The sequence below is a fragment of the Pseudomonas sp. ANT_H4 genome (assembly GCF_008369295.1).
Lineage (GTDB): Bacteria > Pseudomonadota > Gammaproteobacteria > Pseudomonadales > Pseudomonadaceae > Aquipseudomonas.
In genome coordinates, this window is the sequence record NZ_VOBG01000002.1 from 283,295 (window position 1) to 340,965 (window position 57,671).

At 59.6% G+C, this 57,671-nt stretch carries 52 protein-coding genes (2 of these 52 running past the window's edge); 25 read left to right on the forward strand and 27 right to left on the reverse strand.

The genetic code is table 11. The features are described 5' to 3' along the window. The 11 genes from FQ182_RS03940 to yaaA form a co-directional block, all read right to left on the reverse strand. Window positions 1–494, reverse strand: the beginning of a protein-coding gene (locus tag FQ182_RS03940) for an alginate O-acetyltransferase (protein ID WP_149410956.1). 697 nt of this gene lie to the left of the window's left edge; only the first 494 of its 1,191 coding nucleotides appear in the window; the start codon lies at window positions 492–494; its stop codon lies off the left edge, out of view. Window positions 495–505: 11 nt separating this feature from the next. Further along, window positions 506–2,038: an MBOAT family protein gene (locus tag FQ182_RS03945; RefSeq protein WP_149410957.1), complete on the reverse strand. Its 1,533-nt coding sequence runs from the start codon at window positions 2,036–2,038 to the stop codon at window positions 506–508. A 98-nt stretch (window positions 2,039–2,136) separates the two neighbouring features. Next, window positions 2,137–3,246 carry a mannuronate-specific alginate lyase gene (locus FQ182_RS03950; protein ID WP_178114388.1) on the reverse strand — a complete coding sequence of 370 codons (1,110 nt, stop codon included), beginning with the start codon at window positions 3,244–3,246 and terminating at the stop codon, window positions 2,137–2,139. 14 nt (window positions 3,247–3,260) lie between these two features. Continuing rightward, window positions 3,261–4,736 carry an alginate O-acetyltransferase gene (locus FQ182_RS03955; protein ID WP_149411061.1) on the reverse strand — a complete coding sequence of 492 codons (1,476 nt, stop codon included), beginning with the start codon at window positions 4,734–4,736 and terminating at the stop codon, window positions 3,261–3,263. Window positions 4,737–4,747: 11 nt separating this feature from the next. After that, on the reverse strand, window positions 4,748–6,325 hold the full coding sequence (algG, locus tag FQ182_RS03960; RefSeq protein ID WP_371923850.1) for a mannuronan 5-epimerase AlgG: 1,578 nt from the start codon (window positions 6,323–6,325) through the stop codon (window positions 4,748–4,750). A 14-nt stretch (window positions 6,326–6,339) separates the two neighbouring features. Then, a complete protein-coding gene (locus FQ182_RS03965) occupies window positions 6,340–7,827 on the reverse strand; it encodes an alginate export family protein (protein ID WP_149493973.1) in 1,488 nt (495 codons plus the stop codon). Continuing rightward, window positions 7,824–9,230 (reverse strand): alginate biosynthesis TPR repeat lipoprotein AlgK, encoded by a 1,407-nt coding sequence (algK, locus tag FQ182_RS03970; protein ID WP_149410961.1) that lies wholly within the window; start codon window positions 9,228–9,230, stop codon window positions 7,824–7,826. Before algK ends, FQ182_RS03965 begins: the two co-directional genes overlap by 4 nt. Window positions 9,231–9,239: 9 nt before the next feature. Next, the gene (locus FQ182_RS03975; RefSeq protein WP_149410962.1) at window positions 9,240–10,409 is read right to left on the reverse strand and encodes an alginate biosynthesis protein Alg44; all 1,170 of its coding nucleotides are present in this window, start codon (window positions 10,407–10,409) and stop codon (window positions 9,240–9,242) included. A gap of 49 nt (window positions 10,410–10,458) precedes the next feature. Continuing rightward, on the reverse strand, window positions 10,459–11,940 hold the full coding sequence (alg8, locus tag FQ182_RS03985) for a mannuronan synthase (protein ID WP_178114382.1): 1,482 nt from the start codon (window positions 11,938–11,940) through the stop codon (window positions 10,459–10,461). A gap of 101 nt (window positions 11,941–12,041) precedes the next feature. Beyond that, on the reverse strand, window positions 12,042–13,358 hold the full coding sequence (locus tag FQ182_RS03990; protein ID WP_149410964.1) for a nucleotide sugar dehydrogenase: 1,317 nt from the start codon (window positions 13,356–13,358) through the stop codon (window positions 12,042–12,044). A gap of 821 nt (window positions 13,359–14,179) precedes the next feature. Continuing rightward, on the reverse strand, window positions 14,180–14,959 hold the full coding sequence (yaaA, locus tag FQ182_RS03995; RefSeq protein WP_149410965.1) for a peroxide stress protein YaaA: 780 nt from the start codon (window positions 14,957–14,959) through the stop codon (window positions 14,180–14,182). A gap of 120 nt (window positions 14,960–15,079) precedes the next feature. On the opposite strand from yaaA, the gene FQ182_RS04000 reads away from it, so the two are divergent. The 5 genes from FQ182_RS04000 to moaE all read left to right on the forward strand — a co-directional run bounded on the left by FQ182_RS04000 (window position 15,080) and on the right by moaE (window position 19,226). Then, window positions 15,080–16,204 carry a polysaccharide deacetylase family protein gene (locus FQ182_RS04000; protein WP_149410966.1) on the forward strand — a complete coding sequence of 375 codons (1,125 nt, stop codon included), beginning with the start codon at window positions 15,080–15,082 and terminating at the stop codon, window positions 16,202–16,204. A gap of 347 nt (window positions 16,205–16,551) precedes the next feature. Beyond that, complete coding sequence (locus tag FQ182_RS04005) at window positions 16,552–17,946, forward strand: PhoH family protein (RefSeq protein ID WP_149410967.1); 1,395 nt, start codon at window positions 16,552–16,554, stop codon at window positions 17,944–17,946. 115 nt (window positions 17,947–18,061) lie between these two features. Continuing rightward, on the forward strand, window positions 18,062–18,535 hold the full coding sequence (moaC, locus tag FQ182_RS04010) for a cyclic pyranopterin monophosphate synthase MoaC (RefSeq protein WP_149410968.1): 474 nt from the start codon (window positions 18,062–18,064) through the stop codon (window positions 18,533–18,535). Then, a complete protein-coding gene (moaD, locus tag FQ182_RS04015; RefSeq protein ID WP_149410969.1) occupies window positions 18,532–18,774 on the forward strand; it encodes a molybdopterin converting factor subunit 1 in 243 nt (80 codons plus the stop codon). The genes moaC and moaD overlap by 4 nt, the downstream gene beginning before the upstream one ends. Before the next feature lie 2 nt (window positions 18,775–18,776). Then, window positions 18,777–19,226, forward strand: a complete 450-nt coding sequence (moaE, locus tag FQ182_RS04020; protein WP_149410970.1) for a molybdopterin synthase catalytic subunit MoaE — start codon at window positions 18,777–18,779, stop codon at window positions 19,224–19,226. 68 nt (window positions 19,227–19,294) lie between these two features. On the opposite strand, the gene FQ182_RS04025 is transcribed toward moaE, so the two are convergent. The 3 genes from FQ182_RS04025 to FQ182_RS04035 form a co-directional block, all read right to left on the reverse strand. Beyond that, window positions 19,295–20,431: an FAD-binding oxidoreductase gene (locus FQ182_RS04025; protein WP_149410971.1), complete on the reverse strand. Its 1,137-nt coding sequence runs from the start codon at window positions 20,429–20,431 to the stop codon at window positions 19,295–19,297. 139 nt (window positions 20,432–20,570) lie between these two features. Continuing rightward, complete coding sequence (rhlB, locus tag FQ182_RS04030) at window positions 20,571–22,046, reverse strand: ATP-dependent RNA helicase RhlB (RefSeq protein WP_149410972.1); 1,476 nt, start codon at window positions 22,044–22,046, stop codon at window positions 20,571–20,573. A gap of 96 nt (window positions 22,047–22,142) precedes the next feature. Continuing rightward, the gene (locus tag FQ182_RS04035; RefSeq protein ID WP_149410973.1) at window positions 22,143–22,799 is read right to left on the reverse strand and encodes an alpha/beta hydrolase; all 657 of its coding nucleotides are present in this window, start codon (window positions 22,797–22,799) and stop codon (window positions 22,143–22,145) included. Window positions 22,800–23,259: 460 nt separating this feature from the next. On the opposite strand from FQ182_RS04035, the gene FQ182_RS04040 reads away from it, so the two are divergent. The 9 genes from FQ182_RS04040 (at window position 23,260) to FQ182_RS04085 (ending at window position 31,719) form a co-directional block, all read left to right on the forward strand. Beyond that, window positions 23,260–24,288, forward strand: a complete 1,029-nt coding sequence (locus tag FQ182_RS04040) for an amino acid ABC transporter substrate-binding protein (protein WP_133099771.1) — start codon at window positions 23,260–23,262, stop codon at window positions 24,286–24,288. A 72-nt stretch (window positions 24,289–24,360) separates the two neighbouring features. Beyond that, window positions 24,361–25,542, forward strand: a complete 1,182-nt coding sequence (locus tag FQ182_RS04045) for an amino acid ABC transporter permease (protein ID WP_149410974.1) — start codon at window positions 24,361–24,363, stop codon at window positions 25,540–25,542. 10 nt (window positions 25,543–25,552) lie between these two features. Then, the gene (locus FQ182_RS04050; RefSeq protein WP_149410975.1) at window positions 25,553–26,650 is read left to right on the forward strand and encodes an amino acid ABC transporter permease; all 1,098 of its coding nucleotides are present in this window, start codon (window positions 25,553–25,555) and stop codon (window positions 26,648–26,650) included. A 27-nt stretch (window positions 26,651–26,677) separates the two neighbouring features. Next, window positions 26,678–27,442, forward strand: a complete 765-nt coding sequence (locus FQ182_RS04055; protein ID WP_017340656.1) for an amino acid ABC transporter ATP-binding protein — start codon at window positions 26,678–26,680, stop codon at window positions 27,440–27,442. Between the two features lie 305 nt (window positions 27,443–27,747). Next, window positions 27,748–28,407: a FadR/GntR family transcriptional regulator gene (locus tag FQ182_RS04065; RefSeq protein ID WP_149410976.1), complete on the forward strand. Its 660-nt coding sequence runs from the start codon at window positions 27,748–27,750 to the stop codon at window positions 28,405–28,407. Next, a complete protein-coding gene (locus tag FQ182_RS04070; RefSeq protein ID WP_149410977.1) occupies window positions 28,397–29,737 on the forward strand; it encodes a CynX/NimT family MFS transporter in 1,341 nt (446 codons plus the stop codon). Before FQ182_RS04065 ends, FQ182_RS04070 begins: the two co-directional genes overlap by 11 nt. A 154-nt stretch (window positions 29,738–29,891) precedes the next feature. Further along, on the forward strand, window positions 29,892–30,362 hold the full coding sequence (locus tag FQ182_RS04075; protein ID WP_149410978.1) for a nuclear transport factor 2 family protein: 471 nt from the start codon (window positions 29,892–29,894) through the stop codon (window positions 30,360–30,362). A gap of 36 nt (window positions 30,363–30,398) precedes the next feature. Further along, entirely contained in the window at window positions 30,399–30,698 is a 300-nt protein-coding gene (locus FQ182_RS04080) for a GIY-YIG nuclease family protein (RefSeq protein WP_149410979.1), read from the forward strand. Window positions 30,699–30,783: 85 nt separating this feature from the next. Next, on the forward strand, window positions 30,784–31,719 hold the full coding sequence (locus tag FQ182_RS04085; RefSeq protein ID WP_149410980.1) for a glutathione S-transferase family protein: 936 nt from the start codon (window positions 30,784–30,786) through the stop codon (window positions 31,717–31,719). A 386-nt stretch (window positions 31,720–32,105) separates the two neighbouring features. On the opposite strand, the gene FQ182_RS29695 is transcribed toward FQ182_RS04085, so the two are convergent. The 3 genes from FQ182_RS29695 to yejK form a co-directional block, all read right to left on the reverse strand. Continuing rightward, window positions 32,106–32,378 (reverse strand): hypothetical protein, encoded by a 273-nt coding sequence (locus tag FQ182_RS29695; RefSeq protein WP_178114383.1) that lies wholly within the window; start codon window positions 32,376–32,378, stop codon window positions 32,106–32,108. 224 nt (window positions 32,379–32,602) lie between these two features. After that, a complete protein-coding gene (locus FQ182_RS04100; protein ID WP_149410981.1) occupies window positions 32,603–32,953 on the reverse strand; it encodes a glutaredoxin family protein in 351 nt (116 codons plus the stop codon). Further along, window positions 32,953–33,957: a nucleoid-associated protein YejK gene (gene yejK / locus FQ182_RS04105; protein ID WP_149410982.1), complete on the reverse strand. Its 1,005-nt coding sequence runs from the start codon at window positions 33,955–33,957 to the stop codon at window positions 32,953–32,955. The genes FQ182_RS04100 and yejK overlap by 1 nt, the downstream gene beginning before the upstream one ends. A gap of 395 nt (window positions 33,958–34,352) precedes the next feature. Here yejK and FQ182_RS04110 point away from each other — a divergent pair, with 395 nt between their 5' ends. Next, a complete protein-coding gene (locus FQ182_RS04110; protein ID WP_133099761.1) occupies window positions 34,353–34,634 on the forward strand; it encodes an HU family DNA-binding protein in 282 nt (93 codons plus the stop codon). 166 nt (window positions 34,635–34,800) lie between these two features. Here FQ182_RS04110 and rlmF read toward each other — a convergent pair whose 3' ends face one another. The 5 genes from rlmF to FQ182_RS04135 all read right to left on the reverse strand — a co-directional run bounded on the left by rlmF (window position 34,801) and on the right by FQ182_RS04135 (window position 41,519). Further along, the gene (rlmF, locus tag FQ182_RS04115) at window positions 34,801–35,823 is read right to left on the reverse strand and encodes a 23S rRNA (adenine(1618)-N(6))-methyltransferase RlmF (protein ID WP_149410983.1); all 1,023 of its coding nucleotides are present in this window, start codon (window positions 35,821–35,823) and stop codon (window positions 34,801–34,803) included. A gap of 180 nt (window positions 35,824–36,003) precedes the next feature. Beyond that, window positions 36,004–38,850: a valine--tRNA ligase gene (locus FQ182_RS04120; RefSeq protein WP_149410984.1), complete on the reverse strand. Its 2,847-nt coding sequence runs from the start codon at window positions 38,848–38,850 to the stop codon at window positions 36,004–36,006. Window positions 38,851–39,038: 188 nt separating this feature from the next. After that, on the reverse strand, window positions 39,039–39,428 hold the full coding sequence (locus FQ182_RS04125; RefSeq protein WP_149410985.1) for a DNA polymerase III subunit chi: 390 nt from the start codon (window positions 39,426–39,428) through the stop codon (window positions 39,039–39,041). A 7-nt stretch (window positions 39,429–39,435) separates the two neighbouring features. Then, entirely contained in the window at window positions 39,436–39,864 is a 429-nt protein-coding gene (locus FQ182_RS04130) for a DNA polymerase III subunit chi (protein ID WP_149410986.1), read from the reverse strand. A gap of 164 nt (window positions 39,865–40,028) precedes the next feature. After that, window positions 40,029–41,519 (reverse strand): leucyl aminopeptidase, encoded by a 1,491-nt coding sequence (locus FQ182_RS04135; protein WP_149410987.1) that lies wholly within the window; start codon window positions 41,517–41,519, stop codon window positions 40,029–40,031. A gap of 282 nt (window positions 41,520–41,801) precedes the next feature. Between FQ182_RS04135 and lptF the strand changes: the two genes are divergently transcribed. From lptF to tadA, 10 genes are all read left to right on the forward strand, one after another. Continuing rightward, window positions 41,802–42,920, forward strand: a complete 1,119-nt coding sequence (lptF, locus tag FQ182_RS04140; protein ID WP_149410988.1) for an LPS export ABC transporter permease LptF — start codon at window positions 41,802–41,804, stop codon at window positions 42,918–42,920. Beyond that, entirely contained in the window at window positions 42,913–43,992 is a 1,080-nt protein-coding gene (lptG, locus tag FQ182_RS04145; RefSeq protein WP_149410989.1) for an LPS export ABC transporter permease LptG, read from the forward strand. The genes lptF and lptG overlap by 8 nt, the downstream gene beginning before the upstream one ends. Before the next feature lie 153 nt (window positions 43,993–44,145). Further along, the gene (gene lepA, locus FQ182_RS04150) at window positions 44,146–45,945 is read left to right on the forward strand and encodes a translation elongation factor 4 (protein ID WP_149410990.1); all 1,800 of its coding nucleotides are present in this window, start codon (window positions 44,146–44,148) and stop codon (window positions 45,943–45,945) included. A 5-nt stretch (window positions 45,946–45,950) separates the two neighbouring features. Beyond that, on the forward strand, window positions 45,951–46,805 hold the full coding sequence (lepB, locus tag FQ182_RS04155) for a signal peptidase I (RefSeq protein ID WP_149410991.1): 855 nt from the start codon (window positions 45,951–45,953) through the stop codon (window positions 46,803–46,805). Window positions 46,806–47,004: 199 nt separating this feature from the next. Continuing rightward, a complete protein-coding gene (gene rnc, locus FQ182_RS04160) occupies window positions 47,005–47,694 on the forward strand; it encodes a ribonuclease III (RefSeq protein ID WP_149410992.1) in 690 nt (229 codons plus the stop codon). Then, a complete protein-coding gene (era, locus tag FQ182_RS04165) occupies window positions 47,687–48,589 on the forward strand; it encodes a GTPase Era (RefSeq protein ID WP_133099750.1) in 903 nt (300 codons plus the stop codon). Before rnc ends, era begins: the two co-directional genes overlap by 8 nt. 160 nt (window positions 48,590–48,749) lie before the next feature. Further along, window positions 48,750–49,439, forward strand: a complete 690-nt coding sequence (recO, locus tag FQ182_RS04170) for a DNA repair protein RecO (RefSeq protein WP_149410993.1) — start codon at window positions 48,750–48,752, stop codon at window positions 49,437–49,439. A 52-nt stretch (window positions 49,440–49,491) separates the two neighbouring features. Continuing rightward, a complete protein-coding gene (gene pdxJ, locus FQ182_RS04175) occupies window positions 49,492–50,235 on the forward strand; it encodes a pyridoxine 5'-phosphate synthase (protein ID WP_149410994.1) in 744 nt (247 codons plus the stop codon). Between the two features lie 103 nt (window positions 50,236–50,338). Then, the gene (locus FQ182_RS04180; RefSeq protein ID WP_149410995.1) at window positions 50,339–51,718 is read left to right on the forward strand and encodes a multicopper oxidase family protein; all 1,380 of its coding nucleotides are present in this window, start codon (window positions 50,339–50,341) and stop codon (window positions 51,716–51,718) included. Continuing rightward, on the forward strand, window positions 51,718–52,215 hold the full coding sequence (gene tadA / locus FQ182_RS04185; RefSeq protein WP_149410996.1) for a tRNA adenosine(34) deaminase TadA: 498 nt from the start codon (window positions 51,718–51,720) through the stop codon (window positions 52,213–52,215). The genes FQ182_RS04180 and tadA overlap by 1 nt, the downstream gene beginning before the upstream one ends. A gap of 117 nt (window positions 52,216–52,332) precedes the next feature. On the opposite strand, the gene cmoB is transcribed toward tadA, so the two are convergent. From cmoB to lon, 5 genes are all read right to left on the reverse strand, one after another. Next, window positions 52,333–53,289: a tRNA 5-methoxyuridine(34)/uridine 5-oxyacetic acid(34) synthase CmoB gene (cmoB, locus tag FQ182_RS04190; protein ID WP_149410997.1), complete on the reverse strand. Its 957-nt coding sequence runs from the start codon at window positions 53,287–53,289 to the stop codon at window positions 52,333–52,335. Then, window positions 53,286–54,029 (reverse strand): carboxy-S-adenosyl-L-methionine synthase CmoA, encoded by a 744-nt coding sequence (gene cmoA / locus FQ182_RS04195; RefSeq protein WP_149410998.1) that lies wholly within the window; start codon window positions 54,027–54,029, stop codon window positions 53,286–53,288. The genes cmoB and cmoA overlap by 4 nt, the downstream gene beginning before the upstream one ends. 200 nt (window positions 54,030–54,229) lie before the next feature. Next, the gene (locus FQ182_RS04205; protein ID WP_149410999.1) at window positions 54,230–54,874 is read right to left on the reverse strand and encodes a lysoplasmalogenase; all 645 of its coding nucleotides are present in this window, start codon (window positions 54,872–54,874) and stop codon (window positions 54,230–54,232) included. Between the two features lies 1 nt (window position 54,875). After that, window positions 54,876–55,268: a protease inhibitor I42 family protein gene (locus FQ182_RS04210; RefSeq protein WP_149411000.1), complete on the reverse strand. Its 393-nt coding sequence runs from the start codon at window positions 55,266–55,268 to the stop codon at window positions 54,876–54,878. Between the two features lie 208 nt (window positions 55,269–55,476). Beyond that, window positions 55,477–57,671: the 3' portion of an endopeptidase La gene (gene lon / locus FQ182_RS04215; RefSeq protein ID WP_149411001.1), read on the reverse strand. Its footprint extends 226 nt past the window's final position; 2,195 of the gene's 2,421 nt are visible here — the last part of the coding sequence; its start codon lies off the right edge, out of view — the gene reads right to left on this strand; it ends in the stop codon at window positions 55,477–55,479.

Consider the following 57,671-nt stretch of genomic DNA (forward strand, 5'->3'; position numbering starts at 1 on the left):
TCGGCAGCGACGCGAGCATGAAAATCCTTGTAGAGACCTTCATGAATACTCGCCGGGCGCACATCACCCAGGTGTTCCGGGTACAGGCGCACCTTGGCCGGCACAATCGCCATCACCAGTTGAATGCCTTTGGCCTTGAGGGTCTGGCGCACGCCTTCCACCAGGGCGTAGTTGCCTTGCAGGTTCTGCTCTTCGTTGACGGCGGGGTTGAATTCCTCGTCGCTGTACAACCAGTGATCGCGACCCAGCACCACGCCGGGACGACCTTCGTTGAACAGCTTGTAGTCCAGCGCCGCCCACAGGTTGGTACCCAGGCGCTTGATCGGGAACTCTTCGTCGTAATGGGTCTCGACGGCCTTGGCCCAGCGGCCGTTAAGCACCGTGGCATCGGCGTTGGTGCTGAAGCCCAGGAAGCTGCGCATCGACCAGGCGCCCAATGCGAGCAGCACGGCCATGAACAGGCTGATATAGAGGACGCGTAATGAACGGGTCATGGTCGGCTCCCTCAGAACTGGAAGTAAAGGAACGGCGAGAAACTCTGCGCCGAAAGTTTGAGAATCGACGCCACGAACAACAACAGCACTAGGGCGCGCATGGCGTAGCGTGGCCAGGCGGCGGCCCAGTAGGCCGGTTGCACCTGGGCATTACTGCCGACGGTGTAGCCGGGTTCCTGGATGCTGCCGGGGTTTTCGCCGGGTACGGCCTTGATCAGGCTTGGATCTGCAGGCTTGGTTTTTTGTGCCGGACGGTTGCTGTAGAAGTCCCGCAGGCCAAAGAACGCCAGCGTTGCATAGGCCATCACCATGGTTGCCACTTGCAGCCCGGTGAGGTTGGCGCGGTTGAGTTCCGACAGCGACCATTCGCCGAAGCTGAACATGGCGCCGTACATGCGACCGGCGACGTGCAGGTTTTCCGAGCGGAAGATCACCCAGCCCATTACCACCAGCAGGAAGGTCAGCGCCCAGCGAATCGGGTTGAAGCTGCGCGGTGAGGTGTCGAGGCCGATGGCTTTTTCAATCGCCAGCCACATGCCGTGCCAGGCGCCCCAAACGATGTAGGTGATGTTGGCGCCGTGCCACAGACCGCCGAGCAACATGGTCAGGAACAGGTTGCGGTAAGTGGTCAACGTGCCTTTGCGGTTACCGCCCAGGGTGATGTACAGGTAGTCACGCAGCCAGGTGGACAGGCTGATGTGCCAGCGCCGCCAGAACTCGGTGATCGACTGGCTGATGTAGGGCTGCTTGAAGTTTTCCATAAAGCGGAAACCCATCATCAGACCCAGGCCGATGGCCATGTCGCTGTAGCCGGAGAAGTCGAAGTACAGCTGCGCGGTGTACGCCAGCGCGCCGAGCCAGGCATCGCCGGTGGTGGGGTTTTGCAGGGCGAAGCAATGGTCGGCGACCACCGCCAGGGTGTCGGCGATAAACACCTTCTTGATGAAACCCTGCATGAACCGCGTACACCCCTCGGAGAACTTGTCGAGGGTATGGGTACGGTTGTTGAACTGGTCCGCAAGGTCTCGAAAGCGCAACACGGGGCCGGCGATCAGGTGCGGGAAGATCGCCACGAACGCCGCAAAGTCGATGAGGTTGTGGGTCGCCGGCGTGTCGCCACGGTAGACGTCGATGATGTAGCTGATGGACTCGAAAATGTAGAACGAGATCCCGATCGGCAACAGCACATGGGTGAGGATGAAGGGCGAAAGACCGACTGAGGTCATCATCGCGTTGATGCTGTCGACCCCGAAGTTGGCGTACTTGAAGTAGCCGAGGATGCACAGGTCGACCGCTACGCCGAGCAACAGCCAGCGCTGGGCCGGCTTGGTGCGCACGCCTGCCGCACCGACCTTGAGGCCGATCCAGTAATTCCACAGCGTGACGGCGGCAAACAGCGCCAGGAAGTCCACTCGCCACCAGGCGTAGAACACATAACTGGCAATCAGCAGCAGCAGATTGCGATAGCGTTGCCCGCTCAAGTAGTACAAGCCGAGAAAGATCGGCAAGAACAAAAACAGGAACACATTGGACGAGAAAACCATCCCGATCTCTCCATGTTTAACCAACAGTCAAGGGCCAACGGCCCCCCCAGACCCCCCGTGAAAAACCGGACGGTTTTATGCGTGATCAGCCCGGTGTATCAGCTGCCTTTGTCGCCTTTTTCATGCGCCGGGTCGTAGACCTTGGTCAGGTCACCCCCGAGGCGGAACGTCTTGAACGGCTGCATCCCGTGCTTGCGCTCAAGCACTTCGGGCGGGCAGGTGTAGAGGCTGCAGAACGGTTCCAGCCAGGCAAATTTCATGTCCTGCTTCAGGTCTTTCATGTCCTGTTTCTCGCCGTTCTTCTTCTCGAAGATCTGCGGGTCCTTGACCCCGGCCAGTACCTTGTCTCCCAGGCGTTTGAGTGCGCCGTTGTTTTCCGACCGCACATCCACGCCGTTGACCAGGGCGAAACTGGCAATCATCGACAGCGGTGGCAGGGCGTAGTTGTGGTACGCCAACGCTCGTTGTTGACGCTTCAATTCGTTGGGCAGGAAACCTTGATCGTCCACTTGATTGGCGCCGACCTTGTATTCCTTCACCGCCCAATCAAACAGGTCGCGGCGGTTGGTGGCGATGGACGTTGCCATCACCGACCAGGCGGCCCAGTAGGAGTGGTTGTTGGTTTTCTCAAGCGGCAGGTTGTCCCAGTCGCTGACCACCTGATCGGCCATTTTGCTGAACCAGGCTTCGATCAACTGCGACTCCTGCTGACGGTTTGCCAGCGGGTGTGAGTCGGAAAACTTCAGGCGGATATAGGCCGAAGCCATGCTGCCCAGTGCCCATTTGCGCATGGACTTGCCGGTGTGGTTGAAGTCCTTGGACATCAACGCATCGGCCTTGGCCCAGCCGGTCAGCCAGTTGAGCGTGCATTCCAGCTGTTCCGGACGGCCGTCGCGCATGAACTGCATCACCCGTTTGCTGGTGTCACGTTCCAGCGTGGTGATGTCGGCGGTGGTGTCGCGAAAGGCTTTTTCCGATTGCACGTTCAGGGTCGAGCGGGCCTTGTCGGAGCCTTCGTATTTGCTGCGAAATTGCAACGGGCCGGTGTAAGGCGTCGGCATGGAATCGCAGCCGTCCTTGAAGTCACCGGTCTTGAATTTTTCCACCGGCGCGAAGTAGCCCTGAGGCGGGCGCAGTGGGGCGGCGGCGTTGACGGAGCCGGCGAAAATCGCCAGGCCCAGCAAGGTCGGCGTCAGTAGTTTTCGAATTGGCATAAGTAACCTCATTGCACGACTTTCTCTAAGGGCAACTGGGCGGTGTTTTGCCCGGCGCCAGGGAATACGTTGCGTGTGCAAATTTTCGCTTCGACTTTCTGCGCAGCAGCGCCCGCTTCGGGGCCCTGTACTTCCACGGCCAGCAGGGTTTGCGTGGCCCAGTCTTCATCGGTGCGCAGTTCAAAGGCGAAACGCCCGTCTGTATCGGATGTTTCGGGTTTGTCGATTTTGATGTCCTCGTGGCGCCCGTTCATGTACCAGAGGGTGGCTTGCAGGGTTTTCACCGACGGATCGGCGAAGCGGATGTCGACCTGGTGGTTGCTGTTGCGCAGGTCCATGTTCTTGCTGTTGACCATCAATTCATTCTTGCCGGGCTTGAGTGTGGTGCTGGCGCTCATCTGCGCGGTCTTGCCTTCACAGCCGTTGTCCAGCAGCGACATCATCTGGCGGTAGGTGGTTTCCTGGTCCAGGCGGTACAGCGGCGAGAATTCCCAAATGAGGATCTTCGGTGGCGACTTCTGGAACTCTTCGCTGCCCAGGTACTGGATCATCGAACCTTCCAGTCCACCGCCGGGGAAGGCGACGTTGAGGATGTCGGCGCCGATTTCTTCTTCAAGGAAACCGGCGAAGTTGTAGTTCTTGCCGCTGTGGCTGGTGCCCACCAAGGTGATCTGCGGGTTGCCGGAATCACCGAACAGATCGCCGTCGCCCGCTTCGCCCTTGGGCTCGGTGGTGAACTGGTCCATGTACTGGATCGCGTAGCTGGTGCCGCACAGTTGCCCGGCCATGTTGTGCAGGGTGCCGGTCTTGCCCATGCGACCAGACTTCTTGGTCTGGAATTCACGCTTGGGAATGTCGGCAAAGGCGGCCATTTGCTTGACTTGTTCGCCGACAATTTTTGCCGTGCGCTGGGCGCCGTAAGGGGTCCAATGCTGGTCGCCACGGAAGTAGAAATCGTGGGCCGGCAGTTCGTCGGGCTGCCCTGGTGATAAATCTTCATTGGTCAGCGACGACAGGTCCGGCACCACATAACCCATCTTGGCAAAACGGCCGAGCATGGTTTTGTAGTTGCCCAGGGCCTTGTCGAAATCGAACTTGGCTTTCTCTTCGGCATTGAGCTTGTTGCGGTTTACCAGGCCACGGGTTGGCTGGTAGACCACCACCAGTTCCACGCCTTTGCTCTTGAACGCATCGTGCAGTAGTTGCATGCGTTTGTAGCCGGCGGGGCTGGTGTTGAACTCGGTGCGCAAATCTTCCTGGGTCCGGAACAGCCAGTCGCCCTGGGCTTGCACCAGCGTGGTGAAGTTCTGCTGATAGCGGGTGGTGTAGTTCTTGGCGTCGTGGGCTTCGGGGCACAGGTTGCAGCACGGGTCGGCGGTGAACGCCGGTGCCTTGACCTCATCGGCGCGCACGCCTTGGCTGGCAGCCAGCAGGCCGAGGGTCAAACCCGAGAGGCTGAGCAGTTTGATCATGTGTGGGTGCATAAGGGTCATCCTCAGTCCTGCAATTCGGTCTGGCGTTCGACAGGGTCGATCAGCACGGCTTTCTGCTGGCGTACCAGCAGGTCGAGAATTTCATCCTGGCGTTCGCCGAGAATCCCCGAGAAGCTGATGCCGCTGGATTTGGTCGGGGCGAGCATGGACACGCGAAACAGCTCGATGCTCAACGGTGAGTCGATGGACAGCGGCCCGCTGCCGTTGGCGGCCAGTTCACCGCCGACCACGATCAGCGAGACCTTGGTGTCGAACGGGTCGAGATCGAAGTCGCGGTCGGTGTTGGTGAGGTCCTTGATGTGCCCGTAGACCCCGGTCAACCCATTGGCCATGGCGATGTTTTCGTACAGACGAATGTTCACGCTGTTACGAATCCGGATGCCGTGGCGGCGGTTACTGATCACCTTGTTGCCCCACAGCAGGTTGTCGCCGCTCTCATAGAGCGTGATGCCGTCGGTGTGGTTTTGGTAAATCTCGTTGTCGGCGATCACGTTGTTGACGCTGTTACGGTCGATCACCAGGCCCGAGAGCTTGTTGTCGTAGCTGCGGTTGTTGAAGATGAAACTGTCATTTACTTCCCGGGAAATGATGATGCCGTGCTTCTTCTTGGTGCCGTAGACGGTGTTGTCGGTGATGATCAGACCGTGGGAACGGTCGTGGGGGTCAATGCCGTAGACAAGGTTGTCCTTGTAGGTATTACCCTTGATCACAAAGCCTTCGGTCTCGTAGCAGTAGAAACCGTACCACATGTCCGAGAACTCGGAGCCGATGATCCAGCCGGTCGGCTCTTTACGCTTGAGCACCTTGGCCATGTTCGGCGTGTACTGGGAAATACTCACCCCGTAGGACTTGCTGTTGGCGTAGCCGAAGCTGGCCATCTTGCTGTTGACGATGTAGGTCTCGGTGCCGCCCCAGGCCAGCAGGAACGGGCGAAATTCCTTGGACGACTGGAAGGTCGCCGGGCCGTTGCTTTTCTCGCGCCAACCGGTGATTTTGGTGTCGCGCACAAACAGCTTGCCGTCGTTGACCAGGAACGAGCCGGCTTCCTGGGACAGGCGCAACTCTTGAGTCTGCTTGTCGATTTCGAGGATGCCTTTGTTCCCGACCACAATCGGTAACCTGGCCAGGAACACGCCCGGCGAGGTTTCGCTGAGGTACTGCTTGGGCACTTTCTTGAGCAGGTCCTTGAGGTTCATGTAGCCGTCGTCGATAAAGATCGCCTGGGGAATGCCGTGCTGGCGCACCACCCATTCGGCCATCTTGTTATCGCCGCCGATAAAGTCCTTGAGGGCGTCTTCCTGCATCATCCGGCGCACGCTGACCTTGCCGACCTTACTGCGCACGATTTTTTTTGCAGCGGCTTCTGCGGTGTAGCCCGAGACGTCCGGCAGCGCAGGCTTGGGCATCTCCAGCGGCGCAGTCGGCGGGCTGGTGATGGTGTAGGTCTTGGCCTGTTGCAGTTCCTTGGCGATGGTCGGCGCTTTGACTGCCGGCTCTGCATTGGCCATGGCCGAAGCGCTGGCCAGCAGCATCGCTGCGACCAGCAGGCTGACCGAGCCTTTGAGGGCTTGAGGGTTCATTGCGCAGGCTCCCATCAGAAGCGCCAGATCACGTCGACAAAGGCGCGGTGCATGTACGAGTCGACTTGTTTGCCGTAGGCATCGCCCGGTTTGAACACACCACCACGAAAGCGCACCAGGGCCGACGGTTCGTCGATCGACTGGCTGAGCGCGGCCGGCAGCAGGCCTTTCTTGAAGTACTTGGTGACCACCAGGTCCACCTCTTGGCCGAGGTCTTTCTTGCCGTCTTCCAATGGTAGGGACGAGGTGGAGAGCACGGCGCCGGTGACGTCGTCGGTGTTGTTTTGCACCGCGTCGATGCCGTTGCTGCCCACTGGCTTGTTGCCGTCCACGCGCCAGAACTTGTGGTAGACCAGGCTGGCGTCGTAGTCGTCGCGCAGTTGCCAGGAGCCGAATAGGGTGGCGGTCTGCATGTTGTTCATCTCGCCGCGAAATGCCTCACCGAAACGGTGTACGCGAGATTGGGTGCCGGTGTAGTTGGAGCGGTTGCTCTGCAGGCCGTTCTGTTCGTAGTTGGCGCTGGCACGGGCATAGGCCGCACCGACTTGCCACTGCGGGTCGAGGCGCAGGCGCACACCCAGGTCGGTTGCCCAGCCGTCGACGTCGTCGCTGCGTTTGGCGGTGGCCGGGCGGGTGCCGTCGGCGTTCAAGGCGTTGACGGTGTCGCGATCGCCCTTCATGCCGGTGATGCTGGCCCAGTAGTTGACGGTGTTGGTGTTGCGCCAGTTGTAGGCGTCGCTGTTGGCTTCGATGCCGAGCCAGGTCAGGTCGCCGTTTTCGCGCTTGTCCAGGGAGTCAGCAGCTACGCCCGGTTCCGGGAAGTCGAGCTTGCCGTCGTCATGGGTGTGATGGCCGCGCAGGCCGATCCACTGCCCCGGCGTCCATTGATAGGCCGCGTCGGCGTAGAGGTGCTGGCGGTCCTTGTCCTTGGGCGCCAGTTCCTTGAGGTCGGTGCGGTATTCACTGAAGCGTTCGGCAGCGCCGACATTAGCCCGCAGCAGGGTGGTGTCGAAGGTCCAGTTCAGCGCTTCGATGTTGGTGTCGCGCCACTGGCCGTCGTCGTTGCGCAGGCGTTGGCGCCCGAGTTTCAGTTGCTCGCCGGGGTAGGGCGTAAAGCCGCTATAGCCGATCCAGAACTCGCGCAGGGCCAGGTAGTTTTTCTTGGTCTTGCGGTCGTCGTTGCTCGACTGCTCAGTGGCGTCGGCGTCGGACTGTTGCAGGGTATCGGTCTCGATGATGTCGCTGGCCGCTACCGCCTGACCCATGGCGTAGGCGCTCCAGTTGCCGCTTTCACCGTAGACCCACGGGCGCAGGTCGAGGCCTATGCCGTTGACGTCGCCCTCTTTCTGCGTGCCCAGGTCGCGATCGTCTTCGGACTGGCCAGTGACTTTGACTTCCAGGCCGAAGTTCTTTTCTTCGGTCAATGCGGCCAGGGTCGGGCACGACCACAGCAGTGCGAAGGTCAGGCCAATACCGGCCTTGACGAATGGATTGAGCTTCATAGGGATTCCTCGCCGTCTTCTTCTTGCAGGGCGTGCAGTTGCAGCGTGTTTTGACTCAAAGCGCCGCGGGCGGCCTGTTCTTGTTGCAGCAGGCGCTGGCCTTCGGCACGCAGGGCTGGCGGCAGTTGCGTGTCCAGCTGCGCGGCCAGTTCAGTGGCTTGCGGTGTGTCCTGTGCCTTGGCCAATTGGCTGAAGACCCAGGCGTTGAGGGGATCGGGCTTGGTGCCCTTGCCCTGGGAAAATAGCTGGGCAATAGCGAAGTCGGCACTGTTCTGGCCGTTGCGCGCAGCGGTCAGCAGGTGGTCCAGAGCTTTTTGCGGATAGACCTGGCCCAGGTAGCCACGGCGGTAGATCTGGCCGAGGTAGTAATCAGCGGCGACTTCGCGGCCGACAGCTTTCTGGAAGTGCGCTTCGGCGGCCTTGGCATCGGCCGGTACCCATTTGCCTTCGTAGTAGAGCTTGCCCAGCAGCAGTTCGGCGCGGGGCTGGTCGGCGGCGCTACCGTTGTCCAGGTACTTCATCATCTGGTCGACATCGCCCAGTTCGGGGAAGTCGTAGAGCAATTGCGCCAGGCTGACCCAGGAGGCCGGGTAGCCAGGGGCGATTTTTTCCAGCAGCGCTTGCGCGGTTTTTTCGTCGGTCTTGCCCAGGCTCGCATCACCCAGCACACGGGCTACGCTGTCCACCCGTTGGGCGGTGACGGTGCCAAGGCTGAAACCTGCTTGCATCTGCTTGAGCAGTTCAGCTTGTTGTTCAGGCTGGTCGCGTTTCTGGTAGACGGTGGCCAACTCGACGTAGCAGATGTCGGTGGTGCTCAGTGCCGCCTTGCAGATGGTTTCCACTTCGTCCAAGTGCTGGTCGTACGTGCCCTGGGTGCGGTACAGCAGCACCTGGGCCAGACCCGCTTCTGGGTAACCGGCGGTGCGCCATTTGCTGATTTGCTGCTGGGCGTTGATGTTCGGGAAACTGTGGGGATATTGCAGGTACAGCATCGCCAGGGGGATCAGGGTGTTGCCTTCGCCATTGGCAAAGGCTTTTTTCAACAGGCCTTCAGCTTCGTGTTGCTCGGCCTCGGTGGAACCGGGCTTGGCTACCAACAGGCGACCCAGGCGAGCCTGGGCGCGGGGCGAGATGTCGGCCGCCGCGCGGTAGGTGGCTTCGGCCTGTTTTATTTGCGCAGGGTCGCGGGTGCCTACCTGGATATCAGCCAAGCCCACTTGGGCTTCGCTGTAGCCCAGGTCGGCCAGTTGCTGATAGTTCTGCGCAGCCATCGCCGTGTCGCCACGCTTGAGGGCTTCATTGGCCAGGCGCTGGTCGGGCAGGCCGGCGCAACCGGCGAGCGCGATGGCCAGGGCCAGGGCCAGTGGTACCGGCAGGAGTCGAAGTGGGCTAGTCACAGGCATGTCCTCTGCTTAAAGACCGGCGGCCATGGCTTTGTCGATCAGCCAGTTCAGGGAAGGGCCACGGTCGCTGGTCACTTCCACCGGGCGGCCGGCGTAGGCGCTGTCCAGCGGAGCGTCGGGCTTGATCTGCACACGAATGTCGGAGGACAGGTCGGCGCTGTTGAGGCTGGTGCTGCTGACGATGGTGCCGGTGCGGGTCTGTTCTTCGTCGGCGACCTGGAAACTCACCGGCGTACCTGGGCGCACATCACCGAACTGGCGATAGGAGAAACGTGCCTCAACGGTGGCCTGGCTGCCACGCGGCACCAGTTGGAAGATCACGTCGCCCTTGCTGGCGTACTGACCATCAGCCACCAATTGCTGAGCCACGATGCAGTCGCACGGGGAGGTCAGGGTGCCGGTCATTTGCTTGCCGAACAGCTCTTCAACCTTGGCCGGTTGCAACTGGTCTTCGTCCAGATGGCCCTTGAGCACGTCGAGCATGCTGGTGCTGAAGGTGGCGAGTGGCGCGCCTTTGGCCGCCACCGCATCGCCTTTGATCAGGCTTTGCACGGTGCCGTCGCGAGGCATCGTGATGTTCATGCCGGGCACGCTGACCAGGCCAGCCTGGGCGTGGCTGACGAAGTACATGCCGTACACCGACTTGAAGATGAAACCGAAAGCGGCCAGGCCGACGAGGAAGATCGCCAGGCTGAAAGTCACGGCCCGCAGGCGACCGAAGGCACTCATGCCGCTGCCGCCGTCCTTGACCTTGCGCGCCTTGGTGAAGTTGTCGCGCTGCAGGGTGGCGAGCACGTCGCCCATGGTCACGATGTCACCGGACAGGTGCGAGGTGATCAGGTGACGCAGGGTGGAAATATCTTGCGGCTCCAGGTTCTGGAACTGGCAGCCGGTGCGGCCGGTCTGGCGATCGTAAGAGCGAATCAGCAGCTCGACGTCCATCGCTAGGCCGAGGTTGTCGATGACGAACTGCAAGCGACCCTTATGCACATCGCCGACTTTCAGCGGTTGCTGGGCGGCGTTGAAGGCCAGGCCGCCAGCAGACAGGTCGATGACCCGCACTTCCATGGGCGTGCGGTCGGCGCCGAAGAAGCGCAGCTTGGCCGGGATTTTGACCCGGGCGTGTTGGCGCTGGGCTTCGGACTCGTGAACAACATTGGCGTTTACTGGAGAATTCATTGGGCTATTCATGGCGGTGTAATTCCTAGTTAATTCAGGCTTGGCAGGGTCAGACCATCATCAGCAACACAGCAACGAAGATGCTGCCGGCGGAGAAGGTCATGGTCCGAGACGACCAGGTGTTGAACCAACGTTGAAAGCTGGCCAAATCGCGGGTCAGTTTGGTGTCCTGGCGGGTCCAGGACTGTTGATCGAGGCGGAAGAACACGTAGATTTTTACCAGCGCGCCGACGATCTGGTTGTAATAGAGAATCACCGGGTAGGCCGGGCCGATCTTGTGGCCGGAACACGACAGCAGCAGGGTCAGGATCAGGCGGGTGATGCCGATCCACAGCAGGTAGGCGAGGATGAACGCGCCGCCGTATTTGAAGCTGGCGATGATCGCTACGGTCAGGCCCAGCAAGGATGTCCACATCGACACGCGCTGGTCGAACAGCACCACGCTGGTGAACGCACCGAGGCGTTTCACACCCAGGCCCAGGGCCCGGGAGTTCTGCCGCAGGTTGTTGCCGTACCAACGGAACATCAGTTTGCGGCTGGCCTTGATAAAGCTCTTTTCCGGTGGATGCTCGACGGTGTTGATCGCCGCATCCGGCACGTAGAAGGTGTCGTAGCCCAGGCGCATCAGGCTGAACCAGCTGGACTTGTCATCGCCGGTCAAGAACTTGAAGCGGCCCAGGCGCCAGTGTTGCAGCGAGTCGCTTTCGACGTCGGCGATAAAGCTCGGGTCGGTGACGACGCTGGCGCGGAACACCGACATGCGCCCGGTCATGGTCAGCACGCGCTTGGACAGGGCCATGGAACACATGTTGATGTGGCGCTGGGCGAAGCGCAGTTTGTGCCACTCGCTCATGATGTAGCCGCCGCGCACTTCGCAGAACTCGTTGGTGGTCAGGCCGCCGACATTGCCGAATAGCTGGAACCACGGCACGGTCTTGCGCACGACGCCTTCGGCGAGCACGGTGTCGCCGTCGATCACTGCAACCACGGCGCGGTCGTCCGGCAGGTGGCGGGAGATGGCGCGGAAACCGTAGGCCAGGCCGTCACGCTTGCCGGTGCCGGCGATGCGCACGAAGTCCAGCTCAACGTGGGCCGGTGGGTTCATCTTTTCCCAAAGGCTCTTGACCAGCAGCTCATCGGACATTTCCACCAGGGAGCAGACCACGGTGGTGGGGAAGCCGCATTCGATGGCTTCGCGGATCACCGAGCGGTAGACCTGGGCAGTGGTCAGCGCATCGATACGAAAGCTGGTGACCATCAGGAATACGTGAGACGGGTCTGCCGACTTGCCCAATTTGCGCACTTTGCGCCGCAGGTGCGGGTAGACCACGTAGAGAAACAGCATGCCGCGCACAAAGTGCGTGGCACCCATGGAGTAGCGCCAGATGCCGACGGCGCCAATCAGGAATATGAAGTCCTTGGACTCGGAGTCGAAGATGGTCGCCGGCAATGCCAGGGCCAGGCCCATCAACAGGCTTAAAAACAAAAGCCAGCCAGCGGATTGAAGTAGCACGTGTTTTAGCTTGGACATAAGCGTCATCCGAAGGTGAAGGAGGCTTCAAGCCGCAAGCTACAAGCTGCAAGTGAAGCGCTTTTAACTTGCCGCTTGAAGCTTGCAGCTCGCTGCTGCTCTTACCAGCAAATACCTTCGGTACGGCCACTCACGCTGGTGGCTTTGGACATGAAACCGACCAGGTCGACCACTTGCTTGCCGTGGGGCGCGGTCTGGGCCAGGGCGCGGAATCTCTCGTCGCGGTTGCCGAGGACGATTACGTCGCAGTTGTTGATCACGTCGTCGAAGTCCGAGTTGAGCAGGGACGACACGTGGGGGATCTTCGACTCGATGTAATCCTTGTTGGCGCCGTGGACACGGGCGTACTCGACGTTACTGTCGTAGATGCTCAGGTCGAAGCCCTTGCCGATCAGCATTTCCGCCAGTTCCACCAGGGGGCTTTCGCGCAGGTCATCGGTGCCGGCCTTGAAGCTCAGGCCCAGCAGGGCAACCTTGCGCTTGTCGTGGCCGGAGATGATGTCGAAGGCGTTCTGCACCTGGGACTCGTTGCTGCGCATCAGCGAGTTGAGCAGTGGTGCTTCCACGTCCAGGGAACTGGCGCGGTAGGTCAGGGCGCGCACGTCCTTGGGCAGGCAGGAGCCGCCGAAGGCAAAGCCCGGACGCATGTAGTACTGGGACAGGTTGAGGGTCTTGTCCTGGCAGACCACTTCCATCACTTCGCGGCCATCGACACCCACTGCCTTGGCGATGTTGCCGATTTCGTTGGCGAAGGTAACTTTGGTCGCATGCCAGACGTTGCAGGTGTACTTGATCATCTCGGCGACGGCGATGTCCTTGCGGATGATCGGCGCGTCGAGCTCTTCGTACAGCGACTGCAGGACATCGCCGGAGGCTTTGTCGAATTCGCCGATGACGGTCATCGGTGGCAAGTCGTAGTCGGCGATGGCGGTGCTTTCACGTAGGAACTCAGGGTTGACCGCGACGCCGAAGTCGACGCCGGCTTTCTTGCCCGAGCAGTCTTCGAGTATCGGGATCACCACATTGGCCACGGTGCCCGGCAATACGGTGCTGCGCACCACGATGGTGTGGCGGGTGGTCTTGTCTCGCAGGACAAAACCGATCTCGCGGCACACCGCTTCGATGTAGTTGAGTTCCAGGTCGCCGTTCTTCTTGCTCGGCGTGCCGACGCAAATCATCGACAGGTCGGTATCGCGGATTGCGTCGGCGAAGTTGGTGGTGCCGCGCAGTCGGCCGGTTTTAATACCCTGGCTCAACAGTTCGCCCAGACCCGGTTCAACGATGGGGGATTTACCCGCATTGATCAGGTCGATCTTATCCTTGGAGATGTCTACGCCAATGACCTCATGGCCCCGTGCAGACAGGCAACCGGCACATACTGCGCCAACGTAACCCAAACCAAATATGCTGATGCGCATCGCATTTACCTCTGTGTTAATCATGCCATTAGATGGCCGGAGTTCATGTTTTAAGGCGTCACTCATGCACTAGGAAATGCAGCGAATAGACGCCCCATTGCCACGTACAGGCATATTAAAAATCGAGTGACCAACTAATGCACTCAAGTTGTGCGCAACTTGGCCTTGTTATTGGGGCTTGCCCTGAAATGCAGCCAGGCTTCCTTTTGGAATGCCTGGTGCCAGTGCCGCAAGGTTTCGATATTGACTATTAGGTCTTTAATATCAGAGCCTTGGGTTGTCTCACTGGCTCATACAGGTAAGCTCAGCCTTGGCCTTGTAGGGGATGGCTGTGAAGCCTTATCGCCCGTCCTCAACTAATCAGTTGATGGTTTGACCATCGAGCCAAAGTGTATGTGACAACTTTGCTACTTCCGTTGGTCGCTGTGTAAGTAATCTCGTACAAGGAAAGAGATAATCGTTACCGGTGGTATGAGCGGTGCTTTAGGACATAGTTCCTGGCCGCTCATCCTGTTTCCGGAAATTTCTTGAAATATTGAGAAAGATGGCACTGGTAGTGGAGTGATAGCACTTGCTGCTTTAGTCAGTAGTTGCAGGGAGTTGCGGGGCTTAAATGGTTTTGTGCCACTACTGATTTAAAAAAGTGGTGCCACTACAAAAAAAACTGACGAATGTCGAGTGAAAGAATCGTTATAAATTCTGAATAATAATTTTTGACGCCAAATAAATGACGATTTTTCGCGACGGAAAGGGAGAGGAGAGGCTTTTGTGGAGAGGGCGCTTACCCGCTCTCCACAAGTTGTGCGTTGTCGGGGGTAGCCTTATTCCGGTGCGTGGTCGCGCAAAAACACCAGGTTATCCGGCTTGGACTGCTCGGCATTGAAGCGATAACCCTGGGCATCAAACTGCTTGAGCAAGGCCGGGTCGTTGATGCGTTCTTCAATCACAAAGCGGCTCATCATGCCTCGGGCCTTCTTGGCGTAGAAGCTGATGATCTTGTACTGGCCGTTTTTCAGGTCCTTGAACTCGGTGTTGATGATCCGTGCGTTCAAGGCCGGGCGCTTGACCGCCGAGAAGTACTCGTTGGAGGCCAGGTTGAGCAAAACGTCATCGCCCTGTTCGACCAAGGCTTCGTTGAGCCACTCGCTGATACGGGTGCCCCAGAAGGCGTACAGGTCCTTGCCACGGGCGTTGGCCAGTTTGGTGCCCATCTCCAGCCTGTAAGGCATCATCAGGTCCAGGGGGCGCAGCAGGCCGTACAGGCCGGAGAGCATGCGCAGGTGATCCTGGGCGTAGGCGAAGTCGGCGTCCTTGAAGGTCTCGGCATTCAGGCCGGTGTAGACGTCGCCCTTGAACGCCAGCAACGCCTGTTTGGCGTTGGCCGGTGTGAAGGCTGGGGTCCAACTGCCGAAGCGTGCCGCGTTAAGGCCGCCAATCTTGTCGGAGACGTGCATCAGCTCGCTGATCTGCGCTGGGCTTAGCTCGCGCAATTGCTCGATCAGCTCCTGGGAGTGGTTGAGATATTGCGGCTGGGTAAAGTGCGGGGTCACCGGCGGTAACTCGAAATCGAGGGTTTTGGCTGGGGAAATCACCATCAGCATGAAGTCGTCTCCTGTAATCGTCGGGGGATTCTAGGGGCTGGGGCGGTTTGACTCCACCTATGATGCTGATAGGGGCTGATCGGCTATAGTGCCCGACGACTCTGGAGATGGAGACCCTCTGTGCGAATTGCGCTTTTGTTGTCAGCCTGGCTGGTGTGTCTGAATATCCAGGCGGCACCGGTGGATGTGGCCAGCCTGGACCGCAGCACCTGGCCCGAGAAATTGAGTAGCCCGGCGCTGTTCGATGTGGCATCCCGGGCGGAAATCCTGATGTTCGCCCGTGCCTTGCTGGCCAGCGAGGCGCTTGATGAGCCTGCCCTCAAACAGCGCCTGGGCCTGAAGATCATCAACCTGGGGTCCATCGACGACCTGCGCCGCCAGCTGTGGCAACGGCTGCTGGAAAACTACACGTTCGCCCAGCAAAGCTGTGAGCAGGACGCCTCGTTCTGCTACCTGGTGGAAAGCATGGACGACCTGCGTGAGCAGGCCAGCAAGTTCGAGGTCAGCGACAGCTCCTTCTACATAGGCTGGGCCGCGCCAAGCCGGGCTTTCCACGAGCGTTATCTGGATGAACAACTGCGCAAGGCCGCGCTGTTCCCGCAAATCAGCAGCGAAGTGGCGCGCTTCGGCGACCATGAGCGTAACGGCAATGAGCTGAACGACCGCCTGTTTTTGTTGACCTTCGACGGCGGCCCGGCGCCGACCAGCGGCAATACCGATTGGCTCGCCGACTACCTGCGCAAACAGAAAATGAACGCCACGTTTTTCGCCCTCGGCAACAGCCTGCAGATGCGTCTGGAGAAAAGTTCGTCTGCCGATGTGCAGGCGCTTTATCAGGGCCAGTGTGTCGGCATCCAGGGCTGGCAGTACCGCTCCCACAGTCATTGGGTCGACTGGCAAAGTTCGATCACCCGCAGTGCCACGCTGGTGCAGAACCTGTTGCCGGAAAACTATGTGCCGTTGTTCCGGCCGCCGTATGGCCAGCGTCGCGCTGATGCCCAGGGGTTTTTCCAGTCTCAGGGGCTGCAAGTGGCGTTGTGGGACATCGATTCGGAGGATGAGGCGGGCAAACTCAAGGCCGATGAGTCCGGCCAGCGGGTACTGACGTTGATGCTGCTGTGGCGCCGGGGGGTAATTGTGTTCCATGACACTCAGGACAAGGCACGAGTGGCGCTGCCCTGGCTGTTGCAGGCGACGGCTGAAAGTGGACTCGGCTGGCAGGATTGTCGCGAAGCGTTTCGCTGAAACGGCGAGATGCCCGGCCCTGTTGGGGATGAGGGTTTTTCGGGGCGAAAACGGAAGAAATTTCGATACAGGCGGACTTCTGACTTTAACGGTGCATCGGACGCTCGCCTAGTGCTATTCGTCATCCTGAAAAATAAACTTCAAAAAAGCGTCAAAGTGCTTTTTTCTGTCATGGGTTTTGCGGTATTACGAAGACAGACAGCCGAAACCTGCAACACAGGTGGCGTCTTCCAAGACTCCTCTTGTGTGCAACGCACTTGACGTCCCTCAGGTGTGTTCGGTGGTCGAATCGAGGCGCAGCACTGTCACGGTATTGCGTCGACTGGCTCCCACAAAGGTGACCGAGTATGGATGATCATGGACGTAACCCTTCTTCCAACCAGCCAATCCTTTATGTGCTTGATACCAACGTATTGATCCACGATCCAAACGCGCTGCTTAATTTCGAAGAACACCACGTCGCCATCCCGATGATCGTGCTTGAGGAACTCGACAAACTTAAAAGCGGGCCTCACAGCGTTGCCGCCGAATGTCGCCAGGCCATCCGCTTGATCGACAAGACCCTGGGCGAAGCGTCACCCGCCGACGTCGAGGTGGGCGTACCGATCCAGCGCGGTAAAAGTGGGCCCAAGGGCTTGCTGTCGATTCTGATGAACAAGCGCAGCGAGCCCAACATCCTGTTGCCGGAAAATCTGAACGACAACAAAATCATCAACCAATTGATCGACCTGCACGCACGCGACAAGGACCTGCGCCTGGTGCTGGTGACCAAAGACATCAATATGCGCCTCAAGGCACGAGCGTGTGGGATCGCTGCCGAGGACTACAGTACCGATCAACTGGTCGACGATGTGTCGATGTTGTCCCGTGGTTATCACAACATGACCGGCTCGTTCTGGGATCGCGTCAGCAAGGTCGAAACCCGTCAGGACCATGGCCGCACCTGGCACCAGGTACAACTGATCGACAACCTGCCGGCCGTGCACATCAACGAATTCATCATCGACGAACAGGGCTTTGTCGGCTGGATCAAGGAGATCCAGGTCGATAAATTGCTGATCCTCGACCTGCATCAGGAACCCCTGTTGCACCAGGAAGCCTGGGGCCTGAAACCGCGTGACATTTACCAGAGCCTGGCGCTGTATGCCCTGCTCGATCCGGACATCCACCTGGTCAACCTGACCGGCGCCGCAGGCTCGGGGAAAACCATCCTCGCCCTGGCCGCCGCCATCGAGCAGACCATGGTCACCAAGCGTTATCGCCGCATCATCGCCACCCGCAGCGTGCAGGGCCTGGACCAGGAAATCGGTTTCCTGCCCGGCACCGAGGCGGAAAAAATGGAGCCGTGGCTGGGGGCGATCACCGACAACCTCGAAGCCTTGCACATGGATGACGAAAACACCCATGGCAGCGTCGACTACATCCTCAGCAAAGTGCCGTTGCAGTTCAAATCCCTCAACTACATCCGGGGTCGCAGCTTCCAGCAAAGCCTGATTTTGATCGATGAATGCCAGAACCTTACGCCGCACCAGATGAAAACCATCATCACCCGTGCCGGCGCGGGCTCTAAAGTGGTGTGCCTGGGCAACCTGGCACAAATCGACACCCCTTACCTGTCCGCGACCAGCTCCGGGCTGACCTACCTGACGGAACGCTTCAAGGACTTCCCCAACGGCGTGCACATCGCCCTGCAAGGGGTTCCACGTTCGATTCTGGCGGAATACGCCGAATCCCATCTGTAACACCAACTGCAACCGGGCGACGATGCTGTCGCCCGGTTTCTACTGCGACATAAACGCGCGTACGCAAAATTGACCTACAGGTTTACAATCCCTGCTTCTGATCAGGAGTATCCCTGTGCTAACTCATCTCGATTCCCAAGGTCGCGCCCACATGGTCGACGTCACTGAAAAAACCGTGACGTTCCGTGAAGCGGTGGCCGAAGCGCGGGTGCGTATGCTGCCCGGCACCCTGAAAATGATCGTCGACGGCGCCCACCCCAAGGGCGACGTATTCGCCGTGGCGCGGATCGCCGGGATCCAGGCGGCGAAGAAGACCAGTGATTTGATCCCCCTGTGTCACCCGCTGATGCTCACTGGCGTCAAGCTTGAACTCAGTGCCGAAGGCGACGACGCGGTACATATCGTCGCCCGCTGCAAGCTGTCCGGCCAGACTGGCGTGGAGATGGAAGCGCTGACCGCGGCCAGTGTCGCTGCCCTGACGATCTACGATATGTGCAAGGCCGTGGACCGTGGCATGACCATCGAAAGTATTCGCCTGCTGGAAAAACTCGGCGGCAAAAGTGGGCATTTCAAGGCGGATGAACAATGAGTATCACAGTGCTGTTTTTTGCCCGCTACCGCGAAGCCGTGGATCTGGACTCGCTGGAGGTCGAAGGCGATTTTGCCACGGTTGAGGCCGTGCGCCAGGCGTTGGCAGCAGATCCCGAATTTGAAGTGCTCAACGAAACCGGTTTGATGTGCGCTCGCAATGAAGAGCTTTGCTCGCTCGACGAGCCGCTGGCTGACGGCGATGAAGTGGCCTTTTTCCCCCCAGTGACCGGAGGCTAAGCATGGCGATTCGTGTGCAGGCCCAGCCCTTTGATCCAGGCGCGGAAGTCAACGCCATGCACGCGGCTAACGTTGGTGTTGGCGCGGTGGTGAGTTTTGTCGGTTACGTGCGCGACTTCAACGACGGCCTCGATGTGGCGGGAATGTTCCTGGAGCACTATCCAGGCATGACCGAAAAGGCCCTCGGCAAGATCGCCGTGGAGGCTGAACAACGCTGGCCGTTGCTCAAACTGGAAGTGTTGCACCGCATCGGCGCCTTGGAGCCCGGCGAACCTATTGTTTTCGTTGCCGCTGCCAGTGCTCATCGCCAGGCGGCCTTTGATGCCTGCGCGTTTGTGATGGACTACCTGAAGACGCGTGCGCCGTTCTGGAAGAAAGAAAACACCAACGAAGGGGCGCGCTGGGTGGAAGGGCGCGACAGCGATCATGCTGCGGCCGATCGCTGGAAATAAATAGTGGGTGCTGTACTTGTGGTGAGTGGGCTTGTTGTGTCGATCCGACAAGCCCGTTCGCCACAGGGTTATTCTGAGGTTTTCAGCCTGTGTGGCGACAACATCGCCTCTGTCAACCCAAACCCTGCCAGTGCCTGCGGCAACTTCTCACCCCGCACCAGCGCCGCACTGGCCTGACCCATGGCTGGCGATGTTTGAATCCCATAACCACCCTGAGCGGCAACCCAGAACAACCCCTCCACCTGCGGATCAAACCCGCACACCAGGTCCCCATCACTGACAAAACTGCGCAACCCGGCCCACGTTCGTGTCGGGCGGCGGATAGTCAGGGTGGTGGCTTCTTCGATCTGATAGATGCCCATGGCAATGTCCAGCTCTTCAGGCTGCACATCATGGGGCTCGACGGGGTCGGCATTGGCCGGTGAGCCGAGGAACATGCCCGCGTCGGGTTTCATATAGAACGAACCGTCGAGGGCCGCCAACTCCGGCCAGGAATGGATGTCTAGTTCGGGAGGAGGCGCGAAGATGAATGCGCTACGCCGCTTGGGTTGCAGGCCGATTTTTCGGGCACCGGCCAGTTCGCCGAGAGTATCGGCCCATGCGCCAGCGGCATTGATAATAACCGGGGCGCTGAAGCGTTGTTGTGAGGTGCGGATCAGCCACTGACCCTGGCTGTCGCGGGTCAGTTGCAGCACCTCATTGTCGGTGTGGATTTCACCGCCATTGCGCCGAATGCCACGCAAGTAACCCTGATACAGCGCGTCGGTATCGATGTCACAGACCGTCGGATCGTAAATTCCTCCATGGACCTTCTCCCGGCGCAGGATCGGCATCATGGCCATCGACTCCTCGACGTCGAGCAGCTGTGTTTCGGGCACCAGGGCCTTAGCACTCAGGTATTGGCGCTGCAACTCAGCGGGATCGCCAATCAAGTCCACCAGCAATTCACCACGAGGCGTGAGCAGTGGATGCTCGGCGAAACCTGTGGGCGGGTGATCGAAGAAGGCGCGGCTGCCGAGGGTGAGGGCACGCACTTGGGGCGTACCGTAGGCAGCGATATACAGGGCGGCCGAGCGGCCGGTGGAGTGGTAACCCGGCAGCGATTCGCGCTCCAGCACGATGACGCGGGCATGTTGCGACAGCCAGTAACCGGCGGAGGCCCCAGCGATTCCACCGCCGATAATGATGTAGTCGGCCTGGTTCATGTGTTCCTCCTTGAAGGCTCTTCTGTAGGAGCGAGCTTGCTCGCGAAAAACTCAAGGGCACCGCGTTTATCCAGGATGCACGCGTTATCGTTAACGTTTTTCGCGAGCAAGCTCGCTCCTACAGAAAGCGGCGTAGTCCTTAAGGGCGTTTGCGCTCTACGGCTCGCAACAAATGCGTGGTCGGCGTTTCGCAACTGATCTTGCGGCCCAGCAGGGTTTCGATCGACGGCAACTGATAGGAGTCATCTTCACCGGCAAAGCTGATGGACACGCCTGCGGCACCTGCGCGACCGGTACGGCCGATGCGGTGTACGTAGTCGTCCGGTACTTCCGGCAGGGTGAAGTTGATCACGTGGCTGATGCCTTCGATATGAATCCCACGGCCAGCCACGTCGGTGGCTACCAGCACGCGAATCTTGCCTTCGCGAAAACCTTCCAGCGTCTTGATACGCTTGTGCTGCGGTACGTCGCCGGACAATTGCGCAGCGTTGACGCCGTCACGCACCAGGCGCTCTTCGATGCGCCGCACTTCGTCCTTGCGGTTGGCAAAGACCATGACCCGTTCCCAGCCGTTGTCGTTGATCAGGTTGTAGAGCAACTTGTACTTGTCGGCGCCGGCAACGGCGTAGATGTGCTGTTCGACGTTTTCGCTGGCAACGTTCAGCGCTTCGATCTCGACGATGGACGGCTCAGTGGTCCACTGCTTGGCGAGGTTCATCACGTCTTCAGTGAAGGTCGCGGAGAACAGCAGGGTCTGGCGTTCGTCTTTCGGCGGGGTCTGGCGAATGATCTGACGCACTTGCGGGATGAAACCCATGTCGAGCATGCGGTCGGCTTCGTCCAGCACCATCACTTCGACCATGTCCAGGTGCACGTCGCCGCGCTGGTTGAAGTCCAGCAAACGGCCCGGTGTGGCTACCAGGATGTCGCAGTGGCGCGCTTCCAGGTGCTTGAGCTGTTTGTCGAAGTCCATACCGCCCACGAACGTCATGACGTTGAGGCCGGTGTACTTGGTCAGGTCGGCGGCGTCCTTGGCGATCTGCACCACCAACTCCCGGGTCGGAGCGATGATCAGCGCACGGGGCTCGCCCATGTAGCGCTCTTTGGGCGGCGGGGTTTGCAGCAGTTGAGTGATGATCGAGATCAGGAACGCGGCGGTCTTGCCGGTGCCGGTCTGCGCGCGACCGATGGCGTCTTTACCCGCCAGGGTGAAACCCAGTACTTGCGCCTGGATCGGCGTGCAGTACGGGAAACCCAGGTCCTGGATGGCGTGCATCAGTTCCGGGGCGAGTTTGAAGTCGTGGAAACGGGTTTTGCCTTCCTGGGGTTCGACTGCGAAGTCTTCCAGTTTCCAGGGAATGACCACAGGTTTGGGCGCTCGCTCGCGGCGAGGCTTCTCCTGGAGCGGCTTCTCAGCGGGCTGTTCTTGCGCGGTTTCAACCGTGGCGGGTGTGGTCACCGGCTCTTTTTTTGGCGAGGCAACAGGTGCGGTCCGGCCTGGCTGCTGACCGTCATTGCGGCTGCCTTGAACGTGGGCGTGGGCACTGGAACCAGGCGCGAGCTGCTCAGCCTCGCTTTTACCGAACATTTTCTTGAGTGCTTTGAGCACGGTCATCTCATCAATTGGTTAAGGAATGTACGCCGGCCAGTGTAATGCAAGAATCGGGCGCGGCGTAGTGCGTTGGTCATACGGCTACACAATGTGTGGTTTTCAGCCCAAATGAGTGGTCAACCAGGCACCGATATCGCGTATCTCCTCGGGTAACACTTCGTGGCCCATTGGGTATTCCTGCCATGTCACGGTGACACCACGGGACTTCAAATGCTCATAAGCGCTACGGCCCATGGCGTTCTGTACCACGTCGTCGTACTGACCATGTAGGCACAGCACGGGAATACGCTGTTGGCTGGCAGATAATTGCAGCTCGTCGCTGAAGGTCGGTGCGTAAGTGGAGAGGGCAAGTACGCCACCCAAGGCACCCTGCCATTTCAGGAAGGCTGCGTGTAATACCACTGCGCCGCCTTGGGAAAAGCCGGCGAGAAAAATTCGCGAAGGGTCTATTCCGCTGGTTTTTTGCTCCTCGATCAAGTCGGTGACCATTTTCGCCGACTCATCAAGCTGTTCGCGGCTGATGGCTCGGGCCGGGCTCATGGCCAGAATGTCGTACCAACTGGGCATTTCATAGCCGCCGTTGATGGTCACCGCGCGAGTCGGTGCCTGGGGCAAAACGAGGCGTGTGGTCAGCAATGTTTCCTGCAGGGCTTCGGCTACCGGCAGGAAGTCGTAGCGATCGGCACCCAGGCCATGCAACCAGATAACGCAGGCGTCTGCGGGCTTGGCGGGCTGAAGAATCAAGGGTTCGGTCATGTCTGCTCCATTAATGTGCGCTCGCTCCGATTGGGTGCGTCGGGACGGTGCGCAGTCGGTTAATCAGTTAAGAAGATGTCGCAAGGTTGAATCTTTTGCTCTTGACCTGCGGCTGAATCGCTTTAGCCGTCACTGTGGTACGGCGCTTGCTATGCAGAAGCTGAGGTCAGCTCTCTCTTACGGCGGTAACACTATCAGTCACAACCGTATGGGGGATAGCAAGACCATTGATGGACGTTTGCCACTGCCTGTTACGGGCTTCGCAAACATGAAAGGGCTATCGCCCGTTCGGCTGTTTAGTGAGGGCAAGACGATCCATTGATGGACTTTCTCCTACTGGACTTATAGCGACAGCCTGATGCCGTTTGACCCCAAAAAAAGCCAACACGGGTCGATTTCGCCTCAAAAGGGTGCGGCAGGGCTCAAGCTCCGACACAACAAGAGCAAACTGGAGGTTTGAATGAAGGTATTGAAATCCACCCTGGCCATCGTGACCGCGGCCGCCGTATTGGGTGTCAGTGGTTTCGCCCAGGCCGGCGCCACTCTGGATGCCGTGCAGAAGAAAGGCTTTGTGCAATGTGGCGTGAGCGACGGTTTGCCGGGCTTCTCGGTACCGGATGCCAGCGGCAAGATCCTCGGGATCGACGCTGACATTTGCCGTGCCGTGGCCGCTGCCGTTTTCGGCGACGCAACCAAGGTCAAATTCAGCCAGTTGAATGCCAAGGAGCGTTTCACCGCGCTTCAGTCCGGCGAAGTTGACGTGTTGTCGCGTAATACCACCTGGACCAGTTCCCGGGATTCGGGCATGGGCCTGGTGTTCGCTGGCGTGACTTACTACGACGGCATCGGCTTCCTGGTAAACAACAAGCTGGGCGTGAAAAGTGCCAAGGAACTGGACGGCGCGACCATCTGCATCCAGGCCGGTACCACCACTGAGCTGAACGTTTCCGACTACTTCCGTGGCAACAACCTCAAGTACACCCCGATCACCTTCGACACCTCCGACGAAAGCGCCAAGTCGCTGGAATCCGGTCGTTGCGACGTGTTGACCTCGGACAAATCCCAGCTCTACGCACAACGCAGCAAGCTGGCGTCCCCTGGCGACTACGTGGTTCTGCCGGAAACCATCTCCAAGGAGCCTCTGGGCCCGGTCGTGCGTAAAGGCGACGAAGAGTGGTTCAGCATCGTCAAGTGGACCCTGTTCGCCATGCTCAACGCCGAAGAAGCCGGTATCACTTCGAAAAACGTTGAAGCCGAAGCCAAATCCACCAAGAACCCTGACGTCGCTCGTCTGCTGGGCGCCGACGGTGAATACGGCAAGGACCTGAAGGTTCGCAAGGACTGGGTCGTGCAGATCGTCAAGCAAGTGGGTAACTACGGCGAAGTGTTCGAGAAGAACCTGGGCAAGAACACCCCTCTGGCTATCGACCGTGGCTTGAACGCGCTGTGGAACAACGGCGGCATTCAATACGCACCACCTGTGCGCTGATCGCTGATGGTTCTATCACCCGGTGGGCCAACCGCCGGGTGATGTTCTGTACCATTATTTCTGGGGCACTTCATGCAAAATCAAATCGGCGCACCAAAGCAGAAGCTCAGCTTCAGCGATCCAAAAGTGCGTGCGTGGCTATTTCAGATCATCACCATTGTCGCGGTGGTCTCGCTGGGCTGGTACCTGTTCAACAACACGCAAACCAACCTTCAGCACCGGGGCATTACCTCGGGTTTTGACTTCCTTGAGCGCAGTGCCGGCTTCGGCATCGCTCAGCATCTGATCGACTACACGGAATCGGACAGCTACGCCCGGGTCTTTGTGATCGGCCTGCTCAACACCTTGCTGGTGACCGTTATCGGCGTGGTCCTGGCGACCCTCCTCGGTTTCATTATTGGTGTGGCGCGGCTGTCGCCGAACTGGATCATCAGCAAACTGGCGACTGTGTATGTGGAAGTGTTCCGCAACATCCCGCCGCTGCTGCAAATCCTGTTCTGGTACTTCGCGGTGTTCCTGACCATGCCGGGGCCGCGTAACAGTCATAACTTCGGTGACACCTTCTTTGTCAGCAGTCGTGGCCTGAACATGCCGGCCGCCATTGCGGCGGACGGATTCTGGCCGTTCGTGGTCAGCGTTGTGGTGGCGATCATCGCCATCGTGCTGATGACCCGCTGGGCCAACAAGCGCTTTGAAGCCACTGGCGTGCCGTTCCACAAGTTCTGGGTGGGCCTGGGCCTGATCCTGGTGATGCCTGCATTGTGCGCGTTGTTGTTCGGTGCACCGGTGCATTGGGAAATGCCGGAACTCAAGGGCTTCAACTTCGTTGGCGGCTGGGTGTTGATTCCAGAACTGCTGGCGCTGACCCTGGCCCTGACGGTGTACACCGCGGCGTTTATCGCCGAGATCGTGCGCTCCGGGATCAAGTCGGTCAGCCACGGCCAGACCGAAGCAGCCCGCTCCCTGGGCCTGCGCCCTGGCCCAACGTTGCGCAAAGTCATCATTCCGCAAGCGTTGCGGGTGATCATTCCGCCGCTGACCAGCCAATACCTGAACCTGGCGAAAAACTCGTCTCTGGCGGCCGGTATCGGTTACCCGGAAATGGTTTCGTTGTTTGCCGGCACGGTGCTCAACCAGACCGGCCAGGCCATCGAAGTCATTGCTATCACCATGAGCGTGTACCTGGCGATCAGCATCAGCATTTCCCTGCTGATGAACTGGTACAACAAGCGCATTGCGCTGATCGAGCGGTGAGGAAACGCCCATGAGTACGCATACTTTCAAACCCGATATGCCGCCACCGAGCAAAATTTTCGGGCCGATGGCGTGGATACGCGCCAACATGTTTTCCAGCTGGCTCAATACCCTGCTGACGCTGTTGGCGTTCTACCTGATCTACCTGGTGGTGCCACCGATTCTCAGCTGGGCAATCATCGACGCTAACTGGGTCGGTACAACCCGCGCCGACTGCACCAAGGAGGGCGCCTGCTGGGTGTTTATCCAACAGCGCTTCGGGCAGTTCATGTACGGCTACTACCCCAGCGAGCTGCGCTGGCGTGTGGACATGACTGTGTGGCTGGCCATCGTTGGCGTGGCGCCGCTGTTTATCTCGCGCTTTCAACGCAAGGCAGTCTACGGCCTGAGTTTTTTGGTGCTGTATCCGATCATTGCCTACTTCCTGCTGCATGGCGGGATCTTCGGCCTGACCAACGTGGCGACCAGCCAATGGGGCGGCCTGATGCTGACTCTGGTGATCGCTACCGTCGGTATCGCCGGGGCCTTGCCGTTGGGCATTCTGCTGGCGCTGGGGCGCCGCTCGAACATGCCGGCGATTCGGGTGGTCTGCGTGACCTTCATCGAGTTCTGGCGCGGCGTGCCATTGATCACCGTGCTGTTTATGTCTTCGGTGATGTTGCCGTTGTTCCTGCCTGAAGGCATGGGCATCGACAAGTTGCTGCGGGCCTTGATCGGCGTGATCCTGTTCCAGTCGGCCTATGTCGCTGAAGTAGTGCGCGGTGGTTTACAGGCGATTCCCAAGGGTCAGTACGAAGCGGCTGCGGCGATGGGCCTGGGCTACTGGCGCAGCATGGGCCTGGTGATCTTGCCCCAGGCGTTGAAGATGGTGATTCCGGGCATCGTCAACACCTTCATTGCGCTGTTCAAGGACACGAGTCTGGTGATCATCATCGGCCTGTTCGACTTGCTCAACAGCGTCAAGCAAGCCGCCGCCGACCCGAAATGGCTGGGGATGGCCACCGAAGGCTACGTGTTCGCGGCCCTGGTGTTCTGGATTTTCTGTTTTGGTATGTCTCGCTATTCCATTCATTTGGAACACAAGCTGGACACAGGCCACAAGCGCTAAGGCTGTACCTAATTTAGGAATTAAGTGATGAGCGAAGCGATCAAACAGCCTGCAAGCCCTGAAGGCATTATCCAGATGCAGGGCGTCAACAAGTGGTACGGCCAGTTCCATGTGTTGAAAGATATCAATCTCAACGTCAAGCAGGGCGAGCGTATCGTGCTGTGTGGCCCGTCGGGTTCCGGCAAGTCCACCACCATCCGCTGCCTTAACCGCCTGGAAGAACACCAGCAAGGCCGCATCGTGGTCGATGGCGTGGAGCTGACCAACGACCTCAAGCAGATCGAAACGGTCCGCCGTGAAGTCGGCATGGTGTTCCAGCACTTCAACCTGTTCCCGCACCTGACCATCCTGCAAAACTGCACGCTGGCGCCGATGTGGGTGCGCAAGATGCCCAAGCGCAAGGCTGAAGAAATTGCCATGCATTACCTGGAGCGCGTGCGCATTCCGGAGCAGGCCCACAAGTTCCCGGGGCAACTGTCCGGCGGCCAGCAACAGCGCGTGGCGATTGCCCGGGCGCTGTGCATGAAGCCGAAAATCATGCTGTTCGATGAGCCGACGTCGGCACTCGATCCGGAAATGGTGAAAGAGGTGCTGGACACCATGATCGGCCTGGCTGAAGACGGCATGACCATGCTCTGCGTAACCCACGAGATGGGCTTTGCCCGTACTGTGGCGAACCGGGTGATCTTCATGGACAAGGGTGAGATCGTTGAACAGGCGGCGCCGAATGACTTCTTCGATAATCCGCAGAATGATCGGACCAAGTTGTTCTTGAGCCAGATTCTGCATTGATCTGTGGATGATGCTTAAAAGTAAACCCGGCCTAGTGCCGGGTTTATTGTTTGGGGCTCAGGAAACCGTGAGGTTTTCATGTTCCTTGTGCTCGGTGTATTTGAAGGTTCCCCGCACTTCTGGAATTCCCCGCCAGAAAGATCATCGACACGCCGCTCCATGCCTTTGACGCTAATGGTTGCGCAGCGACCCTTGAAACCCGTCATGGCGTTGTCACGTAAACAACCCTAGTACGTTGCCCTTGTAGGTAAGTCTGACTACCATGCAGGGAAATTCATCCTATGATTGGATGAAAGGCGAATCCTATGACAGACATTGCTCCACTGATAAAACGCTCCCTGGTTGATCAGGCCCTGGAGCAACTGCGCCAGCGTATCAACCAGGGGAAATGGGCGATCGGTGAGCGCCTGCCTACCGAACCCGAGCTGTCCGCCGAACTGGGCATCAGCCGCAATACCGTGCGCGAGGCCATGCGCGTGCTGGCGTTTTGCGGGTTGATCGAGATTCGCCAGGGCGATGGCAGTTACCTGCGCTCAATGACCGACCCGCTGGGGGCGATGAAAGCCTTGTCCCACTGCTCTCTGGCCCAGGCCCAGGAGACGCGGCAGATTCTCGAAGTCGAAGCCATAGGCCTGGCTGCGCTACGCCGTACCGATGAAGACCTACACGCCCTGCGCCTGGCATTAAGCGCCAGCGGCGAGCATTACCACGGCGATCTGGAGCACTACATCAGCTGCGATCTGGTGTTCCACAAACGCCTGGTGGACGCCGCCCACAACCCCGCCTTGAGCGAGCTGTACCAGTACTTCTCCAGCATCGTCGGCGCCCAGTTGCGCCAAACCCTCAATATCAAACCTCGCCGCCAATCGGTGTTCGACCTGCATGCCGAGCTGCTCGATGCGGTGGAGCAACAGGACCCGGAACGTGCCAAGGCCCTTTGCCGGCAGTTGATCAATGAACCTTGAAGCCGAGAACATCATGTTCAGTACAGAAAAGCGCCGTACAGAAAAGCGCCGTACAGAAAAGCTCCGGCCTGAAAATACCCCGCGCAAGGCCGAGCTGGAAGAGCTGCTGATCGATGCCGAAGCCGATGATGACGAGGTTCAGCACAATCATCCGCTGGTGAGTCGCCCCTGGCTGTTGCTGCTGGGCTTGATCCTGGTGGCGCTGAACTTGCGTCCGGCGTTGTCGAGCATGTCGCCCTTGCTCAGCGAAGTGTCCGTCAGCCTCGGCCTGTCGGCGGCCAAGGCTGGTCTGCTGACCACTTTGCCGGTGTTGTGCCTGGGGCTGTTCGCGCCGCTGGCGCCAATCCTCGCCCGGCGTTTTGGTGCCGAGCGGGTGGTGTTGGGGATTTTGCTGACCCTGGCTTGCGGCATCATCCTGCGCAGTTCCTTCGGCGAAGTCGGATTGTTTGCTGGCAGCCTGCTGGCCGGCGCCAGCATCGGCATCATCGGCGTGCTATTGCCCGGTATCGTCAAGCGTGACTTCGCCAAGCAGGCGGGAACCATGACTGGCGTCTACACCATGGCCCTGTGCCTGGGGGCGGCGCTGGCGGCCGGTGCCACTGTGCCGTTGAGCCAGTATTTTGGTGATAGCTGGGCCATCGGCCTGGGTTTCTGGATTCTTCCGGCGTTGGTGGCTGCACTGTTCTGGCTGCCCCAGGTTGGCCAGAAACACGGCGCCCACCACGTGGCCTATCGCGTGCGCGGCTTGCTGCGTGATCCGCTGGCCTGGCAGGTGACGTTGTACATGGGGCTGCAATCGTCCCTGGCCTACATCGTATTTGGCTGGTTGCCGTCGATCCTGATCGGTCGTGGCTTGACGGCGACCCAGGCAGGCCTGGTGCTTTCAGGTTCGGTGCTCGTGCAACTGGCCAGCTCCCTGGCGGCGCCTTGGTTGGCTACGCGCGGCAAGGACCAGCGCCTGGCTATCGTGGTGGTGATGCTGCTGACCCTCGGCGGCCTGTTCGGTTGCCTGTATGCACCGCTGGACGGTTTGTGGGGCTGGGCGATTCTGCTGGGCCTGGGGCAGGGTGGTACGTTCAGCCTGGCGCTGACTTTGATTGTGCTGCGCTCGCGGGACTCCCACGTGGCGGCCAACTTGTCGAGCATGGCCCAGGGATTTGGCTACACCCTGGCGTCCCTCGGCCCCTTCGCGGTCGGCCTGGTGCATGACTGGACCGGCGGCTGGGCGGCCGTGGGCTGGATTTTCGCGGTGATCGGTCTCGGTGCGATCATTGCGGGCCTCGGCGCCGGGCGTGCGTTGTATGTGCAAGTCACCAGCGAGAAGCTCTGAACCTACAGATAGACCACTTCCAGTGGCGCCTATGCTCGCAGTTGCGGCATGGTGCCTTATGGCCTTACCCGCGGCATTCCCGCCATAAATGCCGATAGTGTTCCAGGTGCTTGCGCACTATCTTACGTAGCCGCCACCCTTTCGGAGCCTGCCCATGAGCGACGCCCATAACGCCCTGATCACTGAGTTCTACAGCGCTTTGCAGCGGTTGGATGCTGAGGCCATGAGCGCTTGCTACACCGATGATGTGGTGTTCAGCGATCCGGCATTTGGCGAGTTGTGCGGGCGAGATGCAGGGGATATGTGGCGCATGCTGACCACACGGGCCAAGGATTTTTCTCTGACCTTCGACGGGGTACATAGTGATGAAATCACCGGTAGCGCCCATTGGGTGGCGACGTATCTGTTCAGCCAGACCGGCAATACAGTGGTCAACGTCATCCAGGCGCGCTTTGTCTTTCGCGATGGCAAGATCTGCGAACACCACGATCACTTCGACTTGTGGCGCTGGTCCCGCCAGGCTCTCGGTACCAAGGGCCTGCTGCTGGGTTGGACGCCGCTGGTGCGCAATGCGGTGCGTGCCCAGGCGTTGAAAGGGTTGAAGGCGTTCCAGGCCAGTCGTTGATAAGATTGGCGCTCTTTTCGTTTGCCAGAACAGTCTGTGAATAGTCCTTCTACCTGTGCTGAAGTTGAGCCAGCAGCGCCCAAAACGTGGTTCGTCTACTTGGTGCGCGCAGCCAATGGCTCGCTGTATTGCGGGATCAGCAATGATCCGCTGCGCCGCTTTGCCTCGCATCAGAGCGGCAAGGGCGCACGGTTTTTTCTCTCCAGCCCGGCGGTGGCGCTGGTCTACACCGAGGTTTGTTCCAGCAAGAGCGAAGCCCTGCGTCAGGAGCGGCTGATCAAAAAGCTGAAAAAAAGCGCCAAGGAATGCCTGGCGGCCAGTGGCTTATCAATTTGACTGATAAGTTCCCATCAGGCAGATGGGTAGGCTGTCTGGTTTTCTCACGCTAAGCTGCAAGTCCACTCGTTTAGCGGATTCCAGCATGTCTGAGTTGATTCTTCACCATTACCCGGCATCCCCATTCGCGGAAAAAACTCGTCTGATGCTGGGCTTCAAAGGCCTTTCCTGGCGGTCGGTGCATATCTCGCCAGTGATGCCCAAGCCCGATCTGACCGCCCTGACCGGCGGCTACCGCAAAACCCCGGTGTTGCAGGTTGGGGCCGATATTTACTGCGATACCGCGATGATTGCCCAGCGCCTGGAACAGGCAAAAGCCACCCCGGCGCTCTTTCCTGAAGGCCAGGAGATGATCACCCAAACCTTTGCCGCCTGGGTCGATTCGGTGGTGTTCGCCCATGCCGTCAGCCTGGTGTTCCAACCTGAGTCGGTGGCGGTGCGCTTTGCCAAGTTACCGCCGGAAGCGGTCAAGGCATTTGTCGCCGACCGGACCGCGTTGTTCTCCGGTGGCGCGGCCGTCCGTGTGCCTGCCGAGCAGGCGCGCCATCAATGGCCAGCCATTATGGCGCGCCTGGAGCAACAGTTGCAGCGTGAGCAGGGGGACTTCCTGTTTGGCGAACCGTCGATTGCCGACTTCGCCATGGCGCATCCGTTGTGGTTTCTCAAAGCGACGGCCGTGACATCGCCTCTGGTCGACGTTTATCCCGCCGTATCTACCTGGCATGCACGGGTCATGGGGTTTGGCCATGGTTCGGCGACTGAAATGAGCGCCGAGCAAGCCCTGGAGGTGGCACGAAACGCCACGCCAGCAGCATTGCCGGATGAGTTGTTCGAAGAGCCGAATGGCTTCAAGGCCGGCCAGCAGGTAACCATCGCTGCGACCGACTATGGCGTCGACCCTGTGGCGGGTGAGTTGATGTTCGCCGGTCGCGAGGCGTTGATCCTGCGCCGTACCGATGAGCGTGGCGGCACAGTGCATGTGCACTTTCCACGATTCGGGTTTCGCATTCAGGCTCAGTAGGCAGGCGGTTTAATGTAGGCGCTGGCTTGTCGGGTCGTCGCATAGGGATCTATGTATTGTTGCGGACAGGATTCTGGGGTTGTGGGCAATAGGTTGGGTTGGGCTGGGTGGGTACATATCCGTTATTTTGGTTGGGGCTGATTAGGGTTACGCCCTTACGGCGTGTCACTTTCGAAAAGCCGGAATGCCGGCCCAGACGAAAGTAACCAAAGCGCTCTTGCCCCACCACTCGGTGCCTCGCTTAGGCTCGGCATGCCTTCTCTGCGGCATTGCTCCGTGGGCCGCCGCGATGGGCCATCCTTGGCCCAGCGCGGCTAAACCGGCGTCCTGCCGGTTTACCCACGGATCAATGCCTGCGTTCAGCCAGCGTGGTTTAACGGGGCGCCTTAGATCAAAAGCAAAAGCACGGCGGCCTGGTAGCCGACCTGAGTGGTGAAAAGCAAGAGCAGATCCCATGCCCACTGCCCACTGCCCACTGTAGGAGCGAGCTTGCTCCGGGCGGCGTTCCGACGATGGTCGTTAACGATGACATGGGCTTCCTGGATGAATGCGGTGCCCTCAGGCTCTTCGCGAGCAAGCTCGCTCCTACAGAGAAGCGGATCGACCCCGGCACTAGCTTTTGCTCTGCTTTTGATCAGGCTCTGGATCTGCCTGCCCATAAAACCAGAGGCCGAACGCAGGTATTGCGCAGTGGGTAAACCGGCAAGGATGCCGGTTTAGCCGCGCTGGGCCAGGGGGTAACCCTAAGCCGCCGTTACCGCAGCAACGGATATGTACTCAAACCTGCCCCAAAATATCAGCATCAACAACCTCAAGAGAGGTGTAGATACCAACGGCCATCGCAGGCAAGCCAGCTCTCAGACAAATCCGTGTGCGGCTTTGGTTATTTGAGCGCCGCCATGATCGCATCCGGGTTGTAATCGCGAATCAGCGTGCCATTCACGTCCACAAACGGAATCCCACCACCGCCCAGGGCCTCATAGGCCTTGCGCGCCTGGGCGTCCTTTTCGATATCGACGACCTTGTAGGGAATGCCCTTCTGATCGAGAAAACGTTGTGTCTGCTTGCAGTAGCCGCACCAGTCGGTGGCGTACAACACCACCTTGGCGTTGACCCTGACCTGCTCTGACACTACCTGCGATGGGTTGAATACCCGCTCGATCTTGCCCCAGTTCTGGAAAACCACAACCACCAGCAACACCAGCAGAACTTTCTTCAGCGCACCACCCAGCATCAGTTACGGCGCTTGAGCTGGTCAGTCAACTGGGTCGGCAGGCCCTTGATGATCAGGGTGCCAGCGGCTTCGTCGTATTCGATCTTGTCGCCCAGCAGGTGCGCTTCAAAGCTGATGGACAGGCCTTCGGCGCGCCCGGTGAAGCGGCGGAACTGGTTAAGGGTGCGTTTGTCGGCCGGGATTTCCGGCGACAAGCCGTAATCCTTGTTGCGGATGTGATCGTAGAAGGCTTTCGGCCGTTCTTCGTCAATCAGCCCCGACAGTTCTTCCAGGCCCATGGGCTCGCCAAGCTTGGCCTGGCTGCTGGCGTAGTTCACCAAGGTCTTGGTTTTCTCGCGAGCGGATTCGTCCGGCAGGTCTTCGCTTTCAACGAAGTCGCTGAAGGCCTTGAGCAGGGTGCGGGTCTCGCCCGGGCCGTCGATACCTTCCTGGCAGCCGATAAAGTCGCGGAAGTACTCCGAGACCTTTTTGCCGTTCTTGCCCTTGATAAAGGAGATGTATTGCTTGGACTGCTTGTTGTTCTGCCACTCGGACACGTTGATCCGCGCAGCGAGGTGCAGTTGGCCCAGGTCCAGGTGGCGCGAGGGCGTCACGTCCAGCTCATCGGTCACCGCCACGCCTTCACTATGGTGCAGCAGGGCGATGGCAAGGTAGTCGGTCATGCCTTGTTGATAGTGGGCAAACAGCACATGGCCGCCGACGGAAAGGTTGGACTCTTCCATCAGCTTTTGCAGATGCTCGACCGCCACGCGGCTGAAGGCAGTGAAATCCAGGCCACCGTCGAAATATTCCTTCAACCAGCCGCTGAACGGGTGCGCGCCCGACTCGGCATGGAAAAACCCCCAGGCCTTGCCTTGTTTGGCGTTATAGCTCTCGTTGAGGTCGGCAAGCATGTTCTCGATGGCAGCCGACTCGGCAAGCTCGGAGTCGCGGGCGTGGAGAATTGCAGGGGTGCCGTCGGGTTTTTTGTCGATCAGGTGGACGATGCAATGACGGATCGGCATAGGCTTCTCGGCTGGTTGAGTGGGAGTGGTTGGCCTCCCGGAAAAAGTCGCCAGTGTACCGCACCCGCTGGTCGCGGCGGTGTCCGAAGGGTACTTCGGGAGTCGTCCGACGACCCATATGTGTTTTTTTCACGATTTAGAACGATAAAGCTGACCAAATGGGTAGGTAGAGGCGGATATTTCCCCGTCTCTGTGCTAGTTTTGCCCCGTCTTACGCGATGTCTCGGCGTTAAGCGTGCATTCAGCATTTGTCAGGTCGAACCAAACCCCGTTTCAGGCATCTATAACCCCGATCTTCGTGGTTATAGCCTCGGGTGCCAGGCCTTACGGTCGGGCTCGATGGCTGACACTGCACTCTGCAATCCACATGAATTTGATAGGGAAGGAACACCACAATGGCTATTACTAAAGACCAACTGATCGCTGATCTGGCTGAAGCTGTAGACGCACCGAAAACTACCGTGCGCGCACTTCTGGACCAACTGAGCCAGATCGTTGCTGACCAGCTGGAAAACGGCGGCGAAATCACTCTGCCAGGCGTTGGCAAATTGAAAGTGACCGAGCGTCCTGCCCGTACTGGCCGTAACCCTTCGACTGGCGCTGCCATCGAAATCGCTGCAAAGAAAGTTATCAAGCTGGTTGTGGCCAAAGGCCTGACCGACTCGATCAACAAGTAAGACGCAGCAAAAAAAACCGTGCTCCGGAGCGATCCGGGCACGGTTTTTTGTTGCCTGCGATTTTGTTTTAACTGTAGACGCGAGGGGGACGCCTAGTTCTTGCTCGTGAAAAACGCCAGGATAGCGCGGGCATTCCGGAGAAGCGCGGAGCCCTTGCTCCTTGGGTTTAGTCTTTACGGGCCCAGCGCTGACGCCAGGTCTGCTGCTCGGATTTGGTCTGGAAGGTCCAGGCAACGAAGCGGCTCTGTTTCTGCCCCTGAGACATTTCCACCACCTGGCTTTCCAGCACTCCGGCCTTTTTCAGCGCGGTCTGGATTGCTGGCAGGTTGGACGCTTTTGATACCAGGGTGCTGAACCACAACACCTTTTGCTGGAAGTTCGTGCTCTCGGCGATCAACTGCGTGACAAACCGTGCTTCGCCGCCTTCACACCACAATTCGGCCGATTGGCCACCAAAATTGAGCACAGGCAGTTTACGTTTCGGGTCGGCCCGGCCTAGGGCGCGCCATTTGCGCTCGCTGCCTTTGGTCGCTTCATCCATGGAGGCATGGAACGGCGGGTTGCACATGGTCAGGTCAAAGCGCTCGCCCGGCTCCAGCAGGCCTAGCAGGATGTGCTTGGGGTTGCTTTGCAGGCGCAGCTGGATGGACTTGTTCAGCCCGTTGGACTGCACAATGGCCTTGGCAGCGGCCACGGCTGTCGGGTCGACTTCCGAACCGAGGAAGTGCCAGCGGTAATCGCTATAGCCGATCAACGGGTAGACACAGTTGGCGCCCATGCCGATGTCCAGCACCTTGACCGGCGCGCCACGGGGGATCACGCCCTCGTTGACGCTGGCCAGCAGGTCGGCCAGAAAGTGTACGTAGTCGGCACGCCCAGGAACCGGTGGGCACAGGTAATCAGCCGGGATATCCCAGTGATTGACGCCATAGAAGGACTTGAGCAGCGCCCGGTTGAACACCCGCACCGCATCCGGGCTGGCGAAGTCGATGCTTTCCTTGCCGTAGGGGTTGAGGATCACGAACTTGGCCAGTTCTGGCGTGGTCTTGATCAGCGCCGGGAAGTCGTAACGGCCCTGATGGCGGTTACGCGGGTGCAGGCTGGCCTTTTCCCGTGGAACGACGACCTTGGCCGGGGTTACGGGTTTAGGCTTCTTGCGCGGTGCTTTGGGTGTGCTGGGGGTGGTCATGGCTGCGTCGATTCTGGGTTTGCTTCAAGAGTGGCGGGTATTGTCACACATTCCAGAGTCGATTTCGGTCAAATGTGGGAGCCAGCTCCCACATTGATCGGGTTTTCAACAGGAAATATCGGTGTTCTGCCGGGCCAAAAAAAAGAGACCCGAAGGTCTCTTTTTTACACGGGCTCCACCTTACAGGCTGGAAATCCGCGCATGTTGTTCCGCCAACTTGCCCAACGCCTGTTCGGCTTCGGCCAGCTTGGCGCGTTCCTTGTCGATGACTTCCGCCGGAGCCTTATCAACGAAGGCAGCATTGGACAACTTGCCGCCAACCCGCTGCACTTCGCCTTGCAGACGCAGGATTTCCTTGTCCAGGCGCGCCAGCTCAGCCGCTTTGTCGATCAGGCCGGCCATGGGCACCAGCACTTCCATCTCGCCTACCAGTGCGGTAGCCGACAGCGGTGCTTCGACGCCAGCCGCTAATACGGTGATCGATTCCAGCTTGGCCAGCTTCTTGATCAGTGCATCGTTCTCGGTGAGGCGACGCTGATCTTCGGCACTGACGTTCTTCAGGAACAAGGTCAGCGGCTTGCCAGGACCAATGTTCATCTCGGCGCGAATGTTGCGGGTGCCGAGCATCAGCGCCTTGAGCCATTCGATATCGTCTTCAGCCGCCTGATCAATGCGCGCTTCGTTGGCCACCGGCCAAGGTTGCAGCATGATGGTCTTGCCTTCGATGCCAGCCAGCGGCGCCAGGCGCTGCCAGATTTCCTCGGTGATGAACGGCATGAACGGATGGGCCAGGCGCAGTGCCACTTCCAGAACGCGCACCAGGGTGCGACGGGTGCCACGCTGACGTTCGATTGGCGCGTTCTCGTCCCACAGCACTGGCTTGGACAGCTCCAGGTACCAGTCGCAATACTGGTTCCAGATGAACTCGTACAAGGCCTGGGCGGCCAGGTCGAAGCGGAACTGGTCGAGTTGGCGGGTCACTTCGGCTTCGGTGCGCTGCAGCTGGGAGATGATCCAGCGATCCGCCAGGGACAGCTCGACTTCTTCGCCGTTCTGTCCACAGTCTTCGCCTTTATCCAGTACGTAGCGGGCGGCGTTCCAGATCTTGTTGCAGAAGTTGCGATAGCCTTCGACGCGGCCCATGTCGAACTTGATGTCGCGACCGGTGGACGCCAGCGAGCAGAAGGTAAAGCGCAGAGCGTCGGTGCCGTAGCTGGCAATGCCGTCGGCGAACTCGTCGCGGGTCTGCTTTTCGATCTTTTTCGCCAGTTTTGGCTGCATCAGGCCCGAGGTGCGTTTTTGCACCAGGGTTTCCAGGTCGATGCCGTCGATGATGTCCAGTGGGTCAAGGACGTTGCCCTTGGACTTGGACATCTTCTGGCCCTGGCCATCGCGTACCAGGCCGTGGACGTACACGGTCTTGAACGGTACTTGCGGCGTGCCGTCTTCGTTCTTCACTAGGTGCATGGTGAGCATGATCATCCGGGCGACCCAGAAGAAAATGATGTCGAAGCCGGTAACCAGCACGTCGGTGGAGTGGAATTTTTTCAGGAACTCGGTCTGCTGCGGCCAGCCCAGGGTGGAGAAGGTCCACAAGCCCGAACTGAACCATGTGTCCAGTACGTCGTTGTCCTGTTGCAGCGCAATGTCCGGGCCGAGGTTGTGCTTGGCCCGCACTTCGGCTTCGTCGCGGCCAACGTAGACCTTGCCCGACTCGTCGTACCAGGCCGGAATGCGGTGGCCCCACCACAGCTGGCGGCTGATGCACCAATCCTGGATGTCACGCATCCACGAGAAGTACATGTTTTCGTACTGTTTAGGCACGAACACAATACGGCCGTCTTCCACTGCCGCAATCGCGGGTTCAGCCAGAGGCTTGGTGGAGACATACCACTGGTCGGTCAGCCAAGGCTCGATGATGGTGCCGGAGCGGTCGCCTTTCGGCACTTTCAGGCCGTGGTCGTCGACGCTGACCAGCAGGCCCGCTGCGTCGAAAGCTGCAACTATCTGCTTGCGCGCTTCAAAACGGTCGAGGCCGGCGTATTGGGCCGGGATCTTGCCGTCGATGCTTTCGTTTAGTTTGCCGTCGAGGTTGAACACCTGACAGGCCGGTAGTACAGCGGCGTTTTTGTCGAAGATGTTCAGCAGCGGCAGGTTGTGGCGCTTGCCGACTTCATAATCGTTGAAATCGTGGGCCGGGGTGATTTTCACACAGCCGGTGCCGAATTCTGGGTCGCAGTAGTCGTCAGCAATGATCGGGATGCGACGGCCAACCAAAGGCAGGTCGATGAACTTGCCGATCAGTGCTTTATAACGTTCGTCTTGCGGGTTCACGGCCACGGCGGCGTCGCCGAGCATGGTTTCCGGACGAGTGGTAGCGACGATCAGGTAGTCGTTGCCTTCGGCGGTCTTGGCGCCGTCGGCCAGCGGATACTTGAGGTTCCACAGGAAACCTTTCTCGTCGTGGTTTTCCACTTCAAGGTCGGAAATCGCCGTGTGCAGCTTGGTGTCCCAGTTGACCAGGCGCTTGCCGCGGTAGATCAGGCCGTCTTCATGCAGGCGCACGAAGGCTTCTTTCACAGATTCCGACAGGCCGTCGTCCATGGTGAAGCGCTCGCGGCTCCAGTCGACGGACGAACCCAAGCGACGAATTTGACGGCTGATGTTGCCGCCGGATTGATCTTTCCATTCCCATATTTTTTCCAGGAATTTTTCGCGGCCCAGGTCGTGACGGCTCTGGCCTGCGGCTTCCAGTTGGCGTTCCACCAGCATCTGGGTGGCGATGCCGGCGTGGTCGGTGCCCGGTTGCCACAGGGTGTTGCGGCCCTGCATGCGGCGGAAGCGGATCAACGCATCCATGATCGCATTGTTGAAGCCATGGCCCATGTGCAGGCTGCCAGTGACGTTCGGTGGCGGAATCATGATGGTGTAGGCATCGCCCGCGCCTTGCGGAGCGAAATAGTTCTCGGACTCCCAGGTCTTGTACCAGGAAGTTTCAATAGCGTGCGGCTGGTAGGTCTTATCCATGCGCGGCGGGACCCTAGTTGGCATTTATTCAGGAAAGCCGACAAGTATAACGGGGGATAGGGGAGAGGGGTAGGAGCGAGCTTGCTCACAAAAAACCTGAGGGCGGCGCGTTCATTCTGAACGCCCGCGTTATCGTTCACGACCTTCGTCGGAACGCCGCAGGAGCAAGCTCGCTCCAGGGGAACTGCTTAATTTTGATACTGGCTGAGCAACCGCTCCATTCGCGCATCCAGCCGACGCTTGATCTCGGTTTCGATATGCGGGGCGAAGTCGTCGATCACGTCCTGCATGATCAACTGCGCCGCGGCGCGCAGTTCGTTGTCCAGGTGCAGCAGAAGGGCGTCGGGCGTTTTTTCGGCAGCAGGTTCGGGTACCGCTTGTACAGCAGGCGTTTCGACAGGCTCTGGCGCGACAGGTTTGCCACCGACCATATCGAGCAACAGGGGAATTTGTACGTCGCCAGTGACGGCATCAGTCAAAAGCGGCGGCTGCAGATTGTCTTCACCGAGCAACTGGCGGATCGACTCAAGGTCATCCAGCAGATGGTCAGACGTTTTTAGCGGGTTTGGAGTGTCCATCGTGTGCTCAGAGTCGCTGTAACCGGTGATCTTGCAGAGAATAGCCCTGTTCGCGGTAGAAACGGAAACTCTCCCGCGCGGCCTGACGAATAGCTGGGTCTTCCACCACCACTTCTGCCACACGGGCGAAACCCTTGGCGAAGGCCGGTACTTTCAGGTCCAGGTTGACCAACAGGTCATGATGATCGCCGCAGCTATCTCCCAAGCCAAGTACTACCAGGCCATCGGGCTCTGATTCGGCGGGCCCATGAGGCACGAAGCTTTCGCCCTTGAAGCGCCACAGGCGGGCGTCAAGGTCATCACGCTGGGCGGCATCGATGCAATGCAGGTAAATGCGGTGGCCCATGCGCCAGGCTTTTTCGGTGAGTTTGCAGGCAAAGTCCAGGCGTGCCGAAGGATCGGCGCTGGGCAGGATATAGAAGTCGACTTGGGTCATTGCGGTTCCTGAACCCTGGCCGGCTAGTATGGAGCCGACCCGGGAATTGTAGGAGCGAGCTTGCTCGCGAAAAGCCTGAGGGCGCCGCGTGCATTCAGAATGCCCGCGTCATCGTTGACGATCTTCGTCGGAGGGCCGCCCGGAGCAAACTCGCTCTCCAGGGCTTAGGCCTTGGCGCGATCCAGCAGGTATTGGGTCAGCAGGGGCACCGGACGGCCAGTGGCGCCCTTGTCCTTGCCACCGCTTGTCCAGGCCGTGCCCGCGATGTCCAGGTGGGCCCAGTTGAAGTTCTTGGCAAAGCGCGACAGGAAGCAGGCTGCCGTGATGGTGCCGGCTTTTGGGCCGCCGATGTTGGCGATGTCGGCGAACGGGCTGTCCAGCTGCTCCTGGTACTCATCGAACAGCGGCAACTGCCAGGCGCGGTCGTCGGCTTGCTTGCCGGCGCTGAGCAGTTGCTCGATCAATTCGTCGCTATTGCCCAGCAGGCCCGAAGTGTGGGAGCCCAGGGCAACGATGCACGCACCGGTCAGGGTGGCGATGTCGATCACCGCTTGTGGCTTGAAGCGTTCGGCGTAGGTCAGGGCGTCGCACAGCACCAGGCGGCCTTCGGCGTCGGTGTTGAGGATTTCCACGGTCTGGCCGCTCAAGGTGGTGACGATGTCGCCCGGACGCGCTGCGCCGCCGCTTGGCATGTTCTCGGCGCAGGCCAGGATGCACACCAGGTTGATCGGCAGCTTGAGTTCGAGCACGGCGCGCAGGGTACCGAAGACACTGGCGGCGCCGCCCATGTCGTACTTCATCTCGTCCATGCCCAGGCCAGGCTTGAGGCTGATGCCACCGGTGTCGAAGGTGATGCCTTTACCCACCAGGGCGTACGGCTTCTCGGATTTCTTGCCGCCGTTGTATTGCATCACGATCAGGCGTGGCGGCTGGTCGCTGCCCTGGCCCACGGCGTAGAACGAGCCCATGCCCAGTTCCTTGATCTTCTTCTCATCGAGGACTTCGACTTTCAGGCCCTTGAATTCCTTGCCCAGCGCCTTGGCTTGTTCGCCGAGGAAGGTTGGGTGGCAGATGTTCGGTGGCAGGTTACCCAGGTCACGGGTAAACGCCATGCCGCCGGCGATGGCCTGGGCGTGGGTCACGGCGCGTTCAACTTCCGCCTGGGCGGCCTTGATGGTCAGCAGGGTGACTTTCTTCAGGGCACGGGGTTCGGTTTTCTGGCTCTTGAACTGATCGAAGACGTATTCGCCGTCCAACAGGGTTTCTGCCAGCAGACGGGTCTTGCCGTAGCTGTCGCGGCCCTTGACCACGATTTCGTCCAGTGCCAGTGCTGCATCGCTGCCGCCCAGGCCCTTGAGGGTATTGAGAATGGCGCTGATGATCTTGCGGAACGGACGGTCGCCCAGTTCGGCGTCCTTGCCCACGCCCACCAGCAATACGCGGTCGGCTTTGAGGTTAGGCAGGCTCTGCAGCAACAGACACTGGCCGACCTTGCCGGCCAGGTCGCCGCGCTTGAGCACGGCGCTGATGGCGCCACCGCTCAGTTCGTCCAGTTGTTTGCCGGCAGCGCCAAGCTTGCGGCCTTCGCCGACGGCGACCACGAGGGTGGCGGTTTTCAACGTTTCGGGGCTAACGCTTTTTACAACCAGTTCCATTTTCGGGTCCCTTATAAAGGTCAGTGAGCCTGGAGTCTGTACTCCGGCTTATAAGCTTGGCGGCCTGTAGGCCGCCTGCGACAAAGGCCGCAGTTTGAACCTCGCGGTCTTCGCCTGACAACCCTTGCCGGCAGCTTTGTGCGCCTGCTTGAGCATGTGCAGTGACAGGCGCGGACAATCCCATGATAATGCGTCATCTTTTTAGCCGGCCCGTGCCAATGGGTCGACTCGTTATACTTGCTTGTTTGGCCGCCTTAGCCTGACAACCCTGGAGTGTCTGGTTTGATCGTCTTCCGTTATCTGTCCCGCGAAGTCATGTTGACCCTGAGTGCCGTAAGCGCGGTATTGCTGGTCATCATCATGAGTGGTCGCTTCGTTAAATACCTGGCCCAGGCTGCCTCGGGCGCCCTTGATCCGGGCTCGCTGTTCCTGATCATGGGCTTTCGCTTGCCGGGTTTCCTGCAGCTGATTTTGCCGTTGGGCCTGTTTCTCGGGATTCTGCTGGCCTATGGCCGGCTGTATCTGGAAAGCGAGATGACCGTGCTCTCGGCCACCGGCATGAGCCAGCAGCGTCTGCTGGCCATGACCATGGTCCCGGCCACCGGCGTCGCTTTGGTGGTGGCCTGGCTGAGCCTGAGCCTGGCCCCCCAGGGCGCCATGCAGTTCCAGTTGCTGCTCAATAAACAGGACGCCATGACCGAGTTCGACACCTTGGTACCGGGTCGCTTCCAGGCGCTCAACGATGGTACTCGGGTGACCTATACCGAGACGTTGAGCGACGATCGCGCGAACCTGGGTGGCGTATTCATTTCCGAGAAGCGCCTGAGCCAGGACAAGAAAGACCGTGGTATTTCTGTGCTGGTAGCTGACTCGGGCCGCCAGGAAGTGCGCCCAGACGGCAGTCGCTACTTGATTCTGGAAAACGGCTATCGCTACGACGGTAACCCTGGCCAGGCGACTTATCGCGCCATTAAGTACGACACCTACGGCGTGATGCTGGCCAAGCCGGATATCAGCAGCGAAGTCACCGACCGCGACGCCATCCCGACCCTCGACCTGATCGGCAATAAGGAGCTGCGGGCCACCGCCGAGCTTCAATGGCGCCTGTCGTTGCCGCTACTGGTGTTTATCGTGACCCTGATGGCCGTGCCGCTGTCGCGCGTCAATCCGCGCCAAGGGCGCTTCCTCAAGCTGTTGCCGGCGATCTTGCTGTACATGGCTTACCTGACGATCCTGATTTCCGCCCGTGGCTCCCTGGAGAAAGGCAAGCTGTCGCCGACCCTGGGCTTGTGGTGGGTTCACGGAATCTTCCTGGCGATTGGGCTGTTGCTGCTTTATTGGGAACCGTTGCGGTTGAAGATGGCGAGTCGCCGCAGCATGAAGGAGTTGGCTCGTGGTTAAGCTCGACCGCTACATAGGTAGCAGCGTACTGATCGCAATCCTCGCGGTACTGGGGATTATTCTGGGCCTGGCGTCGTTGTTTGCCTTTATCGACGAAGTCGGCAGTGTCAGCGACACCTACACTGTGACTGACGTGCTGAGCTATGTGGCGCTGACGGCGCCTCGTCGTCTCTACGACATGATGCCGATGGCCGCGCTGATCGGTTGCCTGATCGGCCTCGGTAGCCTGGCCAGCAACAGCGAGCTGACCATCATGCGCGCGGCGGGTGTTTCCATCGGTCGCATCGTCTGGGCGGTCATGAAGCCGATGCTGGTGTTGGTGCTGGCCAGCGTCCTGGTCGGTGAGTATGTGGCGCCACCTGCTGAAGCGCTGGGTCAGGCCAATCGCGCCCTGGCCCAGGGCTCGGGTGATGCCCAGAGCTCCAGGCACGGCCTCTGGCACCGCCAGGGTGATGAATTTATCCACATCAACGCCGTACAGCCTGGCGGCTTGCTGATTGGTGTCACCCGTTATCACTTTGATAAAGAACGGCACATGTTGTCGTCCAGCTTTGCCAAGCGCGCACAGTTCGGCCAGGATCACTGGCAGTTGACCGACGTGACCACCACTTACTTTCGTAATGTTGGCATGGGCACCCAGGCCAGCACTGAAGTGATCAATGTGCCGACAGAGCGTTGGGACATTGCCTTGAGCCCGCAACTGCTCAATACCGTGATCATGATCCCGGAAAGCCTGCCGATCACCGGTTTGTGGGGCTATATCCACTACCTCAAGGATCAGGGCCTGAACAACGGCCGCTACTGGCTGGCGTTCTGGGTCAAGGTATTGCAACCGGTAGTGACGGCCGCCCTGGTGCTGATGGCGATCTCCTTTATCTTCGGCCCGCTGCGTTCGGTAACCCTCGGTCAGCGTGTATTCACAGGCGTACTGGTGGGCTTTACCTTCCGTATCGCCCAGGATTTGCTGGGGCCGTCGAGCCTGGTTTTCGGTTTCTCACCGTTATTCGCGGTGCTGGTGCCGACCACTATCTGCGCCTTGGCCGGGTTCTGGCTGTTACGCCGAGCCGGTTGATCCTGCGCTTATGAACAAAAAAATGCCCCGATTGCGAGATCGGGGCATTTTTGTTCTTGGTCACTGTTGGTGACGTCACGCCCGGGCATCAGGTACAATTCCCGGCTATTTTTCAGCGGGCAGTCTGCCTGCAGCCTTTTTGAGTGTTGATCCGTGAGTGATTTGAGTCATATCCGCAATTTCTCCATCATCGCCCACATTGACCATGGTAAGTCGACGCTGGCCGATCGATTCATCCAGATGTGCGGCGGCCTTGCCGAGCGTGAAATGGAAGCCCAGGTACTGGACTCCATGGACCTCGAACGCGAGCGCGGGATCACCATCAAGGCCCACAGCGTTACTCTGTATTACACCGCCCGCGATGGCATCAAGTACCAACTGAACTTCATTGACACCCCAGGCCACGTTGACTTCACCTACGAAGTCAGCCGGTCGCTGGCGGCCTGTGAAGGCGCGTTGCTGGTTGTAGACGCGGGGCAGGGCGTGGAAGCCCAGTCCGTGGCCAACTGCTACACCGCCATCGAACAAGGACTGGAAGTCATGCCGGTGCTGAACAAGATCGACCTGCCACAGGCCGATCCAGACCGCGTGAAAGAAGAAATCGAGAAGATCATCGGTATCGATGCCACCGATGCCGTCGAGTGCAGCGCCAAGACCGGCCAGGGCGTCGACGAAGTGCTCGAACGCCTGGTTCACACCATTCCCGCTCCTACCGGCAACTACGAAGATCCGCTGCAAGCGTTGATCATCGACTCCTGGTTCGACAACTACCTGGGCGTTGTTTCCTTGGTACGCGTGCGCCACGGCCGTGTGAAGAAGGGCGACAAGATCCTGGTCAAATCCACCGGCAAGATCCACCTGGTGGACAGCGTTGGTGTATTCAACCCGAAACACACCGCGACCGTTGATCTGAAAGCTGGTGAAGTAGGCTTCATCATCGCCGGCATCAAGGACATCCACGGTGCGCCGGTCGGCGACACCCTGACCTTGAGCTCCACCCCTGATGTCGACGTGCTGCCGGGCTTCAAACGCATCCAGCCGCAGGTCTACGCCGGCCTGTTTCCGGTCAGCTCCGACGACTTCGAAGACTTTCGCGAAGCGCTGCAAAAGCTGACCCTCAACGACTCGTCGTTGCAGTACACCCCGGAAAGCTCCGATGCCCTGGGCTTTGGCTTCCGTTGCGGCTTCCTCGGCATGCTGCACATGGAAATCATCCAGGAGCGCCTGGAGCGCGAGTACGACCTGGACCTGATTACCACGGCGCCAACGGTTATTTTTGAGCTGTTGCTCAAAACCGGTGAAACGATTTACGTTGATAACCCGTCCAAGCTCCCGGATCTGTCTGCCATCGAAGACATGCGCGAACCGATCGTGAGGGTGAATATTCTTGTGCCGCAGGAACACCTGGGCAACGTTATTACCCTGTGTATCGAAAAGCGTGGCGTGCAGCACGACATGCTGTTCCTCGGTACCCAGGTGCAAGTGACCTACGATTTGCCGATGAACGAAGTGGTCCTGGACTTCTTCGACCGTCTCAAATCCACCAGTCGCGGCTATGCTTCGCTGGATTACCATTTCGATCGTTATCAATCAGCTAATCTGGTGAAGCTGGACGTGCTGATCAATGGTGACAAGGTCGATGCCCTGGCGCTGATCGTGCACAAGGAAAACGCGCACTACAAAGGTCGCCAGTTGACCGAGAAGATGAAAGAACTGATTCCGCGCCAGATGTTCGATGTCGCGATCCAGGCCGCCATTGGCGGGCAGATCATTGCACGGACCTCCGTCAAAGCTCTCAGAAAAAACGTACTGGCCAAATGCTATGGCGGCGACGTCAGCCGCAAGCGCAAGCTGCTTGAAAAGCAAAAGGCCGGTAAAAAACGCATGAAGCAAGTGGGCAACGTGGAAATTCCACAAGAAGCCTTCCTTGCGGTGCTCAGGTTGGATAGTTAGGTCCTATGTCACTAAATTTCCCGCTGTTGCTGGTCATCGCCGTTGCCGTTTGCGGTCTATTGGCGTTGCTCGATCTGCTTTTCTTCGCCCCGCGTCGGCGGGCGGCTATCGCGTCCTATCAGGGCAGCGTCAGCCAGCCCGATGGCGTGGTCATCGAGAAACTCAACAAAGAGCCGCTGCTGGTTGAATACGGCAAGTCGTTCTTCCCGGTATTGTTCATCGTGCTGGTGTTGCGTTCGTTTCTGGTGGAGCCGTTTCAGATTCCTTCGGGATCGATGAAGCCGACCCTGGATGTGGGTGACTTCATCCTGGTGAACAAGTTTTCCTACGGGATTCGCTTGCCGGTGCTCGACAAGAAAGTGATCGAGATCGGTGATCCGCAACGCGGCGATGTGATGGTGTTCCGCTACCCAAGCGACCCGAACGTCAACTACATCAAGCGTGTGGTGGGCCTGCCGGGTGATGTGATTCGCTACACCAGCGACAAGCGCCTGTTCGTCAACGGCGAGTCGGTGGCGGAAAAACTGATCGGTTCCGAACCGAACACCTTGGGCAGCGCCGAGCTGTACCAGGAAAAACTCGGAGTGGTAGAGCACGAGATCCGCAAGGAAATGAGCCGCTACCGTTCCCCGCCCGACAATCAATGGACAGTGCCTGCAGGGCATTACTTCATGATGGGCGACAATCGTGACAACTCCAATGACAGCCGCTACTGGGACGATCCGAACATTCCCAAGGAGCTGCTGGGCATGGTCCCCGACCAGAATATCGTCGGCAAGGCCTTTGCGGTCTGGATGAGTTGGCCGGAACCCAAGCTCAGCCACCTGCCGAACTTCTCGCGGGTGGGGCTGATCAAGTAATCCATGCGGCGCTGTGAACACAGCGCCGAATGCTTTTCTGGGCCTTGGACAAATCGTCCGGTCCTGTGCAGCACCTACGCGGTGCTGCACACAACAATAGCCAGGATGTAAATTTGAACACAGCGTTAATCGTCGATGGCCGCCGGTGCCTCGCCCTTCAAGTGGTGAAGTTCGGCCACGAACTGAATGTGGGTAAACCGTGAGCGTTTCTTTAAGCAGTCTCGAGCGTCAGCTCGGTTACACCTTCAAGGACCAGGAATTGATGGTCCTTGCCCTGACACACCGCAGTTTTGCCGGGCGTAACAACGAGCGCCTGGAATTCCTCGGTGATGCCATCCTTAACTTTGTTGCCGGTGAAGCCCTGTTTGTTCGCTTCCCTCTGGCCCGTGAAGGCCAGTTGTCGCGCCTGCGCGCGCGCCTGGTGAAAGGCGAAACCCTGGCCGTGCTGGCCCGGGGTTTCGATCTGGGCGAATACTTGCGCCTAGGCTCCGGCGAGTTGAAAAGCGGCGGTTTCCGTCGCGAGTCGATTCTGGCCGACGCCCTTGAAGCGCTGATCGGGGCGATCTACCTCGATGCAGGCATGGACATGGCCCGCGAGCGGGTACTGGCCTGGCTGACCTCGGAGTTCGACAGCCTGACGCTGGTGGACACCAACAAAGATCCCAAGACCCGCCTGCAAGAGTTCCTGCAGTCGCGCGGGTGTGAGCTGCCACGTTACGAAGTGGTGGATATCCAGGGTGAGCCTCATTGCCGAGTTTTCTTCGTCGAATGTGAAATCACCTTACTGAATGAAAAAAGCCGAGGTCAGGGTGTGAGTCGTCGTATTGCCGAACAGGTAGCGGCCGCCGCAGCACTGATAGCCCTGGGCGTGGAGAATGGCCATGACTGATTCAACCGCAACTCGCTGTGGCTATGTTGCCATCGTCGGCCGCCCCAACGTGGGCAAGTCCACGTTGCTGAACCACATCCTCGGGCAAAAGCTGGCGATCACTTCGCGCAAGCCCCAGACCACCCGCCACAACATGCTGGGAATCAAGACCGAAGGCAACATCCAGGCGGTCTATGTTGATACCCCGGGCATGCACAAAGGCGGCGAGAAAGCCCTCAACCGCTACATGAACAAGACCGCTTCGGCGGCGTTGAAAGACGTCGACGTGGTGATCTTCGTGGTCGACCGCACCAAGTGGACCGACGAAGACCAGATGGTCCTCGAGCGCGTGCAGTACGTCACCGGCCCCTTGATCGTCGCGTTGAACAAGACCGACCGTATCGAAGACAAGGCCGAGCTGATGCCGCACCTGAGCTGGCTGCAGGAACAACTGCCGAACGCCCAGATCATGCCGATCTCGGCCCAGCATGGGCACAATCTCGAAGCCCTGGAGCGGGTGATTGCCGGGTATCTGCCGGAGAACGAGCACTTCTTCCCGGAAGACCAGATCACCGACCGCAGCAGCCGTTTCCTCGCCGCAGAACTTGTGCGCGAGAAAATCATGCGCCAGATGGGCGCCGAGCTGCCGTACCAGATCACCGTGGAAATCGAAGAGTTCAAGCAGCAGGGCAAGACCCTGCATATCCACGCGCTGATCCTCGTCGAACGTGACGGCCAGAAGAAAATCATCATTGGCGACAAGGGCGAGCGCATCAAGCGCATTGGCACCGAAGCGCGCAAGGACATGGAATTGCTGTTTGATTCCAAGATCATGCTCAACCTGTGGGTCAAGGTTAAGGGTGGTTGGTCCGATGATGAGCGGGCATTGCGCTCCCTGGGTTACGGCGACCTGTAATACGCTGCTTCCCCCTGTAGGAGCGAGCTTGCTCGCGAAAAACGTTAACGATGACGCGTTCTTTCTGAATAGGCGTGTCGTTCTCAGGTTCTTCGCGAGCAAGCTCGCTCCTACAGTGATGCCCATCGCTTTGAAGACCGTGTTCCCTCAGCGAGCCCCCATGTCTCAATCCCCACCCACCGGCCAGCCCGCTTACGTCTTGCACAGCCGTGCCTACCGTGAAAACAGCGCGTTGGTGGACTTCCTCACGCCACAAGGTCGCCTGCGGGCGGTGTTGCGCAGTGCGCGGGGCAAGGCGGGGACGCTGGCGCGACCATTCGTGGCCCTGGAAGTGGAGTTTCGCGGACGCGGCGAGCTGAAAAACGTCGGCCGCATGGAAAGCGCCGGGGCTTCCAACTGGCTCAATGGCGAAGCGCTGTTCAGCGGCCTCTACCTCAACGAACTGCTGATTCGCCTACTGCCCGCTGAAGACCCGCACCCCGCCGTTTTCGATCACTACGCCGCCACCTTACTGGCCCTGGCCGAAGGCCGCCCCCTGGAGCCGTTGCTGCGGGCTTTCGAGTGGCGCCTGCTGGACGACTTGGGCTACGGCTTCGAACTGAGCCAGGACCTGCACGGCGACCCCATCGCCGCCGACGGTATGTATCGCCTGCAGGTGGACGCGGGTCTAGAACGGGTCTACCTGCTGCAACCCGGCCTTTTTCAGGGCACTGAGCTGCTGGCCATGGCCGAGGCCGACTGGACCGCTCCCGGCGCCCTGTCTGCCGCCAAGCGTCTGATGCGCCAGGCCCTGGCCGTGCACTTGGGTGGTCGGCCGCTGGTCAGTCGCGAGTTGTTTCGAAAGCCCTGACATCCCCGTGTATGCTGTGCAGCGATTCCTTCCCTCTTCAGGAGCGCTTTTCGTGACCACCAGCAATCGCATTCTTCTCGGCGTGAACATCGACCACGTAGCCACCCTGCGCCAGGCACGGGGCACCCGTTACCCTGATCCGGTCAAGGCCGCGCTGGATGCCGAGGAAGCGGGCGCCGACGGCATCACCGTGCACCTGCGCGAAGACCGCCGGCACATCCAGGAGCGCGACGTGCTGCTGCTCAAGGACGTGCTGCAAACCCGCATGAACTTCGAAATGGGCGTCACCGAAGCAATGATGGTGTTCGCTGAGCGTATTCGTCCGGCGCATATCTGCCTGGTCCCGGAAACCCGTCAGGAATTGACCACCGAAGGCGGCCTGGACGTTGCCGGCCAGGAAGCACGGATCAAGGCGGCGGTTGAGCGCCTGGCGACGATCGGTTGTGAAGTCTCGTTGTTCATCGACGCTGATGAGCGGCAGATCGAGGCCTCTAAACGCGTCGGCGCCCCGGCCATTGAGCTGCACACTGGCCGTTACGCCGACGCCACTACGCCGACCGAAGTCGCCGATGAGTTGCAGCGCATCGTCGACGGCGTGGCCTGTGGTCTTGCCCAAGGCCTGATCGTTAACGCTGGCCATGGCCTGCACTACCACAACGTCGAAGCGGTGGCTGCGATCAAGGGCATCAACGAGCTGAACATCGGCCATGCCCTGGTGGCCCACGCGCTGTTCGTCGGTTTCAAAGGCGCGGTCGCCGAGATGAAAGCCCTGATTCTGGCTGCTGCCAAGGCCTGAAAACGCCACTGCGGCAACCCGCGCCCTTACTGTTTCGCATTTGCGGGTGTATCGTATTTGCCCTTTGCGGGTCTCGGACCCGCGGTAGATACGTGAGGTTGTTGTGTCCCTATCCTTTTCCCGTCGACAAATCCTCGGTGGTCTTGCAGGTTGTGCAGTGGTTGGCGTCGGTGCCGGTGGCGCCTACCGCTACTGGCTGGGGAAAATGGCAGACGCCGAGGCGGGTCACGATTACGAGCTGATCGCAGCACCCCTGGATGTGGAATTGGTACCCGGGCACAAGACCCAAGCCTGGGCCTTTGGCCCATCGGCGCCGGGCACCGAGTTGCGGGTGCGTCAGGGCGAATGGCTGCGGGTGCGCTTTATCAACCACCTGCCGGTTGCTACCACCATCCACTGGCACGGCATTCGCCTGCCGCTGGAAATGGATGGCGTGCCCTACGTTTCGCAACTGCCGGTGTTGCCGGGCGAGTATTTCGATTACAAATTTCGCGTGCCCGACGCCGGCAGCTACTGGTATCACCCCCATGTGAACAGCAGTGAAGAGCTGGGCCGTGGCCTGGTGGGCCCGCTGATCATCGAAGAGCGCGAGCCCACCGGTTTCAAGCACGAATGCACCCTGAGCCTGAAAAGCTGGCACGTGGACGAAGAGGGCGCCTTTGTTGTCTTCAGCATTCCCCGTGAAGCAGCCCGTGGTGGCACCGCTGGGCGCTTGTCGACCATCAATGGTGTGTCCCAGGCAGTGATCGACCTCCCGGCCGGGCAGATCACCCGTGTGCGGCTGCTCAACCTCGACAATACCCTGACCTATCGCCTCAACATCCCCGGAGTTGAAGCGCAGATCTATGCGCTGGACGGCAACCCCATCGAGCCCCGGCCCTTGGGCAAGGAATACTGGCTGGGGCCGGGCATGCGCATTTGTCTGGCAATCAAGGCACCGGCTGCTGGAGAAGAATTGTCGATCCGTAACGGCCCGGTGCGCCTTGGCACGTTCCGTTCGGTGGTCAACACTGACGCGCCCACCGAGTGGCCGCCCGCGCTGCCGGCAAACCCGATTGCCGAGCCGGACCTGGCCAATGCCGAGAAACTCAACTTCAATTTCGAATGGGTGGGTTCGGTGTCGGTGAATGTCGACAATAAGCCGCCAAGCCTGTGGCAGATCAACGGGCAGGCCTGGGATATCACCGACAAGACCTGCGCCGACCGCCCGATTGCCAAGCTTGAAAAGGGCAAGAGCTACATTTTCGAATTGAAGAATATGACCCAGTACCAACACCCGATCCACTTGCACGGCATGAGTTTCAAGGTCATCGCCTCGAACCGGCACAAGGTCATCCCGTACTTCACCGACACCTACCTGCTGGGCAAGAACGAACGCGCCCGCGTGGCCCTGGTGGCGGATAACCCTGGTGTGTGGATGTTCCACTGCCATGTGATCGACCACATGGAAACCGGCCTGATGGCCGCCATCGAGGTGGCGTGATGCGCCAGATTCGCCCAATGGCGATTATTGATCGTAGCCGCGACCAGGACTTCATGCGCGAAGCGCTGACCCTCGCCGCCCAAGGCGCGGCGCTCGGCGAAGTGCCGGTGGGCGCGGTGTTGGTGCAGGACGGTGAAATCATTGGCCGAGGCTTCAACTGCCCTATCAGTGGCAACGACCCCAGTGCGCATGCCGAGATGGTCGCCATCCGCGCGGCTGCCCAGGCGGCGAGCAATTACCGCCTGCCGGGCAGCACCCTCTACGTGACGCTGGAACCGTGCAGCATGTGCGCCGGCTTGATCGTCCATTCGCGTATTGCGCGGGTGGTGTACGGTGCGCTGGAGCCAAAAGCCGGGATCGTGCAAAGCCAGGGGCAGTTCTTTACCCAGGGTTTTCTCAATCATCGGGTGCTGTTTGAAGGCGGGGTGCTGGCTGAGGAATGCGGGACGGTGTTGAGTGAGTTCTTCAAGGCGCGAAGAGCCAACCCCCCCGGTTGATCGTTATATTCTCGTAGCAGCTGCCGAGCGCCAGCGAGGCTGCGTCGGCAGCACCCATTAATGCGCGGTACTCGCCACGCAGCCTCGCCCCGGCTCGACAGCTGCTACGGGGGGAGATTACTTGCGGGCGACGATAACGGCGCGCATCGGCGCCGGCAGCCCTTCGATAGTCTTGCTGTGATCTTCGGGGTCGAGGAAGTCGCTCAGGGACTGAAACTTCATCCACTGCGTGCCACGTTGTTCCTCGACTGTGGTTACGCTCACATCCACACAGCGCACATCACTGAAGCCAGCACGGCGCAGCCACAGCATCAGCGCCGGCACCGACGGCAGGAACCACACGTTGCGCATCTGCGCATAACGGTCTTCCGGCACCAACACTTGCTGCTGATCGCCTTCAATCACCAGGGTTTCCAGCACCAACTCGCCGCCCTTGACCAGGCAGTCCTTGAGCGCCAGCAAATGCTCGATGGGTGAACGACGGTGGTAAAACACACCCATGGAAAATACTGTGTCGAAGCCTTCCATGTTCGGCGGCAGGTCTTCGAAGGGAAACGGCAAGTGCCAGGCATTCGGCGCGCACAGGTAACGCTGCACCGCCTGGAACTGGCAGAAGAACAGCCAGTTCGGGTCGACGCCAATCACGCTGTCGGCTCCGGCACCCAGCATGCGCCACATGTAATAGCCGTTGCCGCAACCGACATCGAGGATGCGCTTGCCCTTGAGGTCCAGGTGCGGGGCCACTCGTGACCACTTCCAGTCCGAGCGCCATTCGGTGTCGACATGCACGCCAAACAGGTCGAAAGGCCCTTTGCGCCACGGGCATAGGCCCATCAACGCGGTACGCATTTGTACGCGGGTTTCGTCGTCGCAATCAGTGTCGAGGATCAGGCCGTTCAGCAGGTCAATTTCGCTGGGCATGATCTTCGGCAACGCATCCAGCGCACCTTGCCAGCGCTCCAGGTCGCCATGACCCTTTTCCATCTTGCTATCGAGTTGCGCTTGCAGGCCTTGGGCCCATACAGCCAGGGGAGTGCCGACTAGGTGGCGGGCGAGGGGAGACAGATCAATCATGGCAGGGCAATCAACGAGGCAAAGTTAAGACACTGGAACCACGGCACGACTTTCGAGAACCCGGCGGCCAGCAGGCGTTCGCGGTGTTCTTCGAGGCTGTCGGGCTTCATGATGTTTTCGATGGCGCTGCGCTTCTGGGCGATTTCCAGTTCGCTGTAGCCGTTGGCGCGTTTGAAGGCGATGTGCAGGTCGGTCAGCAGTGCGTGTTCTTCAAGGTCGTTGAAACGCAGCTTTTCCGAGAGGATCAGCGCACCACCGGGCAGCAATGACTGACGAATTCGCCCGAGCAATGCCAGGCGCTCTTCGGGGGCGATAAATTGCAGGGTGAAATTCAGCGCCACCACCGAAGCCGGCTGGAATTGCAGTGCGAGGATATCGCCCTCGATCACCTCCACCGGCAGCAGTTCCTGGAACATCGAGTCCTGGCCGTTGAGGTATTCCCGGCACCGTTCGACCATCGCCGCAGAGTTATCCACAGCGATTACCCGGCAACCGTCCGTGCGTACGTGTCGGCGCAGCGCCTGGGTCACCGCGCCGAGGGACGAGCCCAGGTCGTAGAGCACGCTACCCGGCTGGGCGAACTGCGCTGCCAGCACGCCAAGGTTCTCGACAATGGTCGGGTAACCGGGCACCGAACGCTTGATCATGTCCGGGAACACCCGCACCACGTCTTCGTTGAAGGCGAAGTCCGGCACTTGGGGCAAGGGCTGGGCGAATAGACGATCGGGTTCTTTGCTCACGGCTGTTCCGGCGACGAAGGGGGAAAAGCGGGCATTTTAGCCAAGTTGGCTTTGGGATGCGCGGGTTGTCTGATGGAACGCCGACGCGGTAATTCCCCACTGCCCCTGTAGGAGCGAGCTTGCTCGCGAAAAACGCCAACGATAACGCGGGAATCTGGATTAACGCGGTGCTGCTGCGTTCTTCGCGAGCAAGCTCGCTCCTACAGGGGGGCGGGTTGTTTCTGATGAAAGGCGGAGGCGGTAATTCCCCACTGCCCTAGCCAGTAGCTGATGATCAGCAAATACGGCGCTGCCTCAAACGTCACCACAAAGCGATTGATCCCGATCAGCGTGTCAGAAAACACAAACGCCGCCGCGCCCACCGCCGCCAGTTGCGCCGAGCGCTTGGGCACGTCGCTGCCCAAGCGTGCCAGCGCCCGCCAGAGCATGGCGCTGATTACCAAGGCGTAAATCACCACAGGCACCAGCAATGGCCCCAGGCCATGGGAAATCAGAATACTCAGCAAGATCGCGCCCACTACCAGCGCCAACACCAACGGCAACAGTGCCGGGCGGCGGCAATCGCTTAAGTAGGCTTTCAAATACGCCAGGTGGGCGAACAGGAAGGCGCCGAGGCCAAAGATGAACAGGTCGCCGGGCCACGCCAGCAGCACATCACCCACCAGGGAAAAAATCAGGCCCAGGCTGATCCAGCGTCGATAGTCGCTGGGCGGCGCGTCATGCAGCCAGCCCAGCAGCGCCAGCACCGGCAAGGGTTTGACCAACAGACAGAGCAGGGTGGCGTGGGTGTTCAGGCCGTACATGAAAGTGGCGGCACCCATCAGCGCGAGAATCAGCCAAGGCATATCAGTTCACCGTAATGGCGCAGTCGAAGGTCTCCACCGGGTTTACTTCCGGGGCCCAGGGTTGCTGGGAGGTCAGGCGTAAACGGCCTTCGCCTGCGGCAACGGCCTGGAAGCGCCATGTGGATTGCCCGGCTGCGCCCACCACTCCGGCGTTTTCGGGGTTGCTGTAGACCTCGGGACTGAGGCTGCGCAGCACGCCGCCAGCCGAATCCTGGATGGCCCAGCGGTAACCGGTGGTGGGGTTGCTGGGTAAGGTGAGAATCAGGGTTTGCCCGGTTTTGAGTTGGAGCGGGCAGGCGCTCTGTTTTTCCAAAGTGACGTTTTGCTTCGGTGCACTGGCGCACGCGGCGAGCAAGGCAAGGCTCAGGGGAAGCAGCAGACGGGCAGCGGTCATGGGGGCTCCATTCATTCACGACGAAGGGCGAGCATAACCGAAGATGAGACAAGGTGTGACAAGAGGGAGGTCCGACAGGTCGCTTTCCTGTAGCAGCTGTCGAGCCCCAGCGAGGCTGCGTCAGGCGCGACGCGGTGTCGTGCCTGGCTCGGAGTCGGTGGTGCTGCCAACGCAGCCTCGCTGGAGCTCGACAGCTGCTACGGGTTACTTAGAACAACACCTTCGCCACGTCCGCAAACCGCTTGGCGAAGTGCACCGTCATGCCTTCCTTCAGGTACTCCGGCAACTCTTCAAAACTGCCGCGATTGGGCTCCGGCAAGATCAGCTCGTGAATCTTCTGGCGTCGCGCTGCAATCACCTTTTCCCGAACCCCGCCAATCGGCAGCACATGCCCGGTGAGCGTCAACTCGCCAGTCATGGCCACGCCTTTTTTCGGCGGCTGGTTGCGGGCAAGGGACAGCAGCGCACTGGCCATGGTCACTCCGGCGCTCGGGCCGTCTTTGGGCGTTGCGCCTTCCGGTACGTGAAGATGGACGAAAGCCTCGTCAAAAAACTTCGGATCACCACCAAACGACTTGAGGTTGGCGCTGATGTAGCTGTAGGCGATCTCGGCGGATTCCTTCATTACGTCACCCAGTTGCCCGGTGAGTTTGAAACCGCGATTGAGGGTATGAATGCGCGTCGCCTCGATCGGCAAGGTGGCGCCGCCCATGCTGGTCCAGGCCAGGCCGGTGATCACACCGGTGCCCGACAGCACTTGCTCGTTGCGGAACACCGGCATGCCCAGCGAGGTTTCCAGATCCTTGTTGCCGATCTTGATCACTAACGTGGGCTCATCCAGCAGCTTGACCACCGCCTTGCGCACCAGTTTGCCCAGCTGTTTCTCCAACTGGCGCACTCCGGCTTCCCGGGCGTAGCCATCGATCACTGCACGCAGGGCGCCGTCGCTGATGGACAGGCTGGTCTTCGCCACACCGGCTTTTGCCAGCTGCTTGGGCCACAGGTGACGCTTGGCGATGGCGATTTTTTCTTCGGTGATATAGCCCGACAGGCGAATCACTTCCATCCGGTCCAGCAACGGGCCAGGGATTGAGTCCAGGGTGTTGGCGGTGCAGACGAACAGCACTTTTGACAGGTCCAGGCGCAGGTCCAGGTAGTGGTCGAGAAATTCCACGTTCTGTTCCGGGTCGAGGGTTTCCAGCAGGGCCGAGGCCGGATCGCCCTGGTAGCTCTGGCCCATCTTGTCGATCTCGTCGAGCATGATCACCGGGTTCATCACTTCTACATCTTTAAGCGCCTGCACCAGCTTGCCGGGCATGGCGCCGATGTAGGTGCGGCGATGGCCCTTGATCTCGGCCTCGTCACGCATTCCGCCGACGCTGAAGCGGTAGAACGGCCGACCCAGTGATTCGGCGATGGACTTGCCGACGCTGGTCTTGCCCACGCCCGGCGGCCCAACCAGCAACACGATGGAGCCGGCGACTTCGCCTTTATAGGCGCCGACGGCAAGGAATTCGAGGATGCGGCTCTTGATGTCGCCCAGGCCAGCGTGGTGTTTATCCAACACCTTGCGAGCGTGCTTGAGGTCGAGTTTGTCCTTGCCATACACGCCCCACGGCACCGAGGTGGCCCAGTCCAGGTAGTTGCGGGTGACCGCGTACTCCGGCGAGCCGGTTTCCAGGATCGACAATTTGTTCAGTTCTTCATCGATGCGCTTTTGCGCCTGGGCCGGCAAAACCTTGCCTTCCAGGCGCTGCTGGAACTGCTCGACATCGGCACTGCGATCATCCTTTGTAAGACCAAGCTCCTGCTGGATGACCTTGAGCTGTTCCTTGAGGAAGAACTCGCGCTGGTGCTCGCCGATCTTGCGGTTCACTTCGGCGGAGATTTCTTTTTGCAGGCGCGCGACTTCGACTTCCTTGCGCAGCATTGGCAAGACTTTTTCCATGCGTTTGAGCATGGGCACGCAGTCCAGCACTTCCTGCAATTCGTTACCGGTGGCCGAGGTCAACGCGGCGGCGAAATCGGTCAGTGGCGACGGATCGTTGGGGCTGAAGCGGTTGAGGTAGTTCTTCAACTCTTCGCTGTACAGCGGGTTGAGTGGCAGCAGTTCCTTGATCGCGTTGATCAGCGCCATGCCATAGGCCTTGACCTCGTCGGTCGGCTCGCTCGGTTGGTGTGGGTATTCGACTTCCACCAGGTACGGTGGGCGGTGGTGCTTGAGCCAGGTGCGAATCCTCACGCGGGTCAGGCCCTGGGCGACGAATTGCAGCTTGCCGTTTTCGCGGCTGGCGTGGTGGACCTTCACCAGAGTGCCGTACAGCGGCAGGCTGGAGGTGTCGAAGTGCCGCGGATCGTCAGGGGGCGTGTCCATGAAAAACAGGGCAAGGGAATGGTGATCGG

Excerpts from the sequence above, each read along its gene's own strand:
- FQ182_RS04125 (WP_149410985.1), bottom strand. The coding sequence starts at position 39,428 with ATGGACACTCCAAACCCGCTAAAAACGTCTGACCATCTGCTGGATGAC.
- FQ182_RS04130 (WP_149410986.1), bottom strand. The coding sequence starts at position 39,864 with ATGACCCAAGTCGACTTCTATATCCTGCCCAGCGCCGATCCTTCGGCA.
- FQ182_RS04085 (WP_149410980.1), top strand. The coding sequence starts at position 30,784 with ATGTCTGAGTTGATTCTTCACCATTACCCGGCATCCCCATTCGCGGAA.
- FQ182_RS04205 (WP_149410999.1), bottom strand. The coding sequence starts at position 54,874 with ATGCCTTGGCTGATTCTCGCGCTGATGGGTGCCGCCACTTTCATGTAC.
- rlmF (WP_149410983.1), bottom strand. The coding sequence starts at position 35,823 with ATGACCACCCCCAGCACACCCAAAGCACCGCGCAAGAAGCCTAAACCC.
- FQ182_RS04005 (WP_149410967.1), top strand. The coding sequence starts at position 16,552 with ATGGATGATCATGGACGTAACCCTTCTTCCAACCAGCCAATCCTTTAT.
- FQ182_RS04035 (WP_149410973.1), bottom strand. The coding sequence starts at position 22,799 with ATGACCGAACCCTTGATTCTTCAGCCCGCCAAGCCCGCAGACGCCTGC.
- FQ182_RS04120 (WP_149410984.1), bottom strand. The coding sequence starts at position 38,850 with ATGGATAAGACCTACCAGCCGCACGCTATTGAAACTTCCTGGTACAAG.
- FQ182_RS29695 (WP_178114383.1), bottom strand. The coding sequence starts at position 32,378 with ATGGGCAGGCAGATCCAGAGCCTGATCAAAAGCAGAGCAAAAGCTAGT.
- yaaA (WP_149410965.1), bottom strand. The coding sequence starts at position 14,959 with ATGCTGATGGTGATTTCCCCAGCCAAAACCCTCGATTTCGAGTTACCG.
- moaE (WP_149410970.1), top strand. The coding sequence starts at position 18,777 with ATGGCGATTCGTGTGCAGGCCCAGCCCTTTGATCCAGGCGCGGAAGTC.
- FQ182_RS04070 (WP_149410977.1), top strand. The coding sequence starts at position 28,397 with ATGAACCTTGAAGCCGAGAACATCATGTTCAGTACAGAAAAGCGCCGT.
- FQ182_RS04045 (WP_149410974.1), top strand. The coding sequence starts at position 24,361 with ATGCAAAATCAAATCGGCGCACCAAAGCAGAAGCTCAGCTTCAGCGAT.
- lepB (WP_149410991.1), top strand. The coding sequence starts at position 45,951 with ATGTCACTAAATTTCCCGCTGTTGCTGGTCATCGCCGTTGCCGTTTGC.
- cmoB (WP_149410997.1), bottom strand. The coding sequence starts at position 53,289 with ATGATTGATCTGTCTCCCCTCGCCCGCCACCTAGTCGGCACTCCCCTG.
- FQ182_RS03955 (WP_149411061.1), bottom strand. The coding sequence starts at position 4,736 with ATGCACCCACACATGATCAAACTGCTCAGCCTCTCGGGTTTGACCCTC.
- FQ182_RS03990 (WP_149410964.1), bottom strand. The coding sequence starts at position 13,358 with ATGCGCATCAGCATATTTGGTTTGGGTTACGTTGGCGCAGTATGTGCC.
- moaD (WP_149410969.1), top strand. The coding sequence starts at position 18,532 with ATGAGTATCACAGTGCTGTTTTTTGCCCGCTACCGCGAAGCCGTGGAT.
- yejK (WP_149410982.1), bottom strand. The coding sequence starts at position 33,957 with ATGCCGATCCGTCATTGCATCGTCCACCTGATCGACAAAAAACCCGAC.
- FQ182_RS04210 (WP_149411000.1), bottom strand. The coding sequence starts at position 55,268 with ATGACCGCTGCCCGTCTGCTGCTTCCCCTGAGCCTTGCCTTGCTCGCC.
- FQ182_RS04025 (WP_149410971.1), bottom strand. The coding sequence starts at position 20,431 with ATGAACCAGGCCGACTACATCATTATCGGCGGTGGAATCGCTGGGGCC.
- era (WP_133099750.1), top strand. The coding sequence starts at position 47,687 with ATGACTGATTCAACCGCAACTCGCTGTGGCTATGTTGCCATCGTCGGC.
- FQ182_RS03975 (WP_149410962.1), bottom strand. The coding sequence starts at position 10,409 with ATGAATTCTCCAGTAAACGCCAATGTTGTTCACGAGTCCGAAGCCCAG.
- FQ182_RS04055 (WP_017340656.1), top strand. The coding sequence starts at position 26,678 with ATGAGCGAAGCGATCAAACAGCCTGCAAGCCCTGAAGGCATTATCCAG.
- recO (WP_149410993.1), top strand. The coding sequence starts at position 48,750 with ATGTCTCAATCCCCACCCACCGGCCAGCCCGCTTACGTCTTGCACAGC.
- FQ182_RS03965 (WP_149493973.1), bottom strand. The coding sequence starts at position 7,827 with ATGAAGCTCAATCCATTCGTCAAGGCCGGTATTGGCCTGACCTTCGCA.
- rhlB (WP_149410972.1), bottom strand. The coding sequence starts at position 22,046 with ATGACCGTGCTCAAAGCACTCAAGAAAATGTTCGGTAAAAGCGAGGCT.
- FQ182_RS04135 (WP_149410987.1), bottom strand. The coding sequence starts at position 41,519 with ATGGAACTGGTTGTAAAAAGCGTTAGCCCCGAAACGTTGAAAACCGCC.
- FQ182_RS03945 (WP_149410957.1), bottom strand. The coding sequence starts at position 2,038 with ATGGTTTTCTCGTCCAATGTGTTCCTGTTTTTGTTCTTGCCGATCTTT.
- FQ182_RS04110 (WP_133099761.1), top strand. The coding sequence starts at position 34,353 with ATGGCTATTACTAAAGACCAACTGATCGCTGATCTGGCTGAAGCTGTA.
- FQ182_RS04040 (WP_133099771.1), top strand. The coding sequence starts at position 23,260 with ATGAAGGTATTGAAATCCACCCTGGCCATCGTGACCGCGGCCGCCGTA.
- tadA (WP_149410996.1), top strand. The coding sequence starts at position 51,718 with ATGCGCCAGATTCGCCCAATGGCGATTATTGATCGTAGCCGCGACCAG.
- FQ182_RS04075 (WP_149410978.1), top strand. The coding sequence starts at position 29,892 with ATGAGCGACGCCCATAACGCCCTGATCACTGAGTTCTACAGCGCTTTG.
- algK (WP_149410961.1), bottom strand. The coding sequence starts at position 9,230 with ATGCCTGTGACTAGCCCACTTCGACTCCTGCCGGTACCACTGGCCCTG.
- algG (WP_371923850.1), bottom strand. The coding sequence starts at position 6,325 with ATGAACCCTCAAGCCCTCAAAGGCTCGGTCAGCCTGCTGGTCGCAGCG.
- alg8 (WP_178114382.1), bottom strand. The coding sequence starts at position 11,940 with ATGTCCAAGCTAAAACACGTGCTACTTCAATCCGCTGGCTGGCTTTTG.
- FQ182_RS04050 (WP_149410975.1), top strand. The coding sequence starts at position 25,553 with ATGAGTACGCATACTTTCAAACCCGATATGCCGCCACCGAGCAAAATT.
- FQ182_RS04065 (WP_149410976.1), top strand. The coding sequence starts at position 27,748 with ATGACAGACATTGCTCCACTGATAAAACGCTCCCTGGTTGATCAGGCC.
- FQ182_RS04100 (WP_149410981.1), bottom strand. The coding sequence starts at position 32,953 with ATGCTGGGTGGTGCGCTGAAGAAAGTTCTGCTGGTGTTGCTGGTGGTT.